Raw genomic sequence first — 55,949 nt, forward strand, 5'->3', positions numbered from 1 at the left:
TGTGCCGGATAGCCAGGGCAGCATGTTTGTATGGGCACCTCTGCCTAAGGGATATCACAACTCCGTAGACTTCTGCTTTGAGCTGCTGGAGCGCTCTGGACTGCTGTGCACCCCTGGCTCGGCCTTTGGCGCGCTGGGAGAGGGCCATGTGCGCTTTGCCCTGGTGCAGCCCGTGCCCGTGATGCAGGAGATCGTGGCAGCTGTGGCCAAGAGTGGGATTATTGACCATGAAGCATAAATACGTTCTTCTGGTTGCTGGTCTGCTGGTGACCCTCCAACTGACAGGTTGTTCTCTGTCATCGGAGATCACGCCAACGCCCACGCAGTCTGTCCCCATCTCCACGCCGACTGTGGAGAGTTATGACTTGGAGTCTATACCGGCTTACACTGATGAGCCCTATGTGGTCTTACAGGAAAACGTCCCTGACTTTGATTCTTCCGACTTCACCACCCAGGCCTTTGAGACCTACGCCCCCTTAGATGATCTGGACCGCTGCGGAGTGGCTTACGCCAACATCTGCACGGAGTTGATGCCCACCGAGGAGCGTGGTTCCATCGGTCAAGTAAAGCCCTCCGGCTGGCACACCGTCACCTATGACAATGTAGACGGGCGGTACCTCTACAACCGCTGCCATCTCATTGGCTTTCAGCTGGCGGGGGAGAACGCCAATGAGCAAAACCTCATCACTGGCACCCGATATATGAATGTGGAGGGCATGCTGCCTTTTGAGAACCAGGTGGCAGACTATGTGGAGGAAACGGAAAACCACGTGCTCTACCGAGTCACTCCCATCTTCCAAGGGGACAACCTGGTGGCCTCCGGGGTACAGATGGAAGCCTGGTCCGTAGAGGACCAGGGAGAGGGCGTATGCTTTAACGTGTATGTCTACAACGTCCAGCCTGGCATTACCATTGACTACGCCACGGGGGAGAGCTGGACCTCAGACGTAACCGCCACCCACTATGTCCTCAATACCAGCTCAAAAAAGTTCCACCTGCCAGAATGCTCTGGGGTGCGGGATATGAATGGCTCCAACCGCCAGGACTATCAGGGCAGCCGAGCGGCACTGGTGGAACAGGGATACTCCCCCTGTGGCCTATGTCACCCATAATCTGATCCACCATGGAGATACATATGACATTGACGCAATTTCTGCATACTTATCGGCTGTCCCTGAATGCACAGCAGCAGCGAGCCGTCCAAACTCTGGATGGCCCGGTGCTGCTGTTGGCCGTTCCAGGCAGCGGTAAGACCACCGTCTTGGTCAGCCGAATTGGATACATGGTTCTGGGGTGTGGCATACCTCCAGAGTCCATCCTCACCATGACGTATACCGTCTCAGCGGCCCGGGATATGCGGCAGCGTTTCGCCTCTATGTTTGGAGCAGAGGTAGCCCAGCGGCTGGAGTTTCGCACCATCAACGGGGTATGCAGCCGTATCATCTCCTGCTATGAGCGCATCACCGGACGGAAAGCTTACACCCTGATGGAACAGACTTCCCAACAGAGTTCCCTCATTGGGACGCTCTATCATCGTCTGACCGGAGAATACGCCACGGAGAGCACCATCAAGGCGGTACAAACCGCCATTACCTATGTAAAAAACCAGATGATCACCTCGGAGCAGGAGCTGGCGCAGGTGGAAGTGGAAGGTGTGACCGACTTTCCCGCCCTGTACCACGCCTATGGTCAAGCGCTGCAACAGCAACAAAAGATGGATTATGACGACCAGCTGGTGTATGCCCGGAAAATTCTGAAGCTCTGTCCGCCAGTCCTCCGCCAGTTCCAGGCACGATACCGATATTTTTGTGTGGATGAGGCCCAGGACACCTCTAAAATCCAACACGCCATCATCTCCCTCCTGGCTCAAACCAGTGGGAATCTGTTCATGGTGGGAGATGAGGACCAGAGCATCTATGGCTTCCGAGCAGCCTATCCCCAGGCCCTGCTCCACTTTCAGGAGCTCTATCCCAAGGCACAGGTGCTGTACATGGAAACCAATTATCGCTCTACCAAAGAGATTGTCAGTGCCGCTCAGACGTTTATTGAGAAGAACAAAAACCGCCACCCCAAAACCATGGTCTCCACGGGGCGCACCGGGCCAAGCATTCGTCAAGTGTTGGTGCAGAACCGAACCAGCCAGTATGCCTATCTGGCCACTGTGGCGAAGAGAGCCACCCGTCCCATCGCCATTCTCTACCGGGACAACGACAGCGCCATCCCCCTCATTGATCTCTTCCAGCGCCAGCAGATTTCCTATCGGTGCCGTCAAGTGGACTGTGGCTTCTTCACCCATCGGGTGGTGCGGGATATCTGTAACATCATTCGCTTTGCCGCCCAGCCATGCAATGGGGAGCTGTTCCTGGACCTATACTACAAGCTTGGGGCCGGAATCACCCGGTTGGCCGCAGTAGAGGCGGTCAATCGATGTGAAGGGGAGGGGGTAACCATCCTGGAGTATCTGTCCAAGTGCACCATGCTCTCCCCATGGTCTAGAAAGCAGTGTGCAGCTCTACAATCCCATGTTTCCTACCTGCTGCAACAACCAGCCCACCGGGCCATTCATCGCATTGTCCACTACATGGGGTACGGGAGGTATGTGGAAGATCGCGGTGGTGATTTGCGCAAAGCAGAAATTCTGGAGGCGTTAGGCTTTCAAGAAGCCACCCCTATGGATTTGCTAGACCGGTTAAACGACCTGTATCAGCTGATGCGGGAGGGTCCCAATATTGAGCAAGAGAGTGTCGTTACCCTGTCCACCATCCACTCCAGTAAGGGCTTGGAGTACCCTCACGTCATCCTTATGGATGTGGTAGACGGGATTCTCCCCAAAGTATTTAATGTCTCCGCAGAGGACCCCGACTTTGATACCTACCAGGAAGAGCGCAGGCTCTTCTATGTGGCTATGACCCGGGCGCAGGACTCTCTATGGGTGCTCTCTTACAAGGCACAGGAGTTGCCCTCTGCATTTGCTCAGGAGCTGTTTCCTCCCATTACGCCAAAGGAGCAAGTGGCTAAAGTCCATGCGGCCATGTTCCATCCGGGCGTAAAGGTTCGGCATAAAAAATACGGGGAAGGGAAGATCATTGACCTATCCCAGGATATTGTGACCATCTCCTTTTCGCAAGCAGGGGAGAAGAAGTTCTCCCTATCCACCACAGTGAAAAATGGCCTATTGACCAAAGTATAAGAGCACAGTTCGAGATGAACTCGAACTGTGCTCTTATAACTTATACGAATAATAGGAACCCCCCGGCATAGCCGGGGGTTCTTCATATGCGGGCAAAGCCCTTTGTTACTAGCCACGCCTCAAGGCGTTGGTACGGTCTGCCACTTGCGAAAGATTAGTGCTTGCTACCCGTAAACGGGTCGATGTATTCCTTGATTGTCATCTGATCCCCAATTTGGTCTTCTTTCAGCTGATTCTGAATATACTCTGCTATCTTTTTCGCATTTTTCCCTGCTGTGTCCACGTAGTACCCTCGGCACCAAAATTGCCGATTTCCATACTTGTATTTCAAATTACTGTGTCGCTCGAAAATGATGAGGCTACTTTTCCCCTTGAGAAACCCTACGAAACTGGACACGCTCATTTTCGGCGGTATCTCTACTAGCATATGTATATGGTCGGGACACACTTCTGCTTCTACAATCTTTACCTGCTTCCAGTTGCACAACTCTCTTAATATTTTTCCTATTTCTACTCTGTTGTCCCTATAAAAGACTTTCCTGCGGTATTTCGGTGCAAACACGATGTGATATTTACAATTCCATGTTGTATGTGCTAAACTGTTCTTGTCATTAGGCTTCATGCCTTTTGTCCTCCTTTTGATACTTTTGTGCAGTTGGAAGACCGCACTCTTATTGTATCAAAAGGAGTTTTTTCTTCATATGGAACGCTAAAGCTTTTTTTGAACTCCCCGGCACAGCCGGGGGTTTTCATTAGACAAAAAAACCTGTCCTACAGTGGGCTGTAGGACAGGGAATCTTTCTATGAGATTTCTCTCATGAAAAGCATTCTTTTTGGGAGTTTTGGTAAAAATTACTTTACCAGCTTCTTGAACTCGTCGGCCACGAACTGGACCTTGGGCCCGATGATGACCTGAACGGAGGTCTTGCTGGGGCGGATCACGCCGGAAGAGACAGCCTTAATGGCCTTCTCGTTGACCAGGCTGGAATCCTTCACCTCCAGACGGAGTCTGGTGATGCAGTTGTCCACGGAGGTCACGTTGGAGACACCGCCCAGACCCTCCAGAACAGCCTTGGCAATGGCAGTGTAGTCATTGTTAGCCAGAGCGCCGTCGGAAACCTCATCGGGATCGTCATCCTCACGGCCGGGAGTCTTCAGGTTGAACTTCACGATAGCGAAGCGGAACACCACGTAGAAGACGATAGCGGCAGCGATGCCCAGAGGAATGATCAGCAGGGTCTTCTGAGCGGCAGGCAGAGAAGCGGAGAAGATCAGGTCGGTCAGACCAGCGGAGAAGGAGAAGCCAGCGCGGAAGCCAACCACGGTGGTCACAGCCACGAAGATGCCGTACAGCAGAGCGTACACAACATACAGGCCGGGAGCCAGGAACATGAAGGCAAACTCGAAGGGCTCAGTCACGCCGCACACGAAGGAGGCGATAGCAGCGGACAGCAGAATGCCCATGGCAACCTTCTTCTTCTCGGGCTTAGCAGTGTGATACATAGCCAGAGCAGCAGCAGGAATACCGAACATCATGCAGGGGAAGAAGCCGGACATGTACATACCCAGGCTCCAGTCCACATCGGCGGAAGTCTTACCAGCCCAGAAGTTGGACAGGTCGCCCAGACCGATGGTGTCGAACCAGAACACGTTGTTCAGAGCGTGATGCAGACCGGTGGGGATCAGCAGACGGTTGAAGAAGGCGTAGAGGCCAGCGCCAACAGCATCCAGGCTGGCAATGCCCTTACCCAGAGCAACCAGAGCACCAAAGATCACGGGCCACACGAACAGCAGGATCACGGACACCACGATGGAGACCAGACCAGTGACGATGGCCACGCTGCGCTTACCGCTGAAGAAGGACAGCCAGTCAGGCAGCTTGGTGTTCTTAAACTTGTTGTAGCACAGACCGGCGATCAGACCAGCCAGAATGCCGATAAAGGGGTTAGCAATCTTAGAGAAAGCGATGTAGTTGGTGCTGGTGGTGGAGATGACACCCTCAGCGTCCAGAGGCAGCATGAAAGGAGCAACTGCGCCAACAGTGGCAGTGCTCAGCAGGTTGGTGATCATCAGCCAGGACACCAGACCAGCCAGGCCAGCGGTGCCTTCCTTGTCATCAGCCATACCAACGGCAACGCCGATGGCGAACAGGATAGCCATGTTGTCGATCAGAGCGCCACCGGCCTTGATCAGGAAGAAACCAGCGGAGTAGGCAGCACCAGAAGTGGCGTAGCCCAGGCCCTCAGCAACAGCGCCGCCCATCATGTAGGCGGGGCAGAGCCAGTAACCGATACCCATCAGAATACCACAGATGGGCAGGACAGCCACGGGCAGCATCAAAGCTTTACCGAGGCGTTGTAAAAATCGCATCATAAAATGATACCCTCCCTCAATAGATGTACGGGTCAGAAAAATCTGACCCTGTTTGGGGGTGGCCGCCGCCCACAGCGGCCACCTATTTTACACCCAAAAAGAATGCAGGAGTATGCGAATTAAGATGCAGGAGAAATCCTCTTACAGGTTCTCCTTCAGGAAGGCCTCCATGCCGGCAGCAGCGGCGGCCTCGTCACCACCCTCGCAGGTGATGGTCAGGGTGTGGCCCTGCTTGGCGCCCAGCTTCATCAGGCCCATGATGCGCTTGGCATCGGCGGTCTGACCATTGGCGGAAACCTTGATGTCACAGTCGGCGAAGGTAGCGGCAGTCTTAGCCAGCTGGCCGGCGGGACGGGCGTGGATGCCCAGGGGATCTTGAATCACATAGGTAAAGGTAGTCATTGGGGTTTTCCCTCACTTTCACAAACTTTCTTTCTCAGTTCCAACACCCGGGTGGGGGAGACAGACAGTTCGTCGTAGCCCATATCCAGGAATGTCTCGGTCAAAGACGGATCGGCACCCAGCTCGCCGCAGATGCCGCACCAGATGCCAGCCTTGTGGGCATTCTCGGCAATCATCCGCAGCAGACGCATGATGGCGGGGTGATGGGTATCGCCAAACTCCTCCAGAGAGGGGTTCTGACGGTCCACAGCCAGGGTGTACTGGGTCAGGTCATTGGTGCCGATGCTGAAGAAGTCAACCACCTTGGCCAGCTCGTCGCTGATGACGGCGGCGGCGGGGGTCTCGATCATAATGCCGTGCTCCACTTCGCCCACAGGAATGCCCTGCTCCTCCAGCTCCTTGCGGAAGGCGTCGCACATCTCACGCACACGCTTGACTTCCCAGACAGAGGCGATCATGGGGAACATGACGCTGACGGGGCCGTGAGCGCTGGCGCGATAAATGGCGCGCATCTGGGTACGGAACACCTCGGGACGGCGGATGCAGATACGGATGCCGCGCAGACCCAGAGCGGGGTTCTCCTCGGCGTCCAGGTTGAAGTAGTCAGCCTGCTTATCCGCACCAATATCCAGAGTACGGATGACGCAGGGACGGCCCTGCAGGCCCTCAACCACCTTGCGGTAGGCCTGGTACAGATCATCCTCAGTGGGATAGTCCTCGCGGCCCAGATAGAGGAACTCACTGCGCAGCAGGCCCACGCCCTCGGCGTCGCCCTTAATGACGTGCTCCACGTCGGAGGGGTTACCGATGTTGGCGTACAGCTTGATCTTCTGACCATTGCGGGTCACGGAGGGCTTGCCACGGTAGGCCTCCAGCTCCTGCTGACGGCGAATCACAGCCTCACGCTTCTCGGTCATGGTCTTGAGCGTCTCATCATCGGGCTGGATGTAATAGTTGCCCTCGATGCAGTCCACCACCATCATCTGACCGCTCAGGGAGTCGTCCATGGCGATGTCGGCCTTCACCAGGGAGGGAATACCCATGATGCGGGCCAAAATGGCGGTGTGGCTGTTGGCGGAACCGTGCTGGGTGACAAAAGCCAGAATCTTGTCCTTGGGCAGCTGAACAGTCTCAGAGGGGGTCAGGTCCTCGGCAATCAGAATGCCGGGCTGATCCATCTCAAAGCCAGAGCTGCCGCCGCACAGGATGTTGACCACACGGGTGGAAACGTCGCGCACGTCCGTAGCACGGGCCTGCATGTAGGAGTCGTCCATGGAAGCAAAGTCCATGGCAAACTCTTCACCAGTCTGCTTGACAGCCTGTGCGGCGCCCAGGCCGTTCTGGATCTTGGCCTGAATGCTCTCCAGATAGTCCAGATCGTCCAGCATCATCATCTGGACATCCAGAATCATGGCCTGCTCCTCGCCCAGCTCCTTGGTGGCCTGATCCACCAGGTGCTGCAGCTGAGAAAGAGCAACCTCCTTGGCTTTGTCAAACTTCTGCTGCTCCACGGCGGGGTCGCCGCAGGAGACGGGCAGGGTGGCCTGCCCCTTGCGATAGAGATAAGCTGGGCCGATGGCCACGCCGGAGCAAACCGGCAATCCCGAACCTCGTATCATAATGTGCCTCCTAAATTTATCTGATTTCTTTTTTTACTTTTTCAGAGTGAGCAGCACATCGCCAGCCTTCACGGGGCCAGTGTGTCCTTCCACAGTGGAAAAGTTATCGGAATTGCAGATCACCATGGGGGTGATGGTGTCGTAACCGTCCGCCTTGATGGCCTCACGGTCAAAGGTGATAAGCAGCTGACCCTTCTTCACCTTGTCGCCGTTGGCGGCGTGAACGGTGTAGTGGGCACCCTTCAGGTTCACGGTGTCCAGTCCCACGTGGATGAGCACCTCAGCACCGTTGTCAGCCTGTAGGCTCACAGCATGGCCGGTGTCAAACATCATCTCCACGGTGGCGTCACAGGGAGCAACCACCTGAGTGCCAGTGGGGCGGATGGCGATGCCCTTGCCCAGGATCTCCTCGCTGAACGTAGGATCGTTGACCTGGCTGACCGGAACGGCCTCTCCGTCCATCGGGGCGTAGATCACCAGATCGTCTGCATGCGAAGACTTGCCCAGCAATTTGTCAAATAGTCCCATGTTCCTTCACTCCTTCTTTTCCTTTATTGATGCGGTGTAAGTGAACAGCCAGATAGGCTTTCTGTTCCTTGGATAATTCTTTTCCGCAGGCTGTTTCCAGCTCCTTGGTGAGGATTTCCGCCAGATGATAGTCCTGCGGGAATGCCTGCATAATCAGGTCAGAGAACTGCTCGTCTGCCGGGAGAGTATCCCGGGGGGAATAGAGGTCCAATGCCAAGAACTTCAGATGAATGACCAACTCATCATAATAGATGGTGGTTCGATCCAAATGGAACTTGTCATTGGACTCCAGCGTATGCAGCATCTGGCCCAGTGCCTGGGTGACCTTTAAGGTAATACCCAGAGACATCTCATGCTCAGCGTTGACCAGGTGTAGGGCAATGGAGGCCGCCTCGTCCTGGGGAAGCGTCACGTTGAAACGACGCTGAATCTCCGTCAAAGCGTGACAGCCGATGTTGTACTCCTGGGGATAAAACAGACGGACTTCCGTATGCAGGGCATTGGTAAACCCCATACCGGATTCCGCCCGGCGGATGGCAAAGCAGATGTGGTCGCACAGCGTCAGATAAATTCCCTCGTTGAGGGGATGATCCAACACTTGGGTGGCATATTGAATCAGCTCTGTACAAAACTCCACCTGAGGCTGGGGACAGCGGGCCAGCAGGTCCTTCAACTGTTCCAGATTTGCGGGATTGGAGATGCTGAACACCTTTTCCACGCGCTCCTGATCAATCACCGCGCCCTGCTTGACACCAAACCCAAGTCCGCGTCCCATGACGATGTGTTCCTGTTTGTTCTCGTCCAAGCAGCTAACAATGTTATTATTGATCGTTTTAAGCACATGGAATACCACCGTAATTCCTCCTCTGAACGGAAATCGAAAGGACGAAAAAAGAGAAAAACCAGGCCTCACCCGTAACAGAGAATTGGGCACCGCCCAGACACATCAGCTCTGTAATTTCGTCAAGGTGAGTCCCGGTTTTGCCCGCCTATGCGGTAACAATCCAAGCTACTGGATAAATATTATAAAATAAGCTTGGATTTGTCAATAGTATTTTAGACAAAAGAGATAAGACCGGACTCATTCACAAAATTTCACTGAAATTTTTGTTGATATTTACCTTTGCATTTTGAGTCATTTTTGGGTTAGTGCTGCATAAGCGCTGCGTACTAAGCCCTCATCTGTGTAAAATCGCTCATATTCACTGGCTAAGGGCAATCCCATAGGAACTCCCTCCCGGCGGAACCGCATACCGCCCTCCACCGTGCGTTTTCCCGACATGTGGAACGCGGAAATTCCTGTGCGCTCCCGGATAACCGGAATGTTCTCCGGGCTCACGCCGCTGCCTGCCAACAGGGTAATCCGCCCGTCCGCCTGCTGTTGCAGCTGGGCCAAAGTCTCCACTCCCTCCAGGGCTGTGGCCGCCTGACCGGAGGTAAGGATGGTGTCAAAGCCCAGGGTGACCGCTGTCTCCAGGCCCTGCTGGGCATCGGCGCACACATCGAACGCCCGGTGCAGCGTTTTCCCCAGAGGTCCGGCAGCCTCAACCAGGGAAGAGAGGAAGGGTACATCCAAGGTCCCATCCGGGCACAGCGCACCAATCACCACGCCGTCTACACCGAGAGAGCGGCACAACTCCACCTCTTTGTACAGGATTTCCTGTTCAGAGGGGGTGTACAGGAAATCGCCGAAGCGAGGGCGCAGCAACACGCGCACCGGCACGTCCAACTTCTGTACCGCCTCAATGAGATAGGGGCTGGGACTGGTCCCGCCAATGATCAAATTGCCGCACAGCTCCAGTCGGGTGGCTCCACCCGCCGCTGCAGCACGGGCCGATTCCACGCTGTCGACACAAATTTCCAAAGTCATCATGACCGCCTCCTGTCATCGGTAGAATGCTTTTATATATCATAAACAAAAATTGCGCGGAGCACAAGTGGTATTCTTTTCAAGTGGGCGCAAAATAGCACCCTCAGCTTTCTGTTGCCGGAAAGCTGAGGGTGCTGGTTCTCATTTCAGGCCGAGGGGAGTAATTGCGCAGTAGTCTTCGATGGTGCCGTGCTTTTTGAAGCACTCCAGGATTTCCTTGCCCACGGGGTGGAGCTCTTCCACGTCAAAGGCCTCCAGCTCTTTGGCGAAGAAGTCGTAGAGAATCTGGGCACCCTTCTGGTAGCCCTCCATTCCCATCTGCTCCTGAGTCTCAGGATGCAGGAAGGTGGTACGGATCTCCTGGCCGTCCACCTTCATCTCCTTCATGCAGTAGCCCAGCAGGGAGCAGGGGGCGGGGGTGAGACGGTCCATTTTCATATTCACGCCGCCGCGGCGGGCCAGATACTCTCTGGCAATCCACTCCGCAGCAAAGCCGATGCGATACACACCGATGTGCTGGTTGGGAATCAGGACATACTTGGTGTTGGGAGAGTTCAGAATCTGCTCCAGCAGCAGGTTGGCCTGCACCACCTTACGGCCAGTAGCAAAAGGCCAATAGGAACCCACGCCTTCACTGGCCAGGGGAGAGTTTCCGCTGATGCTGGGGTTCTTAAAGCCACGGGGGGCCACCAGACGCCACAGCCAAGCCAGAGCGGGGGGGATGATGTGCATCAGACCCATGATACCGTAGTCCGGGTGAGCGGCGCTGGAGGGAGGCATACGCACGCCGAAGCTGCGCACATCCACCTCCACAGGGGACATCTCGATGTTGTCCACCATAGTGCGGGGAATAATCACACGGGGGTTGGGGCAGGGCTTGCCGTTGGAGTCCATGGTGTGGTCCCAAACCAAGCAGGTAGCACCGGGAACACCGTCGATGTTGAAGAACATCAGAGGCTTCTCGCTCTCAATGGTGATGCGCTCGTACATGGGATCGCTGCCATACTCGGTGATGCCGTCCACACGGAGGAACCAGCCGTCCTCACCATCGTACAGAGCCAGCTTGCCGCTCTCCGTCTGGAAAGAGGGGTGGCAGATGGCCATATCATCGGTGACCGGGTGAATGGTACAGGTATCGCTCATGTGCAGGTAATCCCGCTCGCCGTTCTCCAGGTTGGTGCCCAGCAGCACACGGCCATCGGACACACGGTGCACATCCTGAAGCAGCTCGCTCTTGCCGCCGCCAGAAGCGCCCTCGTGCATCATCACCATCTCATTCTCATAGGGAGTGACAATACGGGCAGCGGAGGCATGGGCAGTCACCCAGCCCTCCTGTTCGCCGATATCCAGCAGCACACTGTAAATACCCTTCTTGGCGGAGGGGCCGGGATAGAGGTTATAAGAGAACACCTCATGGCGGTCCTCCAGACGATTGTGCACGCACACCTGTCTGCCGTTGAAGTGGGTGTGGCGGAAGGGGGGAGCGACATAGACAATGGCGCGGGGCTTAAAGTTGTGAATGTCCTTGCCACTGACAAAGGACTGGAGCTGAGACAGAGCAAAGGCAAAGAAGGCCGCATTGCGGGGGCACACCAGCAGAGCCTCATAGCCATACTCCTTGCCGCCCGCCATAAAGGGCACCAGAATCAGCTCCTGACGGGCCAGCCACTGATAGGTCTCGATCTTCAGTTTCTCGAAGTCGTAGCCGTACACATCCTTAAAGCGGGGCTTATCCGTGGGGAGATCATCGCCAATGCGCATACAGTCCGGATCACGACGGCGCATATAGTCCTCGGTGAAGTTGACGGCAGCACCGTTCTTGCAGCGGGAGACCACTGCCTCCTTCACTAGCTCACCATTGACCCGGTAGCAGACATCCACCTGATTGGTATTGGTTCCGTTATTGCCAAAAATCAGGCCGTACAGCATCTCCTCCGTCTTGGGAATGATGATACTAGGGCTGTTGTCCAGTATCTTTTCCAGGTCGGGAGGGAGCACAAACTCTTCCAACAACACGTTCATGTACCGCAACCTCTTTTCCGTGACATAGTTTGAAATTTAACATACTACACGTAGAGTATCAAACTTGACGGCGACTTGTCAACCACTCTTTTCTTGCAAGACCATTTTTCCCGTCTTGCATTTTCCGGTTTTTTCTAATTCGATTTAACCGTTCTGATTTGATTTGTACCACATTTATCTAGAAACTCCTTCCATACCACGACAATTTTTCCTGTTTTCTCGTTTCAGATATCCTTTTTCATAAATGGTCGAATTTTTGTGAGGAAATCAATATTTCATACTTTGTTAACATTTTCCCTTCGCTTCCCAAGACATCTTGCATTTTGCCTTATTTTCCTGTATACTCACAAAAGATACAGCTATTTAGCGAAAAAAAGCAAACGAGTGAGGTACCCCATGAAAATTGCAGAATTGTTTGGCCAAGGCCGCCCTGTATTCTCCTGTGAGATCTTCCCGCCCAAGCGGGATTCCCCCATTGACAGCATCTATCGCACGTTAGATGGATTGAAGGATATTCGCCCTGATTTCATCAGCGTGACCTACGGCGCAGGGGGTGGCGGTAACGTCAACCACTCCACCCAAGAGATCGCCTGCATGATTGAAAATGAGTACCACATTACCGCTATGGCCCATTTGACCTGTGTGGGCTGCACCAAGGAGAGTGCTCTAGAGGTGATGAACACCCTTAAGGCCGGAGGCGTGGAGAACATTCTGGCGCTGCGTGGAGACCACAACCCCAACGCAGTCTCTCACACGGACTTTCTCCACGCCGATGACCTGGTGTCCTGGATTCGGCAGCACGGGGACTTCGGCATTTCCGGGGCCTGTTACCCCGAGGGACACCCGGAGAGCCCCGACGTGGTCTCTGACATCCGTTATCTCAAGCAGAAGGTGGATGCCGGTGTGACTCACCTGGTTAGCCAATTGTTTTTTGACAACGACGATTTTCTCCGTTTCTGGGAGCGGTGCCGTCTGGCTGGGATTGAAGTGCCCATTGAGGCGGGGATCATGCCGGTGCTGAGCAAAGCCTCCATCCAGCGCATGGTGTCCATGTGCGGTGCCTCTCTGCCCCGGAAGCTGACCCGCATTTTGGCCCGCTACGGCGATCACCCCCAGGCCATGCGAGAGGCGGGCATCGCCTATGCCATTGACCAAATCTCCGATCTCATCGCCGCCGGTGTGGACGGAATTCACCTGTACACCATGAACAATCCTCAGGTGGCCCGTCAGATCAGTGACAGCATCACCGCCATCCGCAGCGTATGATGGAAGTACAGCTTTCGTCCCTGGATATCTCCGAGGTGCTGCGGTATATGGGCTGTCCCGCCCACCAGGCGGACCAAGCGCTGGTGGAGACGGTAACGACCTGCGCCCAGGCACTTGTAAAAACGGCTCGTCCCCGGTGGACCTATCGCACCTTCTCCATCTCTCTGGAGGAGGAGGGGGTGCGCCTGTCCACCGGGCTTCTTCTACCTGGGCAGGACCTTCGCACTCACCTCAGCGGCTGCCATCAGGTGGCAGTGTTCTGCGCCACCCTGTCCCCACAGGTGGACAGTCTCATCCGGCAGGCGGAGAGCCGGGACATGCTCCAGGCCCTGGCTTTGGATTGCTGCGCCACTGCTGCGGTGGAACAGGTCTGCGATGAAATCGAGACATTCCTTCACGGAGAGTATCCGGGGTGCTATTTCCCCTTCCGGTATAGCCCCGGGTATGGGGATTTGCCCCTGTCTCTCCAGGGCCCGCTACTGGCCCTGCTGGACGCCCCCCGAAAAATCGGGCTGTGCGCCAGCGCCACCCACATTTTAACCCCCCGAAAATCGGTCACTGCTCTCATCGGTGTGTCTCACACACCTGTGACAGACACCAAGCGAAGCTGTCTGAGCTGTCCTGCCGGGGAGCATTGTCAATATCGAAAGGCAGGCGGTCACTGTGGATCTAAATAAGTTACTCACCTCCGGTCAACCCATCTTGCTGGACGGCGCCATGGGCACCATGCTCCAGGCCAAAGGGCTGCCCACAGGCGCAACCCCTGAGTTGGTTGCCCTGGAACACCCCCAGTGGTTGCTGGACATACACACAGCCTATCTGGACGCAGGCAGTCAGATTGTCTACGCCAACACCTTTGGGGCAAACCGAGAAAAACTGGCCCATTGCGGGGTCACTGTGGAAGAAGTCGTACAAGTTGCCGTCTCTCTGGCCAAGCAAGCCGCCCAGGGCAGGGGACTGGTGGCGTTGGATATCGGACCCATCGGCCAGCTGCTCCAGCCCACTGGCACTCTGGAATTTGAAGAGGCAGTGGATATATTTGCCCAGGTGGTACGGGCCGGTGTGGCCGCTGGGGCTGACCTGGCCGTCATCGAGACCATGACCGACCTACAGGAGGCCCGAGCCGCTCTGCTGGCCGTGAAAGAGAATAGTTCCTTGCCCGTCATGGTGACCATGACCTACGAGGCCACCGGGCGCACCTTCCTGGGTTGCAGCCCCGCCTGCGCCGCTCTGACCCTGGAGGGAATGGGGGCTGATGCCATCGGCATCAACTGTTCCCTGGGTCCCCGGGAGATGCCTCCCCTGGTGGAAGAACTGATTGCTTGGACCAACCTTCCCATCGTGCTCAAGCCCAATGCAGGCCTGCCCCATCCGGATGGCTCTGGTTATGACATCACCCCGGAGGAGTTTGCCCAGAGTCTGGCCTCCCTGGCTCAGATGGGGGTACAGGTATTTGGCGGCTGCTGCGGCACCACACCGGAGTATATCCGGCTGCTGCGGGAGGCGCTTAGCCAAACCCAGGTGCGCCAGGTGCCCCGCCACGTGCCTCCAGCGGTGTGCAGCGCCACCAAAGTGGTGCCCATTGACCGAGTGCGCGTCATCGGTGAGCGCATCAATCCCACGGGCAAAAAGCTGATGAAGGAAGCGCTCCGTAGGGGCGATGTGGACTATATGCTGGGTCAGGCCCTGGCCCAGGTAGACGCAGGAGCGGATATTCTGGATGTCAACGTGGGTTTGCCCGATATTGATGAGGCTGAGATGATGGTGGCAGCAGTAAAGGCCATTCAAGGGGTGACAGATGCCCCCTTGCAGCTGGACTCCACTGACCCCGCCGTGTTGGAACGGGCCCTACGGGTGTACTGCGGTAAGGCCATCGTCAACTCAGTGAACGGGGAAGATGCTACCAGCGACAAAATTCTCCCCTTGGTGAAACAATACGGCGCCGCTGTGGTGGGCCTCACTCTGGATGAAGAGGGCATTCCCCAGACCGCCCAGAAACGGGTGGACATTGCCCGCCACATTCTGGACCGAGCCATGTCCTACGGCATTCCCAAACAGGACGTGTATATTGACTGTCTCACCCTCACGGTGTCTGCCGAGCCCACTGGGGCGGTGCAGACCCTCCAGGCCCTCCGACAGGTGAAGGAGGAGTTGGGCCTGAAAACGGTGCTGGGAGTGTCCAACATCTCTTTCGGCCTCCCCGCCCGGGGACTGGTCAACCAGAATTTCCTGACTATGGCCATGGCGGCGGGGTTGGACCTACCCATTCTCAACCCCAACGTGGATGCCATGATGGCAGCCGTGCGCTGTTACCATCTGCTGACCACGGTGGACGAGAACGCCGCCGACTTCATCGCCGCCTACGGCAACGCCACCGTATCCACCTCCATCACCACCACAGCCGGGACTTCCGCTTCTCCCACCAGTACCTCCGGCACTCGAACGCTGGAAGAGGCCGTGGTGGCTGGGCTAAAAGCAGAAGCCGCCGCTGCCACCCGCAGTCTGTTGGAGCAGCGAGAGCCCATGGACATTGTCAATGAGATGCTCATTCCCGCTCTGGACAAGGTTGGGGCCGACTTCGAGCAAAACCGGGTGTTTCTGCCCCAACTCATCCAGTCTGCCGGAGCCGCTCAAGCCGCTTTTGACGTCATCCGCCAGCACATGGCCACGGGCGACCAGGAACAGGTGGACCGGGGCACCATCGTGATCGCCACGGTGAAGGGGGATATCCACGACATCGGCAAAAACATCGTCAAGGTACTGCTGGAGAACTACGGTTACACCGTGGTGGACCTGGGCCGGGATGTAGACCCCCAGAAGGTAGTGGAGGCCGCCCAGCGCCACCAAGCCCCGCTGGTGGGACTGTCCGCCCTAATGACCACCACAGTCAAGAACATGGAAGAGACCATCGCCCAACTCCGTCAGGCCGGATTGACCTGCAAGGTGATGGTGGGTGGAGCCGTGCTTACCCCGGAATATGCCGCTCAAATCGGCGCTGATTTCTATGCCAAAGACGCCAAAGACTCCGTAGACATTGCAAAGCGTGTCTTTTCTACCGCTATGTGATCTGGTCACAGAATGAAAACTCCCGGCATAGTATGATACACGTATCAAATCGTGGGAGGAAGACAGATGCGTGTTGTGAAACGAAACGCCGTGGTGGACCAAGCCCTGTGTGTGGCCTGCGGCTGTTGTGTCAAGTTTTGTCCCTTGTCAGCTGTTGAGGTATTTCATGGATTGTATGCCAAGGTAGACCCGGCCCGCTGCGTGGGGTGCGGGAAGTGCGCCAAAGAGTGCCCGGCCTCTATCATCCGTATTCAGGAGGTGGGAGCATGAAGGGAAAGCGTTGGTACGACTATCTGTGGATTGCCACAGCCCTCTACCTAGTCCTAGGCTTTTTTAACATTCTCTTTGCCTGGCTGGGCCTTCTGTGCTTTTTCATCCCTCTGATTTTGGCCGTTGCCACCGGGCAGAAGAGCTACTGCAACCGTTACTGTGGCCGGGGTCAGCTTCTGGGTCTGCTGGGAGGCCGGTTTGGACTATCCCGGCGGAGAGATATGCCCCAGTGGATGAAGAGCCGGGGATTCCGCTACGGCTTTCTGGTGTTCTTCTTTGCCATGTTCTTTCTCATGCTGTGGAATACTTATCTGGTGTTTGCAGGTGCCCAGAATCTCTCTCAGGTGGTAACCCTGCTGTGGACCTTCCGGTTGCCCTGGCACTGGGCCTACCACGGCACGTTGTTCTCTCCCGGTGTGGCTCAGTTTGCCTTTGGCTTCTATAGCGTCATGCTCACATCCACGCTGCTGGGTCTTGTGACTATGGTGCTCTTCAAGCCCCGCTCCTGGTGTGTCTACTGCCCCATGGGCACCATGACCCAGCTGATCTGCCAGGCAAAATACAAAGAAAAATAAGTAGAGGAAAGCTGCTGCGAGGAAATCGCAGCAGCTTTTTTATCGCTCACTTAATTGTCGCAAGGCTGCTTCATTCTCGATCTTCACCACGCCCCGGGAGAGGGAAACCAGACCTTCGGATTGGAAGTATCGAAGCATTCGGGTGACTACCTCCCGGGCTGTCCCCATGTGGTTTGCAATTTTCTCGTGGGTGAGAACCAGCTGGTCCGTGCCGTCCAACACGCTCTCCTGGAGGAGAAAGTCCGCCAGACGCTTGTCAAAGCTCTTCCACATCACCTGTTCCATCAGCCACATGACCTCAGAGAACCGAGCACTCATCACCTCATTGGTGTAGTTGGCCACGGCAGAGGACTGCTCCATGAGGGATTTGTACACGTCCGGTGGGATAATCCAGAACTCTGCGTCCTTCTCCACCTCAATCTGAATGTCAAACTGGATGCTTTGCAGCATACACGAGGCAGAAAACAGGCACATATCCCGCTCAAAGAGGCGGTACAAGGTAATCTCCCGCCCCTCGTCCGAGAGAATGTACGCCCGCAGCTGTCCGCTGCACACCAACAGCAACCCCAGGCAGTCCGCCGAACCGTTGTGGAGCACGGTCCCCTTGGTAGCCTGGGCTTTGGAGGCAGAGGCAGTAAGCAGGTCCTGCTGGGCTTGGGTCAGTTGGTCCCAAATGGGGAAATATTGAGAAATACTCATGGTTTCACCTGATTATTTTCTTCCGGTCCGCTTTTTGCGGGAATTGCTGGGCTTGGCCACTGCCCACCCAGCCTTTTTCTTCTTGTGCTCTTTCAGCGCAGTGGTGCGGGAAGTGTCCCCCTTGGCCTTGGGCTTTCCGCCCTTGGATGTGTTGGGACGCTGACTGGAGGCTCCAGGTTTCTTCCCGGACCACTGACCACCCTTGGGACGGATGAGGCAGTGCTTGTCGTAACCGATCAGATCTTCCCGTCCTGCCTTCACCAGGGCCTCGTGGACCAGCATATAGTTTTTGGGGTTGCGGTACTGGATGAGCGCCCGCTGCATGGCCTTTTCGTGGGGGTTGGTGGGCACATACACTGGCTTCATGGTGCGGGGGTCCAGTCCCGTGTAGTACATAGCGGTGGACAGGGTAGAGGGGGTGGGGTAGAAGTCCTGAACCTGCTCGGGCATATAGCCCAAGTCCCGCAGATACTCCGCCAGAGCCACTGCCTCTTTCAGCGTAGAGCCGGGGTGGGAGGACATGAGATAGGGCACCACATACTGTTTCAAACCACACTGCTCGTTGAGCCGCCTGTACTTGACCAGGAACTTGTCGTAGACTGCCCGGGGCGGCTTACCCATCTTCTCCAGCACCGGGTCGGCGATGTGCTCGGGAGCCACCTTCAGCTGGCCGGACACATGATACTTCACCAGTTCCTTGAAGAAGGTGTCATTCTGATCGGCCAACAGGTAGTCAAAGCGAATACCGGAACGGATGAACACCTTTTTCACCCCTGGAATTGCCCGGAGTTTGCGCAGCAGGGCCAGATAATCGCTGTGGTCCGCAATCAGGTTCTTACAGGGTTTGGGGAAAAGGCACTGCTGAGTGGGACACACGCCCTTGGTCAGCTGCTTTTTACACGCGGGCTGACGGAAGTTGGCGGTGGGGCCGCCCACGTCGTGGATGTATCCCTTGAAATCCGGCTCCCACACCATCTGCTGGGCCTCTGCCAGGATGGACTCGTGGCTCCGGGTCTGGATGATACGCCCCTGGTGGAAGGTGAGGGCACAGAAGCTACACCCACCAAAGCAGCCACGGCAGGATACCAGGCTGAACCGCACCTCCTCAATGGCGGGCACGCCGCCAGCGGCCTCATAAGAGGGGTGATACGTACGCATATAGGGCAGACCGTACACCCGGTCCATCTCCGCCTGACTCAGCGGCTTCTGGGCTGGGTTCTGGATGACGTATTCCCGGGGGCCATAGGGCTCCACCAGCGTTTTTCCAGAGAAGGGGTCCGTATTGCAATACTGAGTGTAGAAACTCTGAGCATACTTACGCTTATCCTCACACAGCTCTTGATAGGAGGGGAGGGTCACATAGGGCACCATCAGGTCCACCTGGGTGGCACGGTATACGGTACCATTGACAAAAGTGATGTCCTGGGGTTTCAGGCCGCTGTCCAGAGCGTCCGCCACCTCCACCACAGACCGCTCGCCCATGCCGTACATGAGCATGTCCGCCTGACTGTCCAGCAAAATGGAGCGTTTAAGCTTGTCCGACCAGTAGTCGTAGTGGGCCATGCGGCGCAAGCTGGCCTCAATGCCGCCGATGAGAATTGGGATATCCTTGTACACCCGGCGGATGAGGTTGCAGTACACCACCGTGGCATAGTCTGGCCGCTTCCCAATCACTCCACCGGGTGTAAAGGCATCCATCTTGCGGTGCTTTTTGGACACGCTGTAGTGGTTGACCATGGAGTCCATATTGCCGCCAGTGACCAGAAAGCCCAGACGGGGCCGACCCAGGACGGTGATGGACTGGGGGTTCTTCCAATCAGGCTGGGAGATGAATCCCACTTTATATCCTGCCGCTTCCAGCACACGGCTGATGATGGCATGGCCAAAGGAGGGATGGTCCACATAGGCATCCCCAATGACGTAGACAAAGTCACACTGTTCCCAGCCTCGCCGCTCCATATCCGCTTTGGAAATTGGCAAAAAGTCACGCATGGTGCGTCCTCCTTCATTTGTGCATCAATTGACAGCCCTCTATTGTATACGAAAAGATTCCACCTGGCAATGGGTTTTTCATTTCCAGTCTTATAGGAGGTTTTCCTCCTGTACCTTCAGCACAAACTGTCTGCCCTCCACGGTCAACAGGCCATCCCGCTGCATTTTGCTCAGCTCGTTGGACAGGGCACTGCGCTCCACATTGAGATAGTCTGCCAGCTGCTGACGATTAAAGGAAATTGTGAAAGAAGGGCTCTTGTGCTCTGCTGCCTGGGCAGAGAGATAGGTCAGAAGTCGACCCCGAATGGTCTTGGCGGTAGTAAAGGCAATTTTCCGGGAGAGCGCCAAATTCTTCTGGGCCGAGATGGAGAGTAGGTTCTGCACCAGTCTCTGGTGGAATCCGCACCCATTGCTGCACACCTGGAGCATGTGGGGCGTCTCCAAAAAGAGGACGGTACACGGCTTTTCCGCCACCACACTGACCATCAGCGGCTCGTGCGGGATGCAGGTGTAGGTCTCCGCAAACATCTGCCCCGGCTGCACCGAGTCTAACACACTGGTATTGCCCCAGAAGTCGTCCCGCTGAATGCAGACGCTGCCCTCTAACACCATCCCCATGGCGGTGACACATTCTCCAGCTCCATAGATCAGCTGCCCCTTGGAAAAGGACTGCTCCCTGCCGTGGAGACACCCCAGCATGGCAGTGATATCCTGAGGGGCTATCCCACGAAAGAGGGGAGTCTGGGCCAAAAACGTCAAATTCATTGCAATTCCTCCCGGAGCTTCGGATCATCCATTTCATTGTAAGGGGTATCACCTCTCCCGTCAACCATATTGCAAGGCGACACAGGAGACGGTATAATATGGCTTGTCTATTTTACCTGGAGGAGTGACCCCTTATGATTCATTTTCAGCATTTTAACTTTAACGTTTTGGACCTGGACAAGAGCCTGACCTTCTACAAAAATGCCCTGGACCTGGAGGTCGTGCGGGAATACGTCCCGGAGGACGATTCTTTTAAACTGGTATATCTGGGTGACGGCAAGACCCCGTTCCAGCTGGAGCTGACTTGGCTGCGAGACCGCACCGATCCCTACAACCTGGGCGAGTGCGAGTTTCACCTGGCCTTTGTCACCGACGACTACGAGGGCCTCCACGCCCGGCACCAGGAGATCGGATGCATCTGCTACGAAAACCCCGACATGGGCATCTACTTTATCACCGACCCCGACGGGTACTGGATTGAGATCGTCCCCGAAAAGTAAACCGGAAAACATCCTTGGGCCCGTTGCCGCATCTGGCAACGGGCCCAAGTTTCGCTTCTACGATCTCTTTTGATCGAAGGCGGGGTTGGTGAGATAGACATTTTTCTGGTCCATCCGCTCCTTGGCCCGGTAAATGGCCTCGCCAAAGCGCTGGAAGTGGACGATTTCCCGCTCCCGCAGAAAACGGATGACATCGTTGACGTCGGGGTCATCCGACATACGCAGGATGTTGTCATAGGTCACACGGGCCTTCTGCTCCGCGGCCAGGTCCTCGGTGAGGTCTGCGATGATATCGCCCTTCACCCCAATCCCAGCAGCATTCCAGGGGGAACCGGAGGCGGCCGTAGGATAGACGCTGGCAGTGTGGTCGATGAAGTAGGGGGCAAAGCCGCCTTCCCGCAGCTGCTCCTGGGTGAGGTTTCGGGTGAGCTGATGGACAATGGTGCCGATCATCTCCAGGTGTCCCAGTTCCTCTGTCCCTACAGAAGGGTCAAAATGATGCCTATCTTTTCACGTTGGAACAGAACACATAACTGTCACCCCTGGACTCCATGGTAACCTCCCACGCCGTACCGTCATCCTTGGTGTATTGCAACTGCACCTGCTGGTCCGAGATATGGGTGCCGGAGGTAATGGTACACCATTGGAAGTTGGTATCTCCGTGCACCAAATAATAGGCGTTCGATTGCTCCAGATAGTGGAACTGTTCCAGTCCCTGCTGTTGGGTGTCCGTCAGGCCCATGCCCAAACCTCCCTCCAGCACCTGGTCCATCTCCTGCCTGGTCACCTTGATAACACCGCTGTACTCTGTCATGGGTTCCAGCTCACTCAGTTGCTCCCGCTCCGTCTGAGAGAGCTGGGCAGCCGTTCCGTCTATCCCGTTGTAAAACAGCTCAAATAGATTGATTTCACCGGGGGAGGTATACTCACTGGTTAGAAATTGATTGTGCATATTCCCGGTGCTTCCGTTGAAGAACTCCTGATTGAAATAGTCCAGTTCCTCCTGGGTCAGAGAATGCGTAGCCTCTTTCGGTCGGCAGGACACCAGAGACCCGCACAGCAACACAGCTCCACATATCAGCAACAGAAGGAACGTGGGCGGACGTCTCCGCTTCCACTCAAACAGGTTGAGAATGCGAATTCCCGTCTCACGAGCCGTCCGGGAAAACGCCGTGGTAAAAGGCGAACGAGGCGGAGTCGGTCGAACCGATTTCATAGCAATTCTCCTTTCCCATCAAACTTTCAAATGAATGCTTCCCTTGGTATTACTCCCGGTGATGGTGACTTGATAGGAATCAGTTTGAGAAATCTCCAGATGGAATTGGGAGGTGTCTAGATTGTCATTCTGGTAGAGCGGGGTGCCGTCGCCCCCTTCAATGGCGATGCCCAAGGTCCCTTCATCCACCTGCAGCGCCACATCCAACACATCGCCAGACTGCAAACGCATGGTGTGAGTAAAGCTTCCGTTGAGGATGGAATAGTCCAGAGCGATCTCATCGGGATTCAATAGACTGCTTCCATTAAACCGCGCCCCACTGTTCAACAGCTCCTCCCAGGAAAGACCACCCCAGCCGCCGCCAAAGAAGAAATTGAGGTCGGGAACCTCCGAAGTCTGTGGCGTTTCTGTCTCCTCTGGCATCCCCGTAGTTTGTGGCTTCTCGGTCCCCTCTGGCACAGAGTCCGTGGTCAGAGGAGGTGGGTCATCCACTACAGCAGTGTGGCAGGAGACCAGAGAGCCGCTGAGTACCACTCCAGCACACACCAGGCCCAGCACCGCCAGGGGAGGCCGTTTCTTCTTCCACTGGAACAGACTACGCAGACGCAATCCCATCTCCTGTGCCGTTGGAGAAAAGGGCGTGGTAAAGGGAGAATGAGGTGGAACCGGATGCTTGTTTCTCTTCATAGCTTCAAACTCCTTTCACACACCGCCCCAGGCCACCCGAACCTCTTGGGGCACACGGGAGGCATCAAAGCGGAAGTGGGCCTCCACCGGAGACCGCCCCAGATAATCCTCTTCCCGGCGAAATTGACCTGCATTGTGCAGAATATAGGGTTGGCCGCTGCGGTTGCGAAGGTCGGATACCACTCCGATGTGTTTGCCCTCGTTGAAGATCACAATGTCACCGGGCTGCCACTGGTCAATATCCGTAATATCACAGGTCAACTCCAGAGCGTAGGCCTGGAAGAAGGCCCATAGATTTTTCACCCTGCGAAAATCAATGTTGGCATCCCGGTATTGAATGTCTGGATAGCGGTCCGGGTATTGGCGCACGTCCTGGTCCACCATATCCCGCAGAGAATAGCCCGCCTGCCGGAATGCCCGCCAAACCATATCGGTACACACCCCTATGTCCTCCGGTGGATACCCTCCGGCGTAATATCTGCCGTCATAGGTGGGGTGGTTCTCTGCGTCTTGCTTGGCTCCCAGCAGAAAATCCGTGTAGTCATCCACGCCGTTGTGGTTATAGTCCTGAGAGCTGTACACCACGTCAATGCCGAAGTGCTGGGAGGAGTAGGTCCGCTTGGGCAAGATGCCGTAATATTGCAGAACTACGACCAGGGCCAACACCAAAACTCCTACACTTGCCAGGATCATCACCCAGGTTTTTCTCTTGTGCATCTCCCATCCCTCCCATCATGTTTGCCGATGGACTCTGGCTGCCGCCTGGAGGATGGTCTCCCCATAAGCCAGACGCTCCTCTTCCGGTAACACGGTCAGTGCCATCTCGTCACAGGCCAGTTCAATGTCTCGGTCCACCTGACGCACCATCAGCCACATCACCGGATTGAACCAGTGCACCGAAACTGTCAGCATCACCAACGCTTTCAGCCAGATATCTCTGCGGCGGTAGTGAATCAGCTCATGGAGCAAAGCATAGTCCAATCCATCCTCTGGCGATGCGTTCTGAGGTAACATCAGGGCAGGGGCCACCAGTCCCGTCAACATGGGCACCTCCAGCCCGGGGCACGCCAATAACTTAGGTACACGCTTAAGATTCAACCGCTGGGCCTGTGCCGCATATCGGCAGCACACCTCTTCCCGGGTCTCCACCGATGCCCAGCGTCTTAGATAGCGGCGCAGCCTCATATGGGACACCCCGCTCCACACCAGAACCCCGCACATCCCCAACAGCCACACCCCACTTACGATGTGAGACATGGTAAGCGCTGGCGCTTTCTCCTCCTCATCGGGATGAATCTGGGGAGCAGTTCCCGTATTCGGGGCAACCGTGGGCGCAGCGGATACCGCCACCGGGCGGTCCATCTGGGGCACGGTCATCTGAACCGGGGCTTGGACCTGGGGTACTAGGGGCAACAAAATGATCAGACGTAGACACAGCAGCGCCCAAATCACACACCGCCACTTGGCCGCATATCTGGCCCGGGTAACTCGTGCCACTCCCATGAGAACCAGCGCCACCACGCCGCCCCCCAGGGACAGGGCAAACAGATCCATCAAACACTCATCCATGGTCCCCTCCACCCAATTGGTCCAGGAGAGACCGGAGGTCCTCCACCTCCTGTTTCGTCATACCCCCCTTGGCCAGTGCGGCCACAAATTTGCGGGGAGAGCCGTCATACAGTTTGGAGAGAATGGAATGGCTGTCAAAGGTGAGGTATTCCTCCCGACTCACCAGAGGCGTGTAGCGGTTGAGCTTTCCGTCCCGTCTGGCGCTGACAAACCCCTTCTCCGTCAAACGAGTCAGGTACGTGTTCACCGTGTTGGAAGCCAGCCCCAGGGGCGCCAAGGTCTCCTCCAGCTGTGCCCGAGAGGTATCCGCTCCGCAGGCCCACAGGGCCTTCATCACTTCCAGCTCACTGTCTGGCAAATGCTTCATGGTATCACCAACTTCATATGTAGTAGTTAATTATATACTACACTTGAAGTAGATGGTTGTCAAGGGATTTTTGCCTATCTCTCTCCGTATACATGAAGCCAAGAAGGAGGAGGGGAGACACATGAAGCCCAGATTTGCAACCCTGTACGAAATCCAAGATGCCCGCCCTGTCTCACCGGAGACAGACCCGGAATTTTTTCAGCTACTCCGTACCAGTCTACTTCTGGCCCTAGGCGAACAAGGGATATTGGAGCGGGAGCAGATAGACCTGGCCTTAGAGCAGCTAGAGAAGGGCAAACGGCTATGATTTCCGTGGCCAGCTATTGCCGAGTCTCCACCGATAAGGAGGACCAGGCAAACTCCTTTGCCGCTCAGCAGCGCTACTTCTCCCAGTACATCCGCCAGCACCCCCAGTGGGAGCTGTATCGCATCTATGCCGACGAGGGTATCACAGGCACCAGCACCAAACGGCGGGTAGCCTTTCAGCGGATGATTCAGGACGCCCAGGCCGGGAAATTCCGTATCATCCTCACCAAGGAAGTCAGCCGTTTTTCCCGAAATCTGTTGGACACCATCGCCTATACCAGGAAACTCAAGGCCCTGGGTGTCTCCGTCATTTTTCTTACCGACGGCATCAACACCATGGACCCGGACGCAGAGCTACGGCTGTCCATTATGGCCTCCATTGCCCAGGAGGAGAGCCGAAGGACCTCGGCCCGGGTGAAATGGGGACAGACCCGGCAGATGGAGCGGGGGGTGGTATTCGGGCGGTCCATGCTGGGATATGACGTGAAAGATGGCGTACTCTCCATCAACCCAGAGGGAGCCCGTCTGGTGCAGCGTATTTTCCACCTGTATGGGGCGGAAAAATTGGGCACCACACAAATTGCCCGGTTGCTGGAGCGGGAGGGAGTGCGCACCTTTTCCGGGAACCCCCATTGGAGCAGCAGCCACTTGGTGAAGCTCTTAAAAAATGAAAAGTATGTGGGGGACCTGGTGCAGAAAAAGACCTACACTCCCGATTATCTCAGCCATGCCAAACGGCAAAACCACGGAGAAGAGCCGATGATCACCCTGATAGACCATCACGTTCCCATCATCTCCCGGGAGCTGTGGAATACCGTACAGCAGGAGTTAGCACAGCGCAGCAAGCACACCTCACAAAGCCGTTCCGTGCACTATGCTCTGTCTGGTAAGATCAAATGCGGGGTATGTGGCGCCACCTTCGTAGCTCGGCGGCGCAAGCGCCCGGACGGAAGGGTCAGCCTCCGGTGGAGCTGCGCCTCATCCGTCCGTGGAGGGTGTAAGATTGCCCGCATGCTCCGGGACGATGATGCCAGGCAGATGTTCCGTCAAGCCCTGTTTGCTCTGGAGTTGAGTCCTTCCAGCCTACTTACCTCCATGACCCATCTGCTTCATGGAGAGAACCCCAACAGAGAACAGATGGAGCGAGAACAAGTGCACATCTTAGACCGAAAAACCGTCCTTCTGGACGCCTACGCCTCTGGGCATATCACCAAGGAGGAACTGGCCCTTATGAAAGAGACGTACGACCGAAAACTCACCAATCTGGAACAGCAGTTGCAAGCCCCTTCGCCAGATATCATCCCAGAGGAAGCAGTGGAGCACATTCTCCAACACCCAGAGGCCAGCGATGCCCTATGCAAGCTGCTAGTGGAGAGCATCACGGTCTGCCCCCAGCGAATGGTAGAGCTAAAGCTATATCATCTCCCCATGAAGTTCCGATTTCGAGATGGAACTCCGCTTGCCAGCGGGTAGGAAAAAGACTATACTAATGGTATCCTCAGAAAAGGAGGGGGTACCGTGGACACTCCCATTGTGCAGCGCCTGTTCGCCCTGCAAGATTTGACCTATCAGAAGTTTCAGTGTAAACTCATGCCCACCGTCAGCCCAGACGTGGTCATCGGCGTACGCATGCCCGATCTCCGCCGACTGGCAAAGCAATTGCGGGGCACTCCTGAGGCGGAACACTTTCTCAACCAGCTCCCCCACACCTACTACGAGGAAAACAACCTCCACGGCCTGTTGCTGTGTGAGCACAGGGGATATGAGGAGACCGTAGAGGCCCTGAACCGTTTTCTACCCTATGTAGACAACTGGGCCACCTGTGATTTGCTCAGCCCCAAGGCCTTTGGAAAACACCCGGAGGCCTTGCCTCGCCAGGCGTGGACCTGGATGCAATCCCACCACACCTATACCGTGCGCTTTGGCCTGGGCGTTCTGTTGCGTTTCTACCTGGACAGATATTTTTCGCCAGAGTACCTGGATTGGGCCGCAGAGGTGAGAGCAGAGGACTACTATGTCCAAATGACGGTGGCGTGGTACTTTGCAGAGGCCCTGGTAAAGCAGCCGGACGCCGCCTTACCATATCTCATCCAACACCGACTCTCCCCCTGGATTCACAACAAGACCATCCAAAAGGCCACGGAGAGTTTTCGCATTGACCCGGAACAGAAGGCATTTTTGCGCTCTCTACGGGTTAAATAAATCTATATACCAAACACTGAGAGGAGTTTTTATCATGAGAATTGCAGTTACCTATGAGAACGGACAGATTTATCAGCATTTCGGACACACCAAGCAATTTAAAGTATACGACATCGTAGATGGAGCCGTGGCGAGCACCCAGATCGTGGACACCAACGGCAGCGGGCATGGAGCCCTGGCTGGATTCCTCGGCGACCTGCATGTGGATGCCGTCATCTGCGGCGGCATTGGCGGAGGCGCTCAAAATGCCTTGGCCAACGCCAACATTCAGCTCTACGGCGGTGTCTCCGGCGAGGCCGATGAGGCAGTAGAGGCACTGTTGGCCCAGACCTTGAACTACAACCCCGATGTCAAGTGCAGCCACCACGGGGAGCACCATCACCATGACCACACCTGTGGCGACCATGGCTGTGGTGGTCATGACCATGGAAGCCACTGCTCCCATGAATAATCGGAATGCAGCGGAGATTTTCGCTGTATACACCTTCCCTTGTGGTTCTTTTCGCATCGAGCAGGCGGGGGACTGTATCGTCTCTATCTCCGCTGTGCAAGGTCCGGTTCTGGACTATGGGACCCCCACACCGCTGACCCAGCAGCTGGCCAGCCAGATGGAGGAATACTTTCAGGGCAAACGTAAGGACTTTGATATCCCATATTCCCTTCATGGCACTCCGTTTCAGGAGCGGGTCTGGAAGGCTCTATGCCGCATTCCATATGGCCATACACGCAGTTACCGGGATATCGCCGCAGAAATTGGACAGCCCAAAGCCTGCCGGGCTGTGGGCATGGCCAACCACCGAAATCCCATGATGCTGGTGGTGCCTTGCCACCGGGTCATTGGGGCAGACGGCTCCTTGGGTGGCTACGCCGGAGGGCTGGAACTAAAGCGATTTCTTCTATCTCTGGAACAAAACCATACCTCATGATCAAAAAGCAGCGGTAAGTCTTGGCTTATCGCTGCTTTTATTCACAATTTGTTTCTGGACAACGGTAGCCAAATAAGATACACTGTGGCTACCTATACAGAAAGGGGGAAGATTCCCCAATGAAACTCTTGCTGCGTATCACCAAGATTTTTACCTGCATTGTGCTGGCGTGCACGGTGCTGGGCATTGTGTCCGTATTTGCCATTAACGCACGGGTCACCCATGTGGGAGGGGAGCGAATCCTCACCGCAGAGCAGGCCGCAGACCTGACCAACGTGGACTGCATTCTGGTGCTGGGCTGCGGCGTCAAGGCCGATGGCACCCCCAGTCTCATGCTGGCGGATCGTCTGGAGCGGAGCGTGGAGCTCTATGAGCTGAATGTGGCACCGAAACTGCTGATGAGCGGCGATCACGGACGGGAAGGCTATGACGAAGTGAACGCCATGAAGCAGTATGCCATGGCCGCCGGTGTTCCGTCCTCCGACGTCTTTATGGACCACGCCGGATTTTCCACCTATGAGAGCATGTACCGGGCAAAGGAGATTTTCCAAGCCCAGAAGGTGGTCATTGTCTCCCAGGAATACCACCTGTATCGGGCCATCTACATTGCCCAGGCTCTAGGGCTGGATGCCTATGGAGTCGCCGCTGACGGGGAGAACTATGCAGGGCAGTGGCAGAGAGATGCCCGGGAAGTCCTGGCTCGGGTCAAAGATTTCTTCACCTCCATCTGGAAGCCTGAGCCTACTTATCTAGGCGAAGCCATCCCCGTCAGTGGAGACGGAGATGTGACCAACGACGGTTAACCTCTGGGGCGGCGGGGCAGTTTTGAGCCCCGCCGCCTGGGCGAAAAAATTTTTCAAGAAAACGCAAATTCCCTCTTGCATTTTTCTTTCTCGTATGCTAGTATATCTAAGGTCAATCGACCGAGCAAAATTGAACATCCGGGTGTGGCGAAGTTTGGTATCGCGCTTGACTGGGGGTCAAGAGGCCGCAGGTTCAAGTCCTGTCACTCGGACCAAAAACACTGCTGATAAAATGTCAGCAGTGTTTTATTTTTTGCTTTGACGGCGGCTTTTTTCATAGAACTTTTCCACCCTATGGTGCACAGAGCGTAAGCTCTAGGGGCCATAGGTATCATTTTGACCCTTCTGTACCGATATCGGTGAGTAGCCCTTTCAGCTCTGGCCATGGCATGGAATACCGCTGGCTGAGATAGCGCAGGGAAGCACCCAGTTCGCCGTCTGGGCCACCGTATTGACTGATAATCAGGGCAGCCAGCTTGGGATTAGTGTTCTTGATGCGCACGGGGTACTGTAGCTTTTTCTCATAGACAAACATCAGCGCATTCCTCCTTCCTGACGATACTCCCAGGGCCAGGGATCATTGAGCCAGGTGTACTGGTCCTGATTGGCCGCCGCCTGCTGGGTGAGTGGCCCATACATGGCCTCGTAACGGCGTCGGCCCTCCTTGGCCAGCTTGGCATACTCCCGGAAGAGGTCGAACGCCTCTTTGTCCTGGGGATGGGTGTCCAGATACAGGCCCAGCTCGGTGAGGACAAAACTCAAGGCCTGGAGCTCCAAGGCCCCAGTCTGGGCCGGAGTGGCCGCCACTGCGTTGATCTGGAAGGGCAGATTCAGGCCGGGAAACAGGGTGCCGTTGGCCAGAGCGTCCTGCTGGGAATAGGTCTGGCTCCCGTTCTGCTGAAACGGAACATAGGGGACCGCCAAGGGCGCGCAGGATGGGAGTGTCCCCATCCCGTCACCACAGGGGCGGTTGGTGGGTTCGTTCATATTCAAAAGAATAGCCTCCTCAAACATTTTAGCATCACATGCCACACCATCCTATGCCATCCTCACCCAGGTTGACAGCCACCCGCAAAAACTGCATATTGAAATGCTGTGAAAACTGTGGTACAATGCCATTAAATAAGCTGAATGGAGGGATATCCATGACTCACGTCAAGACTCTCAACGGTGCTACTCTGAAGCAGAGCGCTGCTCACGGTGGCTGCGGCGAGTGCCAGACCTCTTGCCAGTCCGCTTGCAAGACTTCCTGCACTGTCGCCAATCAGAAGTGTGAGAACAATCACTAATCATTGATTAGACACCGGAAAGGGTGGGCCTTGTCCCACCCTTTTTCTGTGTGTTTGAAGGAGAACTAGTTATTATGGTACATACTTTTCACTGTTTGGACGCGAATATCGCGGTGGATGTGAACAGCGGTGCTGTGCATGTGCTGGACCAGACCGCTTACGACCTGCTGTCCCTGCTGGACGGCCCCATGGCAGAGCACTGCCCCGACGAGGTGGCCGCCAAGTTGCCCCAGTACGACCGCGAGTCTCTCAACTGCGCCTGGGAGGATCTCTACCAGCTGCAGCAGCAGGGGCTTCTCTTCACGGACGATACCTACATCGACCCTGAGGCCGCTGTGCTCATGCAGAAGGACGCCCCCGTCAAGGCCCTGTGCCTCCACGTGTCTCACGACTGCAACCTGCGCTGCAAGTACTGCTTTGCCTCCACCGGCGACTTCGGTACCGGCCACCGCATGACCATGAATGTGGAAACTGCCAAGAAGGCCATCGATTTCGTCATCGCCCGCTCCGGCAAGCGCCACAACATCGAAGTGGACTTCTTCGGCGGCGAGCCCCTCATGGCCATGGACACCGTCAAGGCCACCGTGGACTACGCCCGCTCTCTGGAGAAGGAGCACAACAAGAACTTCCGGTTCACCATCACCACCAACGGCATCCTGCTGGATGATGAAACCATCGACTACATCAACGAGAACATGTCCAACGCCGTGCTCTCTCTGGATGGCCGTCCCGAGGTCAACGACAATATGCGCCCCACCGTCAACGGTAAGGGCAGCTACGATGTGATTCTCCCCAAGTTCCAGAATCTGGTGGCTGGGCGCGGTGACAAGGACTACTACTTGCGTGGTACCTTCACCCGTCACAACCGGGACTTCGCCCAGGACGTCATCCACATCGCTGACCAGGGCTTCCGCAACGTATCTGTGGAGCCTGTGGTGGGAGATGCCAAGTATGACTACACCTTCAAGGAAGAGGACCTGCCTGGCATCCTGGAGGAGTACGAGAACCTGGCCCGGGAGCTGCTGGACCGGGACGACATCAACTTCTTCCACTTCAACGTGGACCTCACCCAAGGTCCCTGTGTCATCAAGCGCATGCGTGGCTGTGGCGCTGGCTGCGAGTATGTGGCCATCACTCCCGATGGCGACATCTATCCCTGCCACCAGTTTGTGGGCAAGGAAGAGTACAAGCTGGGCAACGTGTATGACAACACCTTTGACATGGACATCTCCCGGAAGTTTGCCGGGCTGAACATCTACACCCGCCCCGACTGTAAGGACTGCTGGGCCCGCTTCTATTGCAGCGGCGGCTGCTCCGCCTCCAATCTGGAGGTCAACGGGGACATGATGATTCCCAATCGGTTTGGCTGCGACATGCAGCGCAAGCGTCTGGAGTGCGCCATCGCCATGAAGGCCCACCGCGCCGGTATGGTCTAATTTCTTTTCTGGCTATTTAATCGCCGCCCCTTTCACAGTGGGCGGCGATTCTCTTTTGCATAGTTTCCCCTGGGATGCATAGGTTAGCAAGAGGTGATGAAACGATGACGCATCCCAAGCGGCTATATTCGCCACGAACATCCCGGGGGCAGGGGAAACGGCGGGAGAGAGGCCCGCTCTTCTTTCTATGCATATTCTGCCTGGTAGGCGTACTGCTGGGCAGCATTTTTGCTGCGCTTGGGGGGCGTCATCCCCAGTTTTCAGACCAATTGGCCAGCTATTTTCAGTCGGTGGCCCAGGGGTCGGTTCCTTCCGTCTCTTTCTGGTCCACCGTTTGGGACATTCTCTGCTGGCCCTTGCTGTTGGTGCTGCTGAGTTTTGGGCCTCCCGGCGTAGTGGGGGTACCATGCTTGCTCCTCATCCGTTGCTTTCTCCTCAGCTATGCCTGCTCCAGCTTTGTCGCCATGTTCGGCCTCTCTGGTCTGGGATGGGGCGCTCTATTCTTCGGGGTCTCCGCCATCCTAGTGCTACCTCTCACCCTGTATGTGGCAAAGTGGTCGTTTACAAATGCGCTGCGCAAATGTATCCCCCAGGAGTCCTCGGCCAAACTCCTGCCTCCATGGTCTGCGCTGGTCTGCTGTGGGGCTCTGTTTGGTCTCTCCTACTTTCTTCAAGGTCATTTGCTTCCATACCTTCTCCCGGGGTTGTGCCAAAAGCTGCTCTCTCTGCTCCCCTTGGGCTGAAAAGTCCAGGGTACCCAGTATGCCCTTTCCCTTGCGGCTGGTGGCAAATTATGATACAATAGTTCGAGTAATTTTCCAGGACAGGGGAGGGAGAACCGAGTGCGGATATTGGGGATTGACCCAGGCTATGCCATTGTGGGATTCGGTCTCATCGACTCCCAGCCTGGTAGGCAACAACTGGTGGCTTGTGGGGCCATCAACACCCCGGCAAGGGTGCGTTTGCCCGCCAGACTGTGGCAAATCGCCACAGACCTGGAAGAACTGATTGGGCAGTTTCACCCCGAGGTTCTGGCCATTGAGGAGCTGTTCTTCAACCAAAACGTCACCACTGGCATCGGCGTGGCCCAAGCCAGAGGGGTGATTTTAATGACCGCAGAGAAATGCGGTCTGCCTGTGGTGGAGTACAATCCCTCCCAAGTCAAGCAGGCCGTGGTGGGATACGGCAAGGCGGAAAAACGGCAGGTGATGGAGATGACCCGAAAGTTACTCCACCTGGCCAGTGTGCCCAAGCCGGATGACGCCGCCGATGCAGTGGCCATCGCCCTGTGCCACGCCCGCAGCTGCACCTCGCTGCTGTCCCGATCTATGAACCATACCTGAAGGAGCAAGCTATGTTTTACTATCTCAACGGAACGGTGGCCCATATTGGCCCCTATCTGGCCGTCATTGACTGCGGCGGCGTGGGCTATGCCTGCCGCACCACCAACCATACTCTGACTGGTCTGACCCGCGGGGCACAGGCCAAGCTCTACACCTACCTCCACGTCCGGGAGGATATTTTTGAACTCTACGGATTTTCCACGGAGAGCGAATTATCCAGCTTCCAGATGCTCATTGGAGTGTCCGGTGTAGGCCCCAAGGCTGCCCTGGCCATTCTCTCCTCCAATACGCCGGAAGGACTGGCTCTGGCCATCGTCTCGGAAAACGAAAAGGCCCTGACCTGCGCCCCTGGCATCGGAAAAAAGATCGCCCAGCGCATCATCCTGGAGCTCAAGGACAAGCTGTCCAAAGGACAGCTCACCACCAGCAGCGGGGAAGCCTTTGCCGGCGGCGTGACCATCATTCCCGAAAACAAAACCGGCGAGGCCTCGGCGGCTCTGGCCGTCCTGGGGTACAGCCAACCGGAGATTGCCGCTGCGTTGAAGGGCCTGGATGTGGACCAGCTGACCTTGGAAGAGATCATCAAGCAGGCACTCAAGCGCATGGTCCGCTAAATGAGGTGTGACAGATATGAGCATTGATTTTTCCAACCACGAATATGAAGGGTCGGACTTCGAGCCCCTGGTCAGCACCTCTCTGACCCCAGCGGACGACGGGGAGGCCTCTCTGCGGCCTCAGACCCTGGATCAGTACATCGGCCAATCCAAGGCCAAGGCCAACCTGGAGGTGTTTATCCAGGCGGCCAAAATGCGGGGAGAACCCCTGGACCACGTGCTGCTCCATGGCCCCCCGGGCCTGGGCAAAACCACCCTCAGCGGCATCATCGCCAACGAGATGGGGGTACAGATCCGTATCACCTCCGGCCCCGCCATTGAAAAGCCGGGGGATTTGGCGGCTCTGCTCACCAACCTCCAGGAAAATGACATTCTGTTTGTGGACGAAATCCATCGGCTAAACCGCTCGGTGGAGGAGATTCTCTACCCGGCCATGGAAGACTACGCCATTGACATTATGATTGGCAAAGGCCCTTCCGCCAACTCCATCCGCCTGGACCTGCCCAAGTTCACTCTTATCGGCGCCACCACCCGGGCAGGGCAGTTGTCCGCCCCTCTGCGGGACCGCTTTGGCGTCACCCTCCGGCTGGAACTGTACACCCCCGAAGAGCTCAGCGAGATCGTCACCCGTTCGGCCGGCATTCTCAACGTACCCATCGAGCCAGACGGAGCCATGGAGATTGCCCGACGCAGCAGGGGCACGCCCCGTATTGCCAACAGGATGCTGCGGCGGGTGCGAGACTTCGCCCAGGTCACTGCTGGGGGCGTCATTACCCAGGGGGTGGCTGATCGGGCCCTGCAAGCGCTGGAGATCGACGCCCTGGGCCTGGACCAGATCGACCGCCGCATGCTGTTGAGCATCATCGAGAATTACAACGGCGGGCCTGTAGGCCTGGACACCTTGGCCGCCACCATCAACGAGGAGTCCGTCACCCTGGAGGATGTGTACGAGCCCTATCTGATGCAGCTGGGCTTTCTCACCCGCACGCCCCGGGGCCGCTGCGTCACCTACAAGGCCTTTGAACACCTGGGACTGACACCACCCAACCGAGGAGAAATGGAACAACTTTCCTTTTGATTGCCAGGTTTTCCAGAACCTTTCCAGATGCTTTTTAGATTTTGCATAAAAATCATTGACAATTGCGCCAGTTTGTGATAAAAATAAACAAGGTTACAGTATGAAGGACATTGAGGAGTTGACAACAGAATATTCTGATGAGGCACTTTGTGCAAAGGCCAGAGAGGGCGATTTGACGGCTGAGGAAGTGTTGGTTCTGCGCTATCAGCGGCAGGTCCGCATCTGCGCCCGCCCCTTCTTTTTGGCTGGCGGCGACAGCGAGGATTTGATTCAGGAGGCCATGTTCGGACTGATCAAAGCCATCCGTGAATTTGACCCCAGCCGCGACGCTACCTTTCGCACCTTTGCCGACGTCTGCATTCGCAATCGCATTCGTTCCGCCGTTACCTCTGCATCCCGGGGGAAACACACACCTTTGAACGACAGCGTCCCCTTTGACTCCATTGAGGCAGAGAGCGGTTCCAGTCCGGAAGAGCTCTATATCTCCAGAGAGGAAGAGACGGAGCGGATGGAACAGCTCACCAAGTGTTTGTCTTGTCTTGAACGGCAGGTTTTGACCCTGTTCCTGCAAGGACTCTCTTATCAGGAAATCAGTTGCCACGTCGGACGCTCTGTGAAGTCTGTAGACAACGCAGTACAACGGATTCGACGAAAGGTTGCCCCATATTATGGCGATTTCAGCGAGAGCTGACGCAAATATTACAGTCCCAGCAGAGGCATTTCCCGGTTCTGGGCATCAAAAGAGAGGGTATTTCCATGTACGAAGACAAGACTTTAGTATGCAAAGAGTGTGGCCAGGAGTTCGTGTTCACCGCCGGTGAGCAGGAGTTCTACGCTGAGCGCGGCTTCCAGAATGAGCCCCAGCGCTGCAAGGCCTGCCGCGACGCTCGCAAGGCTGCCGCCCGTGGTCCCCGTGAGTACTTCACCGCCACCTGCGCCGCTTGTGGCCGTGAGGCGAAGGTTCCCTTTGAGCCCAAGTCCGACCGCCCTGTTTACTGCAGCGAGTGCTTTGCCAAGATGCGTGAAGAGGGCTAAGCCTCTATCTTTGTTGCATCCAAACGGAGTTGCCTTCTCGGCAACTCCGTTTTTATTTGTCCAGTTCATGGTAACGTTTTTCTAAGGACGTCTTGTTCCGGTTGTCGAACTGTGATATAATGCTATCATTACGGGACATTGAAATGATAGCCGTTTTTTGTTCCTGAACGAAGTGGGGAATCCAAGGTTTTTCCCTGCTCATATCCAATAAGGGGGTTCTTTTCACCGTGAACAAATCTATTTACGAAAGTCCTCTCTCGTCTCGCTATGCCAGTGATGAGATGCAGTACATCTTCTCTCCGGACAAGAAGTTCTCCACATGGCGCAAGCTGTGGGTGGCGCTGGCTCGGGCCGAGATGGAGCTGGGCCTGCCCGTGACTCAGGAGCAAATTCAGGAGATGGAGGCCCACCTGACCGACATCGACTATGACCTGGCCGCTCAGAAGGAGAAGGAGCTGCGCCACGACGTCATGGCTCACATTCATACCTTCGGCACCCTGTGCCCCAAGGCCATGCCCATCATCCACTTGGGCGCCACCAGCTGCTATGTGGGCGACAACACCGATGTGATCATCATGCGGGAAGGCCTGGAGCTGGTTCGCGACAAGCTGGTGCGGGTGCTGTCCAACCTGTCCCAGTTCGCTTTGAAATACAAGGCTCTGCCCACCCTGGGCTTTACCCACTTCCAGGCCGCTCAGCTGGTCACGGTGGGCAAGCGCGCCACTCTGTGGATGAACGAGCTGCTCATGGACCTGGAGGAGATCGAGTACCGCATCGCCAACCTGAAGCTGCTGGGCTGCAAGGGCACCACCGGAACTCAGGCCTCCTTCCTGGAGCTGTTTGAAGGGGACCACGAGAAGTGCAAGGAGCTGGATCGCCGCATCGCCAAGGAGATGGGCTTCGAGGCCTCCGTCCCCGTATCCGGCCAGACCTACTCCCGGAAGGTGGATTCCGCCATCGTCTCCACCCTCTCCGGCATCGCCCAGTCCGCCAGCAAGTTTGCCACCGACGTGCGCCTCCTGTGCCACCTCAAAGAGGTGGAGGAGCCCTTCGAGAGCAAGCAGATCGGCTCTTCTGCAATGCCCTATAAGCGCAATCCCATGCGCTGCGAGCGCATCTGCGCTCTGGCCCGCTATGTAATGGCCGACGTAATGAACCCCACCTTCACCGCTGCCACCCAGTGGTTTGAGCGCACTCTGGACGACTCCGCCAACAAGCGCATCTCCGTGCCCGAGGCCTTCCTGGCTGTGGACGCCATTCTCAACATCTACGAGAACGTGTCCGCCGGCCTGGTGGTCCACGAGAAGGTAATTGAGAAGCACATCCTGGAGGAGCTGCCCTTTATGGCCAGCGAGAACATCATGATGGACGCCGTGAAGAAGGGCGGCGACCGTCAGGAGCTCCACGAGCGCATCCGCGTCCACGCCCTGGAAGCTGGCCGCAATGTGAAGGACCTGGGCCTGAACAACAACCTCATCGACCTCATTGCAGAAGATCCCCTCTTCGGCATGAGCCGGGAGGAGCTGGTGGCCCACATGGAGCCTTCCCGCTACATTGGCCGCTGCCCCCAGCAGGTGGAGGACTTCATTGCTGAGTGCATCACCCCCGTACTGGAGGCCCATTCTCAGGCTCTGACTGGAGTTCACACCGAACTCAAGGTTTAATTTCACGCATCAATTTTATATTTTGGGAGGAATGAACATGGATACAGCAGTGCATCGTATCGGCGTATTTACCAGCGGCGGAGACGCTCCCGGCATGAATGCCGCCATCCGCGCCGTTGTCAGAACGTCCCTGCACATGGGAATTGAGTGTATCGGCATTCGTCGTGGCTATCACGGCCTTATCAACGGCGATTTTGCCCGTCTGGATTTTGAAAGCGTCAGCGATATCTCCCGTCGGGGTGGTACCATTCTGTACTCCGCCCGCAGCCTGGAGTTCAAGGAGTCTGCCGGCCGTGAGAAGGCCCTGGCCACCTGTAAGCTTCTGGGCCTGGATGCCCTGGTGGGTATCGGCGGCGACGGTACCTTCCGTGGTCTGCTGACCCTGGCTGAGAGCGGCATCTCTGTCATCGGTATCCCCGGTACCATCGACAATGATATCGCCTGTTCCTCCTACACCATCGGCTACGACACCGCCTGCAACACCGCTCTGGAGAGCATCGACCGTCTCCGTGACACCATGAAGTCTCACGAGCGCTGCTCTGTGGTGGAGGTCATGGGCCACCGGGCCGGACACCTGGCCGTGGCCGTCGGCATTTCCTGCGGTGCCACCGTGGTGCTGGTCCCTGAGCAGCCCGTGGACTTCCAGCGGGACGTCATCACCCCCATCCGTCAGGCCCGTCTGGGTGGCCGCACCCACTTCATGGTCATCGTGGCCGAGGGCGTGCCCGGCGGCGGCTACGGCGTGGCCCAGCAGATCAAGGAGTACACCGCTTTGGACACCCGTGTCACCGTGTTGGGTCACGTCCAGCGCGGCGGCTCTCCCACCGCCCGTGACCGTATGGTAGCCACCAACATGGGTTATCATGCTGTCCGCCTCCTAGCTGAGGGCAAGACCTGCCGTGTGGTGGCCATGAACGGAGATGACATTGTGGACTACGACATCAACGAAGCCCTGGGCATGAAGAAGGAAATTGACGAGGGCAGCCTGTGCATGCTCCGTGACCTCACCGGCGTCCACGGCTAATTCATTCAACGATTGATAAAATAGCCTCAAGCCACAGGTTTGGCTTGAGGCTATTTTTTCGCTACGGTGCAAAACAAGGAAAAAGCAAGATTTCCAACTGGCCATTCTATGGTATGATAGACTAGACCACATGGAGGTGAGGCAAGTGAAAGGGGATCGAACCATTCACCCACGTGTACTGGATTATGCATATACCGGGACCGATGTACTGTACAAAGAGTTTCACATTTCCCAACAGGGGTACAGCGACGAGCAGGTAGAGGCCAGTCGCGGACAATATGGTAAAAACATTTTGTCCGGCCGGGCATCGGACACGGTGCTCTATCGTTTGCGCCGTGCCTTTATCAACCCGTTTTCCATCATTCTGTTTGTCTTGGCGGCCATCTCCCTGGTGACCGATGTGTTTCTGGCCTCCAACTTCAGCCGAAATTTTACTACTGTGACCCTCATTGTGAGTATGCTGCTCATCAGCGGGGTGGTACGGTTTACTCAGGAACTGCGGGCAAAACGTGTGGCAGATCACCTCACCAAGATGATCGCCTCAAACGTCTTAGTGCTTCGGAATGGGCAGTGGGTCAGGTTGCCATCCACACAATTGGTAGTGGGGGATACCGTTCGCCTGGTTGCAGGAGATCGTGTCCCGGCAGACCTTCGTCTCACAGATGCAAAGGACCTCTTTGTCTCCCAATCCGTCCTGACTGGCGAGAGCACTATTCTGGAGAAACACGCAAAAACACTCTCCCAGGGAACAGCCCGCTCCTATGCGGAGTACAGCAATCTGGCCTTTATGGGTTCCTCCGTCATCGGAGGAACCGGGGAGGGCGTGGTCCTAGCCGTGGGTCCGGATACTGTCTACGGCGGTTTCTCCAGCTCAGGGGCAAGCCGCAACAACCGATTTGACCGGGGGGCCAATTCCATCGCGCGGGTCCTGATTCATTTCATGGTCGCTCTGGTCCCCGTGGTTTTTATCGCCTGTGGCGCCACCAAAGGCAACTGGCTCTCTGCGTTCCTGTTTGCCCTATCTGTGGCCGTGGGTCTGACTCCGGAACTGCTCCCCATGGTCATCAACGCCTGTCTGGCCAAAGGCAGCTCCGCCATGGGGAAAAAGCAGACAGTGGTGAAAAACATCAATGCCATGCAGGGCTTTGGCAGCATGGATGTACTCTGTGTAGATAAAACCGGAACCCTGACCGGAGACCGCATTGCCCTGGAGTATTATATGGACGTGCTGGGCAACGAAAGCCAGCAGGTGCTGGACTTTGCCTATTTGAACAGCCTGTACCATACCGGGGTGCGAAATCATCTGGATGATGCCATTCTCACATGCCAGAACATGCCGGGCCATGGTGACCATTTTCAAGCATTGGAAGCGGAGTACATAAAGCTGGACGAGTTTCCTTTTGACTATGACCGGAAGCTGGCCAGCATTCTGGTGAAACAGGGAGAGGAAAAGCTGCTCTTGGTCAAAGGCAGCATTGACGCCGTGTGTTCTCGGTGTAGCCACGTGGAGTATCGAGGTCAGCGCAGCGTCATGGCTACCGATGGCCTTGCCAGCGTCCATGCCATTGTGGACGAAATGCTGGAGGACGGCATGAAAGTCCTGGCCATTGCCTATAAGCCCTTGGGCCATGAGAGCCTGGAAACGGTAGATGAGCAAGGCCTCATTCTCCTGGGCTATCTGGCCTTTTTCGACGCCCCCAAACATACCGCTGCCGCCGCCATCCAAGCATTACAGGACCACCACGTGGGTATTCGTGTGCTGACGGGCGATCAAAAAAGTGTGGCGGTCTCCATCTGCCGCAGGCTTGGCATTGACGCCACCGAGACCTTGACGGGAGCAGAGCTGGAGGAATTGGGTGACAACGAGCTCCCCATCAAAATTGAACGCACCACCGTCTTTGCAGAGCTATCACCCAAACAGAAAGTACAGATTGTACAGACCCTACAGGCCAATGGGCATACCGTGGGATTCCTGGGGGACGGCATGAACGACTTGCCCGCCATTGTGGAATCGGATGTAGGTATTTCGGTGGATACAGCTGCTGACGCGGTCAAGGAAGGCGCCGATGTCATCCTTCTAAAAAAAGACCTCAACGTGCTGGAGGCAGGCATTCAGGAGGGGCGGAAAGCCTTTTCCAACGTATCCAAATACATCAAGATTACGGCTTCCTCCAATTTTGGAAACATCTTTTCCATCGTGATCGCCAGCGTATTCCTGCCCTTTTTCCCCATGACCTCGGTGCAGCTGTTGCTGCTAAACCTGCTCTATGATATGTTGTGTCTGGTCCTCCCGTGGGACAACGTAGATGAGGAAGCCTGTGCCCAGCCGCTGGAATGGTCTGGGCGCACACTGGGCCGTTTCATGCGTTTTTTTGGCCCTATCAGTTCTATTTTCGATCTTGTGACCTTTGCCTTCCTGCTCTTTGTACTCTGTCCCACCGTCTGCCATGGAAGTTATGTTTCTCTGGCAGGGAGCGAGAAGCAGCTTCGATTTATCGCCCTATTTCAAACGGGATGGTTTTTGGAGTCCATGTGGACACAGGTCTTGATTTTGCACCTACTCCGTACCAAAAAAGTGCCGCTGCTCCAGAGCAGGCCTTCCCGGCCCGTGATGTTAGTCACAACTCTGGGCATTCTGTTTTTCACCATTTTGACCTTCACCCCCATGGGGCACCTCATCGGATTGACTGCGCTGCCCATCCCTTATTTCATCTTCCTGGTGGTGGTGGTCCTGCTGTACCTGTTGCTGGTCACATGGGCAAAAAGCTTCTATATCAAGAAATACCGTGAACTACTTTGAGAGAGGAGGAGTCTGGAATGAAAAAGAACATCGGTTTTATCGCTCTGGATTTCTCCCTCACCAAGTGGCTGACGGAAAAGCTCCGCACTTCTGCACCAGATACTCCCGCCGCCAAGGAACTGCTGGAAGGTCTGACCGATCTGATGGATGGCCGGACAAGCTCTCTGATGGTGGAGATGGGAGAGTCCGACTCTGTTATTCCTTCCATCGAAACCATCCAATGCGGTGCGCTCTCCATCGACCTGAGACTGCGGCGGGTGAGACGGGACGACACCGAGATCTCCCTGACCCCCAAGGAGTTTGACATTCTCTATTTCCTGGCCCGCAACCGGGGCGAGGTGTTCACCAAGGAACAGATCTATCAGGCCGTATGGGAACATGATTATCTGATGGATGACAGCAACATCATGGCATTTATCCGAAAACTCAGGAAGAAAATTGAGCCTAACCCGGATGCACCGGAATATATCCTGACCATTTGGGGCATTGGGTATAAGTTTAACGACAAACTCTAACCGCCTATTCTGACCAAATCGCAAGGAAATCGCAAGGTTTTGACCATGGGATTCTCCTTGCGATTTTTTTATACTTACGGAGAAAGAGAGGTGAACGACATGGACTCTGACGATCATACGCGAAGGCTTGGCACGGCATGTGGGACCCGGAGTCCCATGTCTACACATGTCTGTCTTTGCCTTGATTCTATGCAAGGAGGTAAGACCAATGCACCTGAAAGAAAAATCCATGGCGCTCCGTCCCACCGCCGAGAGAGACAACGCCCGTAAACAGCAAAATCGCCGCATCCAAGATGCGGCAACCACTTCCAACAAACATGTCCTGATGAACCTACAAGCCGCCCTGTGCGGACTGGACGAGGAGACGGTACTTCACCACCGCAGCCAATACGGCAGCAACAAAGTGACCCATGAAAAGAAGAAATCCCTGGCCAAACGGCTGGCTGGCGCTTTCATCAATCCCTTCACCGCCATTTTGTTCTGCTTGGCCCTGGTATCCACCCTGACCGATATGATCTTCCCCTATTTCTCCCTGTTGGGCAGCACACCGGAGGATTTCGACTGTCTGACCGTGGTGATGATTCTCACCATGGTGCTGATTTCCGGTACCCTTCGGTTTGTACAGGAATCCAGGAGCGGCAACGCAGCAGAGAAGCTTCTGGCCATGATCACCACCACCTGCACCGTCACCCGCAGGGGACAGGAAAAGGTGGAGATTCCCATGGATGATCTTGTGGTGGGGGACATCGTGCATCTGTCCGCCGGAGATATGATTCCCGCAGATGTGCGTATTCTGGAGGCCAAAGACCTGTTTGTCAGTCAGGCCAGTCTCACCGGTGAAAGCGAGCCGGTGGAAAAGACCCCTCATGTATGTGACGCCGCAGAGAGCATCACGGATTATACCAACATCGCTTTCATGGGCAGCAATGTGGTCTCCGGCAGCGCCACCGCTGTGGCCGTCTGCGTAGGTGACCACACCCTGTTTGGCTCCATGGCCTCCGCCGTGGCAGGCGAGGCGGTAGAGACCAGCTTCACTAAGGGAGTAAACGCCGTCTCCTGGGTGCTCATCCGCTTTATGCTCATTATGGTCCCCCTGGTATTCTTCATCAACGGCATCACCAAAGGGGACTGGCTGGATGCCTTTTTGTTCGGCATCTCCATCGCCGTGGGTCTGACCCCAGAGATGCTGCCCATGATCGTCACCACCTGCCTGGCCAAGGGGGCGGTGTCCATGAGCAAGAAGCAGACCATTGTGAAAAATCTCAACTCCATTCAAAACTTTGGGGCCATGGATATTCTGTGCACCGATAAGACCGGGACTTTGACCCAAGATCAAGTGGTGCTGGAATATCACCTGAACATCAACGGCGAGGATGACACCCGGGTCTTGCGCCACGCCTATCTCAACAGCTATTTCCAGACCGGCTATAAGAACTTGATGGACCTGGCCATCATCCACAAGACCGAGGAAGCCGAGGCAGAGGACCCCCGGCTGGTGGACTTGTCGGAACACTATGTGAAGGTGGATGAAATTCCCTTTGACTTCACGCGCCGTCGGTTGACCACCGTGGTGCAGGACCAGACAGGGAAGACCCAGATGGTGACGAAGGGTGCTGTGGAAGAAATGCTCTCCATCTGCACCTTTGCAGAGTGTGACGGCGGCGTGCAGCCGCTGACCGATGAGGTCCGCCGCCACATTCTCCAGACCGTAGACAGCCTCAACGACAAGGGCTTCCGTGTGCTGGCCATTGCTCAAAAGAGCAATCCTTCTCCTGTGGGTGCGTTCGGCGTCAAAGACGAGTGCGACATGGTTCTGATGGGATATCTGGCCTTTTTGGACCCACCCAAGGAGTCCACAGCAGACGCCATCCAAGCACTAAAGGACCATGGAGTGACCACCAAGATTCTCACCGGGGACAACGACAAAGTGACCCGAACCATCTGCAAACAGGTGGGCATCAAAGTGCGCAATATGCTCCTGGGTTCTGATTTGGAGAAGATGAGCGATGCCGAACTGGCCAGAGCAGCCGAATCCACCGACGTGTTCACCAAGCTGACCCCTGAGCAAAAGGCCCGTGTAGTCTCCATCCTCCGGGAAAATGGACACACCGTGGGCTTTATGGGGGACGGTGTCAACGATGCTGCGGCCATGAAGTCTGCCGACATCGGAATCTCCGTGGATACCGCCGTGGATGTGGCAAAGGAATCTGCTGACATCATTCTGCTGGAAAAAGACCTGATGGTCTTGGAGCAGGGCATCATCGAGGGGCGCAAAACCTACGCCAACATGATCAAGTACATCAAAATGACCGCCTCTTCCAACTTCGGCAACATGTTCTCGGTGCTGGCAGCTTCTGCGCTGCTGCCATTCCTGCCCATGATGAGCGTGCACCTGATCTTTTTGAATCTGATCTATGACCTGTCCTGCACCGCCATTCCCTGGGACAATGTGGACGAGGAGTTTATCGCCAAGCCCCGGAAATGGGACGCCTCCAGCGTGGGCAACTTCATGCTCTGGATTGGGCCCACCAGTTCCATTTTCGACTTTACCACTTATCTGTTTATGTACTTTGTCTTTTGTCCCATGTTTATTTCCGGTGGTGTGCTGTTCAGCGATCTGCCTGCCCATTTCAGCGGAGCAGAGCTGGCCTTGATGCAGGCCAAGTATATCGGACTGTTCCAGGCTGGTTGGTTTGTGGAATCCATGTGGAGCCAGACCTTGGTCATTCACATGATTCGCACCCCCAAGCTGCCCTTTCTTCAGAGCCGTGCTTCCGCTCCCTTGACGTTGCTGACCCTGACGGGTATCACCGTGCTCACCGTCATCCCCTTTACCCCGCTGGGAGCCGCTCTGGGGTTCGTGGCGCTGCCTGCCGCCTACTTCGCCTATCTGATTCCGTGCATTCTCCTCTACATGATTTTGGCCACCAGTCTCAAAAAGGCCTATGTGCGGCACTACGGTGAATTGTTATAAGAACGGAGGAATATCATGATGAACTGGGCAAACCTGTGGATGGACGTATTTGGAACCACTTCTCTTTGGGGCATTGACATGGGATTTTGGGTCGCCATTGGCGTGGTGTTTCTCATTGTCATCTTGATGAATGTGGTGTTCTGGTCCATGAAGCCTCAAAAATAAACGAATCTATGAAAATCCCTCCGATGTAGTACTAACTACACCGGAGGGGCTTTCTGTCTTATTCAAAGGGGTAGTGCACACCCATCTGATGGCGAATCTCGTCCATCAGCTCCATCATATGCACGGTATCCTGATGAGGCATGGAGGGGCACTCCAGCGCTCCCGCCTCAATACAGCGGGCTGCCTCTGTCACCTCATACTCGTAGCCTGTGAGCTGAGCAGGGCAGGGGTGATGCTCTACTTGCCGATACTGGGCGTCATAGACGGTGATGGACTGGGGATTGTTGATATTCTCCACCACAGAAAAACCCCGGGCACCATAGATGATTCCCATCCGGTCAGAGACACAGTTGGCCCCGGCGTTCAACACTGCCATCTTTCCGTCCTTCCACGTCAGGGTCATGCTGTCCTGGAGGTCCACTCCCTTGTCCGAGAGGACGCCCACAGCATGGACCTGGTCCGGGGCACCAAACACCATCTCGGCAAAGTTCAAGGGATAAATCCCCACATCCAGCAGGGCACCTCCGGCCAAGGCAGGCTCCACAATGCGCTCTTTTCCCATGATCTCATAGCCCAGGTTGGCGGTGAGCATTCGGGGCTCTCCAATGATGCCAGAGTTCACCACCTGAGAGATGATCTCCCGCATAGGCTGGTATCTGGTCCAGATGGCCTCGGTGAGCAGCAGGCCCTTGTCTTTGGCCCGCTGGAGCATCTCTCGCGTCTGCTGGACATTGGCGGCAAAGGCCTTCTCGCACAGAACATGCTTTCCGTGCTCCAGGCACATCATGACATGCTGATAGTGGTGAGAGTGAGGAGTGGCCACATACACCAGCTGGACTTGCTGGTCCTGGAGCATCTCCTCATAGCTGCCGTAGGCTCGCTCTACGCCGTGGGTATCGGCAAACTGCTGGGCCCGTTCCAAATCCCGGGCTGCCACAGCATACAGGGAGACGGCATGATTTCCCACTTGGTTCATGCAGTTGATGGTTTCCGCCATGGTTGCGGCAATACGTCCAGCTCCCAAAATTGCCATATGAAGCATCTTTTTCATCTCCTTCGGAACATAAAAAATGATGAGGAATTACATCACTGTAATTCCTCATCATCATAGCACAAAGCAGGGAAGAGGTCTACTCTTCTTACTTGCTGGCCAGAACCTTCTTCAGACGGGCGAAGCGGGGCAGACCGTGCTCGGTGGCGCGGGTGTTCTCACCCTGGATCAGGGGCAGGGCGTAGTCGATGAAGCCCTGGTTGATGCCGTTGCCAGCCTCGTTGATCCACTCCAGGGGCACCTTCTTCTCGAAGTTGGCCACCTCAGAGAGGTTGAACAGCTTGGTCTTGCACTCATAGCCGTTCTCACGGGAGCACTCGAAGCCCACCATCTTGTCGGTCTCGCCGGCCACAGCAGCCTCCACGGCGGTCTTACCAGCCAGGAAGGACTCCTGAATGTCGGTCTGAGAAGCCAGGTGAGCGCCGCAGCGCTGCAGCAGGGACAGCTCGATGCCACGGACCTTGGCACCGGTGCGCTCCTTGACGATGTTGGCCAGCATAGCAGCCAGACCGCCCAGCTGAGCGTGACCGAAACCGTCGGTGGCAGAGGTCTTAGCCTCGGAGACGAAGGAGCCGTCAGCATAGTGGATGCCCTCGGAGACAGCCACGATGCAGTTGCCGTTCTTCTCGTAGATGGAGGTGACGTCGGCCAGGAACTTGTCCATGTCGAAGTCCACCTCGGGAACGTAGATCAGGTCGGGAGCGCAGCCCACGACGCCAGCCAGAGCGGCAGCGGCAGTCAGCCAGCCAGCGTGACGGCCCATGATCTCGATGATGGTGACCATGCCGGTGTCGTACACACGAGCATCCTTGTACACCTCAGCGCAGGAAGTAGCGATGTACTTGGCAGCAGAGGCGAAGCCGGGGCAGTGGTCGGTGCCGAACAGGTCGTTGTCGATGGTCTTGGGCACGCCCATGACGCGGCACTCATAGCCGGACTTGGCCATGAAGCGGCTGACCTTGGAGCAGGTGTCCATGGAGTCGTTACCGCCGTTGTAGAAGAAGTAACGCACGTCGTACTTCTTGAAGATCTCCAGAATCCGCTTGTAGTCGGTGTCGTCCACATCGGGATCGGCGATCTTGTAGCGGCAGGAACCCAGCTCGGAAGAGGGAGTGTTCAGCAGCAGCTCCAGCTCGTGAGCGTCCTCCTGGCTCATGTCATACAGACGATCGTTGAGAACGCCCTTGATGCCGTGAGCAGCGCCGTACACGGCGGTGATGTTGGGGTTATCCAGAGCGGTGCGAATGACACCGTATGCGCTGGCATTGATCACGGAGGTAGGACCGCCGGACTGACCAATGATACATGCGCCTTTCAGTTGAGACATGTTTGAATCCTCCTAATGTTGTGATGCGTTTGAAACGCGCTGATTAGGCCTTGCCGTCGCAGCCCAGGACGTTGATCAGCTTGTGCTTGACCAGCTCCTTGATGTTGGCGCGGGCGGGCTTCAGGTACTCGCGGGGGTCAAACTTGTCGGGGTGCTCAGCGAAGAACTTACGGATGGTGCCGGTCATGGCCAGACGCAGGTCAGAGTCAATGTTGATCTTACACACAGCGCCGCGGGCGGCCTGACGCAGCTGCTCCTCGGGGATACCAACGGCATCGGGCATCTTGCCGCCGTTCTCGTTGATCATCTTCACATACTCCTGGGGCACGGAAGAAGAGCCGTGGAGAACGATGGGGAAGCCGGGCAGACGACGGACGACCTCGTCCAGGATGTCGAAGCGCAGGGGAGGGGGAACCAGCTCGCCCTTCTCGTTGCGGGTGCACTGAGCAGCGGTGAACTTGTAAGCGCCGTGGCTGGTGCCGATGGCGATGGCCAGAGAGTCGCAGCCGGTCTTGGAGACGAACTCCTCAACTTCCTCGGGACGGGTGTAGTGAGAGTCCTCGGCGGAAACCTGGACCTCGTCCTCCACGCCGGCCAGAGCGCCCAGCTCGGCCTCGACCACAACACCGTGATCATGAGCATATTCCACAACACGCTTGGTCAGCTCAATGTTCTCAGCGAAGGGCTTGGAAGAGGCGTCGATCATGACGGAGGTGAAGCCGCCGTCGATGCAGCTCTTGCAGATCTCGAAGCTGTCGCCGTGATCCAGGTGCAGAGCGATGGGCAGGCCAGTCTCAATGATGGCAGCCTCAACCAGCTTCACCAGGTAGGTGTGGTTGGCGTAAGCACGAGCGCCCTTGGAAACCTGAAGAATCAGGGGAGCGTTAACCTCCTTGGCGGCCTCGGTGATGCCCTGAACGATCTCCATGTTGTTGACGTTGAAAGCACCAATTGCATACCCACCATCGTATGCCTTTTTGAACATCTCGGTAGTAGTGACCAGTGGCATTTGAATCAACTCCTTAGTAGAATTAATTGGTCTTGCACTTCATCATTTTAACAGCGTTCGCCCCAAATTGCAAGGTATCAAGCCATCTTTTTTAAGACAAATTATATACACCGCCCCAATACCCTTTGTGCGAAGTGCCAAAGCAGCAGGAGAGAGGCTCACTTTTTCTTGCACCGATCTCCCAAAGGGTTGAGTTGGGCGGCCTGACGCATGGCCTCGCTGTCCACGTGAGTGTAGATCTGGGTGGTGTTCAAATGCTCATGGCCGAGGATTTCCTGCAATGTACGCACGTCAACACCGTTTTTCAGCATCAGGGTAGCGGCTGTGTGGCGCAGCTTGTGGGCGGAGTACTTGTCCCGGTCCAATCCAGCCTCTGCCAGCCGCTTTTTAATCATATAGTGCACGCCATCCTTGGTCACACGGGTGCGCCGCCGACTGATAAACAGCGCATAGGGGTCCACAGCCGCCGACTGGGTTCGAACCGCCAGCCAGTCATCCAGCGCGCTGCGGCAGGCGGTATTGAGGAAGACAAAACGCTCTTTGTTACCTTTGCCTAACACTCGCATACGGTCGTCCCGCACATCGCTGAGGTTCAAGCCCACCAACTCAGAAATTCGCAGTCCACAGTTTAAAAATAAGGTAATAATACAAAAGTCTCGCTCAGAATTGGCCCCGTCGATGCTGTCCAGCAGTTGAATGCACTCATCCAGGGTTAAAAATCGCGGCAGTGTCTGGCGCTGTCTGGGCGCATCCAGCTCCTGAATGGGATTTTCCGTGAGAACTTTGGCTTTGTTCACCAGATATTTATAAAAGGAACGGATTGATGCAACTTTCCGAGCTCTGGTAGACGCCTCAAGGCCGCATCCAGCCTGGGGCGAATTGTGATTCTTGGCACGGCTACGGCTGAGAAAGCTGAGATATGCGTACACATCGGCCAGCGTCACAGAGCGCACCAGCGAGACATCCACGTCGTCAATGGAGATTTCGTCCAGCGGCGTGGATCTAGGCACCAAGCCTTTTTCAAGTTTCATGTATCTGAGAAAGTTGCGCAGATCGAGAAAATATTCATCAACCGTTTTGGACGAATGTCCCTGAATGGTCTCGTGATACGCGAGAAAATCCCGCAGCACCGGCGGCGCTTGGGTTTGATAGTCAATTTTCATGTAAAATCACCATATTTGCATACATAAATCCAGGCTGGCCGGATCATACTATGGGTATCAAATTTCCGGGAGCCCCCTACCCTCAACTCAACAAAATTTTAATTTTGTTGAGTTGCTAATGTGTTCAAACAGGAGTTCCCGGCACATCAGAATGGAGGTCAAGTTATGAGTCTCATTCCGTGTACCCTCTCCTGTCGGCATCAGACCGATGGCCGGTGCACCCTGTACACAACAGGTGCACAACCCATGCGCAACGCCGCCCAGGACGGCACCGACCACCCCTGTCTGAATTATGAGCCCAAAGACTCACACAAGCACCGCAATCGCTTGCCGGATGTTGTGCACCTCAATGAGCTGTAAGCCATCCGGCACCACCAGCTTTCCGCTGTGCCGGGCTGGAATCAGGCATTTGGTAAAGCCCAGCCGCTGCACCTCACTGAGCCGCTGATTCAAGGCGTGCACCGCCCGCAGCTCGCCCGTCAGGCCCACTTCGCCGATGGCCGCCAAATCATATGGCACCGGCTTGTCCCGGAAGCTGGACGCCAAAGCTACGATGAGCGCCAGGTCCGCCGCCGGCTCTGTGATACTCAGGCCGCCAATGACGTTGACGTACACGTCACAGTTGGACACCATAAGCCCTCCACGTTTTTCCAGCACCGCCGAGAGCATCATGGCCCGGTTGTAGTCAAAGCCATTGCAGGAACGCCGGGACGTACCGTAGGCCGACGGGGTAAGCAGCGCCTGAACCTCTGCCAATACCGGGCGTACGCCCTCCATGACACAGGTGACGCAGGAGCCCGGGGTGTTCTGAGGCCGCCCGGACAGCAGCGCCTCCGAGGGGTTTGGCACCTGGGACAGGCCTTGGTCCCCCATTTCAAACACACCGATTTCATTGGTGGCGCCAAAGCGATTTTTAGCCGCCCGGAGAATGCGGTAAGAGTTGTGCTCCTCCCCTTCAAAATGCAGCACACAGTCCACCATGTGCTCCAACACCTTGGGGCCTGCCAGGGAGCCTTCTTTGTTGATGTGGCCCACCACAAAAACGGTGATGCCCAAGCCCTTGGCCAGGTGCATCAGGGTCATGGTGCACTCCTTGACCTGGGCCACACTGCCTGGAGAGGAGTTGGACTCCCCGTTGTACACCGTCTGAATGGAGTCCACGATCAAAATATCCGGTTTTTGCTCCTCCACCGCCGCCACCACATCGTCCAGGTTGGTCTCTGAGTAGAGATACAGCCCCTGCCCGGAGATACCCAGCCGCTGGGCCCGCAGCTTGATCTGCCGCTCCGACTCCTCGCCGGACACATAGAGCACTGAGGCAAACTGGCACAGGCTGTTGCAGATCTGCAGCATCAAAGTGGACTTGCCGATGCCCGGGGCGCCGCCCACCAGCACCAGAGAGCCCTTCACGGCTCCCCCGCCCAGCACTCGGTCCAGTTCGCTCATTCCCGTGGGGAAGCGCAGTTCGTCGGTGGCCTCCACGTCATCCATGGGCCGGGGCTTTCGCAGGGGCGAGGTGGACAGGCTCCCCCCTGCTTTTTTCTTGCTCTCCGCCGCTGCGGCGGGCTGCTCCACAATGGTGTTCCAGGCCCCGCAGGCCAGACATCTGCCCTGCCATTTGGGAGTCTCGTTGCCGCACTGGGTGCAGTAGTACACAGTTTTATTTTTTGCCATTCAGATTCCTCCTGAGGCTCGGTTTATCATTTGCAACTGATGGAGGTAGGCTCCGGTGATGGCCATGGACAGACGGGTCTGATACCCGTCTGTGAGAAGCAGCGAGGCCTCCAGCCCATTGCTGAGAAAGCCACACTCCACCAACAGGCCAGGACAGGAAATATGGGAAAAGAGATACACGTCCTCGGACACCTGCTTGGCCTTTTTTGTGTTGGAGCTGTCCACCGTCTCCTGGAGCATCTGCTGGGTATATTCTCCCCACTGCCGCCCCACATCGCCCAGGGTGTAAAACACCTGTGCCCCTCGTACCGAGGGGTCGGAATATTGGTTTTGATGGATGCTGATGAGCATGGCCCCTGGGGTGTCGTTGACCAACTGGACCCGATAGTCCAAATCGGAGCGTTTCCGCTCTCCCCTCTCCTCTGCCCCCGGCGTGTGGAGTGAGACATCTTCCGTCCGGGTGAGCACCGGCTCCACTCCGCACAGCGCCATGAAATATTCCAGCTTCTTCACGATCTGGAGATTGATCTCACTTTCCCGGTGGCCCGAAGCGGTGACGGCTCCCCCGTCCTCTCCACCGTGTCCTGCGTCCAGCACCACGACAGGATGTCCGGTATCCACTTGAACCACTGTGGGCACCGCCAGCTTGCCCCATCGGGCGAAAAAACAAAGGATACATGCCGCAATGAGCAGAATCACCATCCATGGCTTCATAGCCATCCCCCCTTCCCTCCATCCATATGAAGCAGGGGGACAACTCATACCAGCCTAGGTTAAACGCAGTGATAGACCTCTCGGTGGCGCTGGGAAATTTCCACCCGCAGGTCGGGGAACGCCTCCTTCAGCCACCCCTCCAACACGGGGCACACCATGTTCTCTGTGGGGTAGTGTCCGGCGTCCAACAGGTTCAGGCCCTGGGCCTTGGCCGCCAAAAACACATCGTACTTCACGTCAGCGGTGACAAAGGTGTCACATCCGGCGGCCAGCACATCCCCCAGCATACTGCCACAGGAGCCGCCACCAACAGCCACCCGGTGCACCGGCTTGCCGCTGTCCACCACCCGCACGCAGGCGGCACCTAGCTGCTCCTTCACCAGGGCAGCAAAGCTCTCCACGCTCTGGGCTTCCACCTGGCCAATCCGTCCAATGCCATAGGGGTTTCCCTGCTCGTCCACCCCATCCTGGCTCAGCTGCTCCACCTGGGTCAACCCCAGCTTGCAGGCTAGGGCGTCGTTGACACCCTCCGCCACGGCGTCCAGGTTGGTGTGGGCGCAAATAGCGGCAATGCCGTGCTCTGCCATGGTCAGCAGCAGGTCTCCGCCGGGGGTGACGTCGGCGAGCTGTTTGACCCCTTCCCAGATCACCGGATGGTGGGACACAATGAGCTGTGCCCCCAGCTCCACGGCCTCGTCCACTACGTCTCTGGTGATGTCCAGAGCGATGAGAACCCGATCCACCGGGGCGTTGCGCCGCCCTACCAGGAAACCGGCGTTGTCAAACCCCAGCTGATATTGAAAGGGGGCCTTCTTCTGGATGGCCTCATAGATTTGCTGTACGGTGTTCATGCTTCCAGCTCCTTTTTCATATCATCCATGCCTGCCAGTACCTGTTCCAGCTGCTCCACCACAGCCTGGTCCGGGTTGGCAGAGGCCTTCTGTCCCTCCAGAGCCCGGCGCACCTTGCCCTCCATCATAGACAGGTATGCCCCTCTCAGAGGCTGTGGGGTGTTGCGCCCCACCCAGAGCTCTGCCGGGGTCATGGGGACATCCTGACCGCCCCGCACGGTGAGCACGGTATACATGCGGCTACCCTCTTGGCACAGAGTCTCGTGCTCCACCCGGTAGCCGTTTTCCACCAGCCACTGGCGGAGGTCCGGGAAGGAGGTCATGGGCTGGAGGAGCAGCAAGGTGTTCTCACGGGTCCAGGGAGCCTGCTCCAAAATGGCGGCAATGGTCTCCCCGCCCATTCCAGCGATGGCCACCACGTCCGCCTCCCCTGCCTGAATACCGGACAGCCCGTCACACAGGCGCAGAGAGACCCGGTCCGCCACTCCGTGCTGCTCCACCGTCTCCTTGGCCCGGGACAAGGGGCCCTCCCGCAAATCCGAGGCGATGGCGGAGGGAATGCGCCCCTCTAACAGCAGCCATGCCGGCAGCAGTGCATGGTCCGTGCCCACATCTGCCAGCACCGAGCCCTGGGGGACCTGCTGGGCAATGGCACGCAATCTCGGCGTCAATTCCATAAAAATCCCTCATTTTCATCAGATACAAGAAAAGAGCGGTTACCCGCTCTTTTCCCGCAATGGTTTTTATTCGCCGATGTTGGCGTTGAGCTTCTCCAGCAGAGCGTTCACGTCCACGCCGTGAACCATGCAGGCCTGCTCCACAGTCTCACCCCGGGAAGAGGGGCAGCCCAGGCAGTGCATGCCGATGGACAGGAAGATGGGGGCAGTCTGAGGAGCGATGTCCAGAATATCGCCGATGATAGTATCCTTCGTAATCTTAGCCATGTGATATGACCTCCTGATCTAGTTTGTCGAACAGTGATAGTATATCCAACCCTGCACGGTTTTGCAAGGGTCAGTTGGGAAACTCACTGGAATTCCTTCAAGAACGCCTCCAGGCGGTCCATACCCTTCTTGATGTTCTCCATGGAAGTGGCATAAGACCAGCGCACAAAGTTGGGTGCACCAAAAGCAGTACCGGGCACGGTGGCCACCAGGCCATACTTCAAGAAGGCCTGGGAGAAGTCGTCACAGGTGTTGATCACCTGGCCGTGGACGGTGCGGCCCACCAGCTTCTCCATGTTCATCATCACGTAAAAAGCGCCCTCGGGCTTGATACAGCTGACGCCCTCCACCTGGTTCATACGCTCCACCAGGTAGTTGCGCCGCTCCTCAAAGGCCTGCCGCATGGTCTCAATCTTCTCCTGGGAGCCGCTGAGGGCCGCCTCTGCCGCCTTTTGGGAAATGGTGCAGCAGGAGCCCGCACAGTGGCTGAGGTAGTTGCTCATGACTTTGATGATCTCGGGCTCAGCCAGAGCGTAGCCAATGCGCCAGCCCGTCATGGCATAGGCCTTGGAGACGCCGTTGATGAGGATGGTGCGCTTCTTTACCTCTTCGCCCAGGCTGGCCACAGAGGTAAATTTCAGCCCATCATAGAGCAGGCAGGAGTAGATCTCATCGGCGATGATGTACAGGTCATTCTCCACGCACACATCCACCAGAGCCTTCAGCTCCTCCCCGTTGTACACCATGCCGGTGGGGTTGGAGGGATTGTTGAGAATCATAGCCTTGGTCTTGGGGGTAATGGCATCCCGTAGCTGCTGAGCGGTAATTTTAAACCCGGCAGATTCCTCCGCAGTCACCACCACAGGCACGCCACCCATCATGCGGACCAGCTCAATGTAGCTGACCCAGTAGGGGGCTGGGACAATCACCTCGTCCCCGGGATTGACCAGAGCCCGGAGGGCCACATACACACAGTGCTTGGCACCAGCGGCCACCATCACCTGGGACGGCTCATACTCCACGTGGAAGTCCGCCTTCACACGCTCGCACACCGCCTTCTTAATGCCGGGCAAACCGGAAGCGGGGGTGTAGCGGGTGTTGTTCTCCTCAATGGCCCGGATACCAGCGGCCTTGATCTCGTCCGGGGTGTTAAAATCCGGCTCACCAGCGCCAAATCCCACCACGTCTATGCCGTCGGCCTTCATCTGCTTGGCCAGAGAGTCAATGGCCATGGTGCTGGATGCCTGCACCTGAGAGGCAATCTTGGACAGTTCTTTCAAGTCAATCCCTCCGTACACTTCATTTGTGACATATTATATCGTCTTTCTTGCACATATGCAAGAGTCAATCCCATGGATACGGGTTATTTTGCATGTTATAACGTCTTGTGCTGCAAAATTCACCGGGTGCGCTTGGTGGTGTTCTTGCGGTAGAGAAAATACAGCCCCTTGACCATCAGGTCCCGGTCGTACTGAATCTCATGGCGGCAGTGGCGGAAGATCTCCGGGGCGTACTCTCCCGTAGCCACCACAGAGGCGGCCTTCTCCCCGGCAGACTCCTCCATCTCGTCAATGAGGCGATCAATGGACCCGGCATACCCGTACACCACACCCGCTCGCATGGAGTCCACCGTGTTGCGGCCTAGGGGAGAATCCACCTTCCCCATGGCAATGTGGGGTAGCTGGGCCCCGTTGTCGGACAGGGCCTCCAGAGCAATGGCCATACCCGGCATAATGGAACATCCCTCATAAGAGGCCTGACGCATGTAGGAGAAGGACAGGGCGGTGCCCGAGTTGATGACAATGGACGGGGACGGATACAGGGCCACCGCTGCCATCGCCGAGGCCACAATGTTGCTGCCCAGCTGGTTGTGCACGTCCGCCCGGATGTTCAGCCCAGTTTTCACTCCCGGGCCCACCACCATGGGGCGCTTCCCCGTCAGACGCTGAATGGCCCGGACAAAAATATCCGTCACCTGGGGTACAACGCTGGACACAATGGCCCCCTGTACTTCCTGGATCTTCCCGCCGTACAGCTGGAACACCCCCATGAGGTCCAGGGCGCAT

57 protein-coding genes, 1 tRNA gene and 3 pseudogenes (2 of these 61 only partly in view) are annotated in these 55,949 nt (G+C 56.3%); 30 read left to right on the top strand and 31 right to left on the bottom strand.

Features of this window, described 5'->3' with window-relative positions:
• The 3 genes in view from B5F22_RS00550 to B5F22_RS00560 are tightly spaced (at most 23 nt apart) and all read left to right on the top strand, a layout consistent with a single transcriptional unit that may run on beyond the window.
• Window positions 1-238 carry the 3' end of an aminotransferase class I/II-fold pyridoxal phosphate-dependent enzyme gene (locus tag B5F22_RS00550; protein WP_087389681.1) on the top strand. 941 nt of this gene lie to the left of the window's left edge, so the window shows 238 of its 1,179 coding nt (coding positions 942-1,179); its start codon lies beyond the left edge, outside the window; the stop codon is at window positions 236-238.
• Window positions 228-1,112, top strand: a complete 885-nt coding sequence (locus B5F22_RS00555) for a DNA/RNA non-specific endonuclease (protein ID WP_087390069.1) — start codon at window positions 228-230, stop codon at window positions 1,110-1,112. Before B5F22_RS00550 ends, B5F22_RS00555 begins: the two co-directional genes overlap by 11 nt.
• Before the next feature lie 23 nt (window positions 1,113-1,135).
• On the top strand, window positions 1,136-3,190 hold the full coding sequence (locus B5F22_RS00560; protein ID WP_087389683.1) for an ATP-dependent helicase: 2,055 nt from the start codon (window positions 1,136-1,138) through the stop codon (window positions 3,188-3,190).
• Between the two features lie 154 nt (window positions 3,191-3,344).
• Here B5F22_RS00560 and tnpA read toward each other — a convergent pair whose 3' ends face one another.
• From tnpA to B5F22_RS00600, 8 genes are all read right to left on the bottom strand, one after another.
• Window positions 3,345-3,812, bottom strand: coding sequence for an IS200/IS605 family transposase (gene tnpA, locus B5F22_RS00565; protein ID WP_087389686.1), 468 nt, complete (start codon window positions 3,810-3,812; stop codon window positions 3,345-3,347).
• 230 nt (window positions 3,813-4,042) lie between these two features.
• Window positions 4,043-5,563, bottom strand: a complete 1,521-nt coding sequence (nagE, locus tag B5F22_RS00570) for an N-acetylglucosamine-specific PTS transporter subunit IIBC (protein WP_087389689.1) — start codon at window positions 5,561-5,563, stop codon at window positions 4,043-4,045.
• Between the two features lie 141 nt (window positions 5,564-5,704).
• Window positions 5,705-5,965, bottom strand: coding sequence for an HPr family phosphocarrier protein (locus B5F22_RS00575; RefSeq protein ID WP_087230097.1), 261 nt, complete (start codon window positions 5,963-5,965; stop codon window positions 5,705-5,707).
• Window positions 5,962-7,584 carry a phosphoenolpyruvate--protein phosphotransferase gene (gene ptsP, locus B5F22_RS00580; protein ID WP_087389692.1) on the bottom strand — a complete coding sequence of 541 codons (1,623 nt, stop codon included), beginning with the start codon at window positions 7,582-7,584 and terminating at the stop codon, window positions 5,962-5,964. The genes B5F22_RS00575 and ptsP overlap by 4 nt, the downstream gene beginning before the upstream one ends.
• A gap of 33 nt (window positions 7,585-7,617) precedes the next feature.
• Entirely contained in the window at window positions 7,618-8,112 is a 495-nt protein-coding gene (locus B5F22_RS00585; RefSeq protein ID WP_087230092.1) for a PTS glucose transporter subunit IIA, read from the bottom strand.
• On the bottom strand, window positions 8,099-9,046 hold the full coding sequence (locus B5F22_RS00590; RefSeq protein ID WP_087230089.1) for a PRD domain-containing protein: 948 nt from the start codon (window positions 9,044-9,046) through the stop codon (window positions 8,099-8,101). The genes B5F22_RS00585 and B5F22_RS00590 overlap by 14 nt, the downstream gene beginning before the upstream one ends.
• A gap of 201 nt (window positions 9,047-9,247) precedes the next feature.
• The gene (locus tag B5F22_RS00595; RefSeq protein WP_242955021.1) at window positions 9,248-9,982 is read right to left on the bottom strand and encodes a copper homeostasis protein CutC; all 735 of its coding nucleotides are present in this window, start codon (window positions 9,980-9,982) and stop codon (window positions 9,248-9,250) included.
• Between the two features lie 141 nt (window positions 9,983-10,123).
• Complete coding sequence (locus B5F22_RS00600) at window positions 10,124-12,004, bottom strand: DUF4914 family protein (RefSeq protein ID WP_087389697.1); 1,881 nt, start codon at window positions 12,002-12,004, stop codon at window positions 10,124-10,126.
• Between the two features lie 396 nt (window positions 12,005-12,400).
• Here B5F22_RS00600 and metF point away from each other — a divergent pair, with 396 nt between their 5' ends.
• The 5 genes from metF to B5F22_RS00625 all read left to right on the top strand — a co-directional run bounded on the left by metF (window position 12,401) and on the right by B5F22_RS00625 (window position 17,181).
• Complete coding sequence (gene metF, locus B5F22_RS00605; RefSeq protein WP_087230080.1) at window positions 12,401-13,270, top strand: methylenetetrahydrofolate reductase [NAD(P)H]; 870 nt, start codon at window positions 12,401-12,403, stop codon at window positions 13,268-13,270.
• On the top strand, window positions 13,267-13,947 hold the full coding sequence (locus tag B5F22_RS00610; RefSeq protein ID WP_143482139.1) for a methionine synthase: 681 nt from the start codon (window positions 13,267-13,269) through the stop codon (window positions 13,945-13,947). The genes metF and B5F22_RS00610 overlap by 4 nt, the downstream gene beginning before the upstream one ends.
• Window positions 13,934-16,336: a homocysteine S-methyltransferase family protein gene (locus B5F22_RS00615; RefSeq protein ID WP_275532463.1), complete on the top strand. Its 2,403-nt coding sequence runs from the start codon at window positions 13,934-13,936 to the stop codon at window positions 16,334-16,336. The genes B5F22_RS00610 and B5F22_RS00615 overlap by 14 nt, the downstream gene beginning before the upstream one ends.
• A gap of 66 nt (window positions 16,337-16,402) precedes the next feature.
• Window positions 16,403-16,606 carry a 4Fe-4S binding protein gene (locus B5F22_RS00620; RefSeq protein WP_087389702.1) on the top strand — a complete coding sequence of 68 codons (204 nt, stop codon included), beginning with the start codon at window positions 16,403-16,405 and terminating at the stop codon, window positions 16,604-16,606.
• Window positions 16,603-17,181, top strand: coding sequence for a hypothetical protein (locus B5F22_RS00625; RefSeq protein WP_087389704.1), 579 nt, complete (start codon window positions 16,603-16,605; stop codon window positions 17,179-17,181). The genes B5F22_RS00620 and B5F22_RS00625 overlap by 4 nt, the downstream gene beginning before the upstream one ends.
• A 39-nt stretch (window positions 17,182-17,220) precedes the next feature.
• Here B5F22_RS00625 and B5F22_RS00630 read toward each other — a convergent pair whose 3' ends face one another.
• From B5F22_RS00630 to B5F22_RS00640, 3 genes are all read right to left on the bottom strand, one after another.
• Window positions 17,221-17,880: a Crp/Fnr family transcriptional regulator gene (locus B5F22_RS00630; RefSeq protein ID WP_087389706.1), complete on the bottom strand. Its 660-nt coding sequence runs from the start codon at window positions 17,878-17,880 to the stop codon at window positions 17,221-17,223.
• A gap of 12 nt (window positions 17,881-17,892) precedes the next feature.
• Window positions 17,893-19,872 (bottom strand): YgiQ family radical SAM protein, encoded by a 1,980-nt coding sequence (locus B5F22_RS00635; RefSeq protein ID WP_087389708.1) that lies wholly within the window; start codon window positions 19,870-19,872, stop codon window positions 17,893-17,895.
• Window positions 19,873-19,962: 90 nt separating this feature from the next.
• Window positions 19,963-20,637 (bottom strand): Crp/Fnr family transcriptional regulator, encoded by a 675-nt coding sequence (locus B5F22_RS00640; protein ID WP_087389711.1) that lies wholly within the window; start codon window positions 20,635-20,637, stop codon window positions 19,963-19,965.
• 134 nt (window positions 20,638-20,771) lie between these two features.
• On the opposite strand from B5F22_RS00640, the gene B5F22_RS00645 reads away from it, so the two are divergent.
• A complete protein-coding gene (locus B5F22_RS00645; protein ID WP_087389715.1) occupies window positions 20,772-21,137 on the top strand; it encodes a VOC family protein in 366 nt (121 codons plus the stop codon).
• Window positions 21,138-21,194: 57 nt separating this feature from the next.
• Here the strand turns inward: B5F22_RS00645 and B5F22_RS00650 are convergent.
• The 6 genes and pseudogenes from B5F22_RS00650 to B5F22_RS00675 form a co-directional block, all read right to left on the bottom strand.
• Window positions 21,195-21,620: pseudogene (locus B5F22_RS00650) on the bottom strand (manganese catalase family protein); the annotation flags it as partial.
• Window positions 21,621-21,639: 19 nt separating this feature from the next.
• On the bottom strand, window positions 21,640-22,353 hold the full coding sequence (locus B5F22_RS00655) for a hypothetical protein (RefSeq protein WP_143482140.1): 714 nt from the start codon (window positions 22,351-22,353) through the stop codon (window positions 21,640-21,642).
• An 18-nt stretch (window positions 22,354-22,371) separates the two neighbouring features.
• The gene (locus tag B5F22_RS00660; protein ID WP_087389721.1) at window positions 22,372-23,040 is read right to left on the bottom strand and encodes a hypothetical protein; all 669 of its coding nucleotides are present in this window, start codon (window positions 23,038-23,040) and stop codon (window positions 22,372-22,374) included.
• A 15-nt stretch (window positions 23,041-23,055) separates the two neighbouring features.
• Window positions 23,056-23,757 (bottom strand): DUF1287 domain-containing protein, encoded by a 702-nt coding sequence (locus tag B5F22_RS00665; RefSeq protein ID WP_242955022.1) that lies wholly within the window; start codon window positions 23,755-23,757, stop codon window positions 23,056-23,058.
• A 15-nt stretch (window positions 23,758-23,772) separates the two neighbouring features.
• Entirely contained in the window at window positions 23,773-24,609 is an 837-nt protein-coding gene (locus tag B5F22_RS00670; protein ID WP_087389723.1) for a M56 family metallopeptidase, read from the bottom strand.
• Complete coding sequence (locus B5F22_RS00675) at window positions 24,602-24,976, bottom strand: BlaI/MecI/CopY family transcriptional regulator (RefSeq protein ID WP_087389726.1); 375 nt, start codon at window positions 24,974-24,976, stop codon at window positions 24,602-24,604. Before B5F22_RS00675 ends, B5F22_RS00670 begins: the two co-directional genes overlap by 8 nt.
• Window positions 24,977-25,097: 121 nt before the next feature.
• Between B5F22_RS00675 and B5F22_RS00680 the strand changes: the two genes are divergently transcribed.
• The 7 genes and pseudogenes from B5F22_RS00680 (at window position 25,098) to B5F22_RS00710 (ending at window position 29,428) form a co-directional block, all read left to right on the top strand.
• A complete protein-coding gene (locus B5F22_RS00680) occupies window positions 25,098-25,283 on the top strand; it encodes a hypothetical protein (protein WP_087229902.1) in 186 nt (61 codons plus the stop codon).
• Window positions 25,280-26,755 (top strand): recombinase family protein, encoded by a 1,476-nt coding sequence (locus B5F22_RS12180; protein WP_158096561.1) that lies wholly within the window; start codon window positions 25,280-25,282, stop codon window positions 26,753-26,755. Before B5F22_RS00680 ends, B5F22_RS12180 begins: the two co-directional genes overlap by 4 nt.
• A 45-nt stretch (window positions 26,756-26,800) precedes the next feature.
• Complete coding sequence (locus B5F22_RS00690; RefSeq protein WP_087389729.1) at window positions 26,801-27,484, top strand: DNA alkylation repair protein; 684 nt, start codon at window positions 26,801-26,803, stop codon at window positions 27,482-27,484.
• 31 nt (window positions 27,485-27,515) lie between these two features.
• A pseudogene (locus B5F22_RS00695) lies at window positions 27,516-27,935 on the top strand (NifB/NifX family molybdenum-iron cluster-binding protein); the annotation flags it as partial.
• Window positions 27,868-28,410 carry a methylated-DNA--[protein]-cysteine S-methyltransferase gene (locus B5F22_RS12710; protein ID WP_275532464.1) on the top strand — a complete coding sequence of 181 codons (543 nt, stop codon included), beginning with the start codon at window positions 27,868-27,870 and terminating at the stop codon, window positions 28,408-28,410. The pseudogene B5F22_RS00695 and the gene B5F22_RS12710, both read left to right, overlap by 68 nt.
• 119 nt (window positions 28,411-28,529) lie before the next feature.
• Window positions 28,530-29,213 carry an ElyC/SanA/YdcF family protein gene (locus B5F22_RS00705; protein ID WP_087389737.1) on the top strand — a complete coding sequence of 228 codons (684 nt, stop codon included), beginning with the start codon at window positions 28,530-28,532 and terminating at the stop codon, window positions 29,211-29,213.
• 138 nt (window positions 29,214-29,351) lie between these two features.
• A tRNA-Pro gene (locus tag B5F22_RS00710) sits at window positions 29,352-29,428 on the top strand.
• Window positions 29,429-29,556: 128 nt separating this feature from the next.
• On the opposite strand, the pseudogene B5F22_RS00715 reads toward B5F22_RS00710, so the two are convergent.
• Window positions 29,557-29,748, bottom strand: a pseudogene (locus B5F22_RS00715) (manganese catalase family protein); the annotation flags it as partial.
• Complete coding sequence (locus B5F22_RS00720) at window positions 29,748-30,200, bottom strand: spore coat protein CotJB (protein WP_087390076.1); 453 nt, start codon at window positions 30,198-30,200, stop codon at window positions 29,748-29,750. The pseudogene B5F22_RS00715 and the gene B5F22_RS00720, both read right to left, overlap by 1 nt.
• A 158-nt stretch (window positions 30,201-30,358) precedes the next feature.
• Here B5F22_RS00720 and scfA point away from each other — a divergent pair, with 158 nt between their 5' ends.
• Together scfA and scfB are read left to right on the top strand one after the other, a co-directional pair.
• Window positions 30,359-30,502: a six-cysteine ranthipeptide SCIFF gene (scfA, locus tag B5F22_RS00725; protein ID WP_087229878.1), complete on the top strand. Its 144-nt coding sequence runs from the start codon at window positions 30,359-30,361 to the stop codon at window positions 30,500-30,502.
• A gap of 74 nt (window positions 30,503-30,576) precedes the next feature.
• On the top strand, window positions 30,577-31,938 hold the full coding sequence (gene scfB / locus B5F22_RS00730; RefSeq protein WP_087389740.1) for a thioether cross-link-forming SCIFF peptide maturase: 1,362 nt from the start codon (window positions 30,577-30,579) through the stop codon (window positions 31,936-31,938).
• Between the two features lie 283 nt (window positions 31,939-32,221).
• Here scfB and B5F22_RS12185 read toward each other — a convergent pair whose 3' ends face one another.
• Window positions 32,222-32,359 carry a hypothetical protein gene (locus B5F22_RS12185; RefSeq protein WP_158096562.1) on the bottom strand — a complete coding sequence of 46 codons (138 nt, stop codon included), beginning with the start codon at window positions 32,357-32,359 and terminating at the stop codon, window positions 32,222-32,224.
• Between the two features lie 421 nt (window positions 32,360-32,780).
• Here B5F22_RS12185 and ruvC point away from each other — a divergent pair, with 421 nt between their 5' ends.
• The 11 genes from ruvC (at window position 32,781) to B5F22_RS12395 (ending at window position 45,150) form a co-directional block, all read left to right on the top strand.
• Window positions 32,781-33,281 (top strand): crossover junction endodeoxyribonuclease RuvC, encoded by a 501-nt coding sequence (gene ruvC, locus B5F22_RS00740; RefSeq protein WP_087389747.1) that lies wholly within the window; start codon window positions 32,781-32,783, stop codon window positions 33,279-33,281.
• A gap of 11 nt (window positions 33,282-33,292) precedes the next feature.
• Window positions 33,293-33,895 (top strand): Holliday junction branch migration protein RuvA, encoded by a 603-nt coding sequence (ruvA, locus tag B5F22_RS00745; RefSeq protein WP_087389750.1) that lies wholly within the window; start codon window positions 33,293-33,295, stop codon window positions 33,893-33,895.
• 16 nt (window positions 33,896-33,911) lie between these two features.
• Window positions 33,912-34,973, top strand: coding sequence for a Holliday junction branch migration DNA helicase RuvB (ruvB, locus tag B5F22_RS00750; RefSeq protein ID WP_087369301.1), 1,062 nt, complete (start codon window positions 33,912-33,914; stop codon window positions 34,971-34,973).
• A gap of 100 nt (window positions 34,974-35,073) precedes the next feature.
• On the top strand, window positions 35,074-35,664 hold the full coding sequence (locus B5F22_RS00755; protein ID WP_087389752.1) for a sigma-70 family RNA polymerase sigma factor: 591 nt from the start codon (window positions 35,074-35,076) through the stop codon (window positions 35,662-35,664).
• 65 nt (window positions 35,665-35,729) lie between these two features.
• Window positions 35,730-36,008: a zinc-ribbon domain containing protein gene (locus B5F22_RS00760; protein WP_087229856.1), complete on the top strand. Its 279-nt coding sequence runs from the start codon at window positions 35,730-35,732 to the stop codon at window positions 36,006-36,008.
• A 227-nt stretch (window positions 36,009-36,235) separates the two neighbouring features.
• Window positions 36,236-37,672 (top strand): adenylosuccinate lyase, encoded by a 1,437-nt coding sequence (gene purB / locus B5F22_RS00765; protein WP_087389756.1) that lies wholly within the window; start codon window positions 36,236-36,238, stop codon window positions 37,670-37,672.
• 37 nt (window positions 37,673-37,709) lie between these two features.
• On the top strand, window positions 37,710-38,696 hold the full coding sequence (locus B5F22_RS00770; RefSeq protein WP_087389759.1) for an ATP-dependent 6-phosphofructokinase: 987 nt from the start codon (window positions 37,710-37,712) through the stop codon (window positions 38,694-38,696).
• 145 nt (window positions 38,697-38,841) lie between these two features.
• Entirely contained in the window at window positions 38,842-41,496 is a 2,655-nt protein-coding gene (gene mgtA, locus B5F22_RS00775) for a magnesium-translocating P-type ATPase (RefSeq protein WP_343223905.1), read from the top strand.
• Between the two features lie 17 nt (window positions 41,497-41,513).
• Window positions 41,514-42,011 carry a helix-turn-helix domain-containing protein gene (locus tag B5F22_RS00780; protein ID WP_087389765.1) on the top strand — a complete coding sequence of 166 codons (498 nt, stop codon included), beginning with the start codon at window positions 41,514-41,516 and terminating at the stop codon, window positions 42,009-42,011.
• A 208-nt stretch (window positions 42,012-42,219) separates the two neighbouring features.
• A complete protein-coding gene (gene mgtA / locus B5F22_RS00785; protein ID WP_087389768.1) occupies window positions 42,220-44,985 on the top strand; it encodes a magnesium-translocating P-type ATPase in 2,766 nt (921 codons plus the stop codon).
• A gap of 15 nt (window positions 44,986-45,000) precedes the next feature.
• Window positions 45,001-45,150, top strand: coding sequence for a hypothetical protein (locus B5F22_RS12395; protein WP_087229838.1), 150 nt, complete (start codon window positions 45,001-45,003; stop codon window positions 45,148-45,150).
• Between the two features lie 58 nt (window positions 45,151-45,208).
• On the opposite strand, the gene B5F22_RS00795 is transcribed toward B5F22_RS12395, so the two are convergent.
• The 4 genes from B5F22_RS00795 to B5F22_RS00810 all read right to left on the bottom strand — a co-directional run bounded on the left by B5F22_RS00795 (window position 45,209) and on the right by B5F22_RS00810 (window position 49,700).
• The gene (locus B5F22_RS00795) at window positions 45,209-46,183 is read right to left on the bottom strand and encodes a Gfo/Idh/MocA family oxidoreductase (RefSeq protein WP_343223906.1); all 975 of its coding nucleotides are present in this window, start codon (window positions 46,181-46,183) and stop codon (window positions 45,209-45,211) included.
• Between the two features lie 106 nt (window positions 46,184-46,289).
• Entirely contained in the window at window positions 46,290-47,528 is a 1,239-nt protein-coding gene (locus B5F22_RS00800; RefSeq protein WP_087229832.1) for a 6-phosphofructokinase, read from the bottom strand.
• 43 nt (window positions 47,529-47,571) lie between these two features.
• A complete protein-coding gene (gene fba, locus B5F22_RS00805) occupies window positions 47,572-48,537 on the bottom strand; it encodes a class II fructose-1,6-bisphosphate aldolase (protein ID WP_087369295.1) in 966 nt (321 codons plus the stop codon).
• Window positions 48,538-48,695: 158 nt separating this feature from the next.
• Window positions 48,696-49,700, bottom strand: a complete 1,005-nt coding sequence (locus tag B5F22_RS00810) for a tyrosine recombinase XerC (protein WP_087389774.1) — start codon at window positions 49,698-49,700, stop codon at window positions 48,696-48,698.
• 165 nt (window positions 49,701-49,865) lie between these two features.
• On the opposite strand from B5F22_RS00810, the gene B5F22_RS11905 reads away from it, so the two are divergent.
• The gene (locus tag B5F22_RS11905; RefSeq protein ID WP_143482141.1) at window positions 49,866-50,060 is read left to right on the top strand and encodes a hypothetical protein; all 195 of its coding nucleotides are present in this window, start codon (window positions 49,866-49,868) and stop codon (window positions 50,058-50,060) included.
• Here B5F22_RS11905 and radA read toward each other — a convergent pair.
• From radA to B5F22_RS00845, 7 genes are all read right to left on the bottom strand, one after another.
• Window positions 50,007-51,374 (bottom strand): DNA repair protein RadA, encoded by a 1,368-nt coding sequence (gene radA, locus B5F22_RS00815; RefSeq protein WP_087389777.1) that lies wholly within the window; start codon window positions 51,372-51,374, stop codon window positions 50,007-50,009. The genes B5F22_RS11905 and radA overlap by 54 nt on opposite strands.
• Window positions 51,375-52,088, bottom strand: coding sequence for an N-acetylmuramoyl-L-alanine amidase (locus tag B5F22_RS00820; protein ID WP_158096563.1), 714 nt, complete (start codon window positions 52,086-52,088; stop codon window positions 51,375-51,377).
• A 59-nt stretch (window positions 52,089-52,147) separates the two neighbouring features.
• Window positions 52,148-52,939, bottom strand: a complete 792-nt coding sequence (locus B5F22_RS00825; RefSeq protein ID WP_087389785.1) for a Nif3-like dinuclear metal center hexameric protein — start codon at window positions 52,937-52,939, stop codon at window positions 52,148-52,150.
• Window positions 52,936-53,616 carry a class I SAM-dependent methyltransferase gene (locus B5F22_RS00830; protein WP_087389787.1) on the bottom strand — a complete coding sequence of 227 codons (681 nt, stop codon included), beginning with the start codon at window positions 53,614-53,616 and terminating at the stop codon, window positions 52,936-52,938. Before B5F22_RS00830 ends, B5F22_RS00825 begins: the two co-directional genes overlap by 4 nt.
• Before the next feature lie 66 nt (window positions 53,617-53,682).
• Complete coding sequence (locus B5F22_RS00835) at window positions 53,683-53,883, bottom strand: DUF1858 domain-containing protein (protein WP_087389790.1); 201 nt, start codon at window positions 53,881-53,883, stop codon at window positions 53,683-53,685.
• Window positions 53,884-53,966: 83 nt separating this feature from the next.
• Window positions 53,967-55,115: a pyridoxal phosphate-dependent aminotransferase gene (locus tag B5F22_RS00840; RefSeq protein WP_168124184.1), complete on the bottom strand. Its 1,149-nt coding sequence runs from the start codon at window positions 55,113-55,115 to the stop codon at window positions 53,967-53,969.
• 167 nt (window positions 55,116-55,282) lie between these two features.
• Window positions 55,283-55,949: the 3' portion of a type III pantothenate kinase gene (locus B5F22_RS00845; RefSeq protein ID WP_242955024.1), read on the bottom strand. Its footprint extends 146 nt past the window's final position; 667 of the gene's 813 nt are visible here — the last part of the coding sequence; its start codon lies off the right edge, out of view; the stop codon is at window positions 55,283-55,285.

The sequence above is a fragment of the Pseudoflavonifractor sp. An187 genome (assembly GCF_002160275.1).
Taxonomy (GTDB): Bacteria; Bacillota; Clostridia; order Oscillospirales; family Oscillospiraceae; genus Enterenecus; species Enterenecus faecium.

Bases quoted from the DNA above. Each gene is read 5' to 3' on its own strand.
- B5F22_RS00810 (WP_087389774.1), bottom strand. From the start codon at position 49,700: ATGAAAATTGACTATCAAACCCAAGCGCCGCCGGTGCTGCGGGATTTT.
- scfA (WP_087229878.1), top strand. From the start codon at position 30,359: ATGACTCACGTCAAGACTCTCAACGGTGCTACTCTGAAGCAGAGCGCT.
- B5F22_RS00680 (WP_087229902.1), top strand. From the start codon at position 25,098: ATGAAGCCCAGATTTGCAACCCTGTACGAAATCCAAGATGCCCGCCCT.
- B5F22_RS00630 (WP_087389706.1), bottom strand. From the start codon at position 17,880: ATGAGTATTTCTCAATATTTCCCCATTTGGGACCAACTGACCCAAGCC.
- B5F22_RS00575 (WP_087230097.1), bottom strand. From the start codon at position 5,965: ATGACTACCTTTACCTATGTGATTCAAGATCCCCTGGGCATCCACGCC.
- B5F22_RS00560 (WP_087389683.1), top strand. From the start codon at position 1,136: ATGACATTGACGCAATTTCTGCATACTTATCGGCTGTCCCTGAATGCA.
- B5F22_RS00670 (WP_087389723.1), bottom strand. From the start codon at position 24,609: ATGGATGAGTGTTTGATGGATCTGTTTGCCCTGTCCCTGGGGGGCGGC.
- B5F22_RS12395 (WP_087229838.1), top strand. From the start codon at position 45,001: ATGATGAACTGGGCAAACCTGTGGATGGACGTATTTGGAACCACTTCT.
- B5F22_RS11905 (WP_143482141.1), top strand. From the start codon at position 49,866: ATGAGTCTCATTCCGTGTACCCTCTCCTGTCGGCATCAGACCGATGGC.
- B5F22_RS00600 (WP_087389697.1), bottom strand. From the start codon at position 12,004: ATGAACGTGTTGTTGGAAGAGTTTGTGCTCCCTCCCGACCTGGAAAAG.
- B5F22_RS00675 (WP_087389726.1), bottom strand. From the start codon at position 24,976: ATGAAGCATTTGCCAGACAGTGAGCTGGAAGTGATGAAGGCCCTGTGG.
- B5F22_RS00610 (WP_143482139.1), top strand. From the start codon at position 13,267: ATGATGGAAGTACAGCTTTCGTCCCTGGATATCTCCGAGGTGCTGCGG.
- ruvA (WP_087389750.1), top strand. From the start codon at position 33,293: ATGTTTTACTATCTCAACGGAACGGTGGCCCATATTGGCCCCTATCTG.
- B5F22_RS00755 (WP_087389752.1), top strand. From the start codon at position 35,074: ATGAAGGACATTGAGGAGTTGACAACAGAATATTCTGATGAGGCACTT.
- B5F22_RS00795 (WP_343223906.1), bottom strand. From the start codon at position 46,183: ATGGCAATTTTGGGAGCTGGACGTATTGCCGCAACCATGGCGGAAACC.
- B5F22_RS00620 (WP_087389702.1), top strand. From the start codon at position 16,403: ATGCGTGTTGTGAAACGAAACGCCGTGGTGGACCAAGCCCTGTGTGTG.
- B5F22_RS00830 (WP_087389787.1), bottom strand. From the start codon at position 53,616: ATGGAATTGACGCCGAGATTGCGTGCCATTGCCCAGCAGGTCCCCCAG.
- B5F22_RS00720 (WP_087390076.1), bottom strand. From the start codon at position 30,200: ATGAACGAACCCACCAACCGCCCCTGTGGTGACGGGATGGGGACACTC.
- B5F22_RS00585 (WP_087230092.1), bottom strand. From the start codon at position 8,112: ATGGGACTATTTGACAAATTGCTGGGCAAGTCTTCGCATGCAGACGAT.
- B5F22_RS00625 (WP_087389704.1), top strand. From the start codon at position 16,603: ATGAAGGGAAAGCGTTGGTACGACTATCTGTGGATTGCCACAGCCCTC.
- B5F22_RS00770 (WP_087389759.1), top strand. From the start codon at position 37,710: ATGGATACAGCAGTGCATCGTATCGGCGTATTTACCAGCGGCGGAGAC.
- metF (WP_087230080.1), top strand. From the start codon at position 12,401: ATGAAAATTGCAGAATTGTTTGGCCAAGGCCGCCCTGTATTCTCCTGT.
- ruvB (WP_087369301.1), top strand. From the start codon at position 33,912: ATGAGCATTGATTTTTCCAACCACGAATATGAAGGGTCGGACTTCGAG.
- B5F22_RS12180 (WP_158096561.1), top strand. From the start codon at position 25,280: ATGATTTCCGTGGCCAGCTATTGCCGAGTCTCCACCGATAAGGAGGAC.
- B5F22_RS00705 (WP_087389737.1), top strand. From the start codon at position 28,530: ATGAAACTCTTGCTGCGTATCACCAAGATTTTTACCTGCATTGTGCTG.
- B5F22_RS00800 (WP_087229832.1), bottom strand. From the start codon at position 47,528: ATGTCTCAACTGAAAGGCGCATGTATCATTGGTCAGTCCGGCGGTCCT.
- B5F22_RS00760 (WP_087229856.1), top strand. From the start codon at position 35,730: ATGTACGAAGACAAGACTTTAGTATGCAAAGAGTGTGGCCAGGAGTTC.
- B5F22_RS00665 (WP_242955022.1), bottom strand. From the start codon at position 23,757: ATGCACAAGAGAAAAACCTGGGTGATGATCCTGGCAAGTGTAGGAGTT.
- B5F22_RS00555 (WP_087390069.1), top strand. From the start codon at position 228: ATGAAGCATAAATACGTTCTTCTGGTTGCTGGTCTGCTGGTGACCCTC.
- B5F22_RS00835 (WP_087389790.1), bottom strand. From the start codon at position 53,883: ATGGCTAAGATTACGAAGGATACTATCATCGGCGATATTCTGGACATC.
- mgtA (WP_087389768.1), top strand. From the start codon at position 42,220: ATGCACCTGAAAGAAAAATCCATGGCGCTCCGTCCCACCGCCGAGAGA.
- B5F22_RS00825 (WP_087389785.1), bottom strand. From the start codon at position 52,939: ATGAACACCGTACAGCAAATCTATGAGGCCATCCAGAAGAAGGCCCCC.
- nagE (WP_087389689.1), bottom strand. From the start codon at position 5,563: ATGATGCGATTTTTACAACGCCTCGGTAAAGCTTTGATGCTGCCCGTG.
- B5F22_RS00595 (WP_242955021.1), bottom strand. From the start codon at position 9,982: ATGACTTTGGAAATTTGTGTCGACAGCGTGGAATCGGCCCGTGCTGCA.
- fba (WP_087369295.1), bottom strand. From the start codon at position 48,537: ATGCCACTGGTCACTACTACCGAGATGTTCAAAAAGGCATACGATGGT.
- tnpA (WP_087389686.1), bottom strand. From the start codon at position 3,812: ATGAAGCCTAATGACAAGAACAGTTTAGCACATACAACATGGAATTGT.
- B5F22_RS00655 (WP_143482140.1), bottom strand. From the start codon at position 22,353: ATGAAATCGGTTCGACCGACTCCGCCTCGTTCGCCTTTTACCACGGCG.
- B5F22_RS00645 (WP_087389715.1), top strand. From the start codon at position 20,772: ATGATTCATTTTCAGCATTTTAACTTTAACGTTTTGGACCTGGACAAG.
- B5F22_RS00660 (WP_087389721.1), bottom strand. From the start codon at position 23,040: ATGAAGAGAAACAAGCATCCGGTTCCACCTCATTCTCCCTTTACCACG.
- B5F22_RS00780 (WP_087389765.1), top strand. From the start codon at position 41,514: ATGAAAAAGAACATCGGTTTTATCGCTCTGGATTTCTCCCTCACCAAG.
- B5F22_RS00840 (WP_168124184.1), bottom strand. From the start codon at position 55,115: ATGGCCATTGACTCTCTGGCCAAGCAGATGAAGGCCGACGGCATAGAC.
- scfB (WP_087389740.1), top strand. From the start codon at position 30,577: ATGGTACATACTTTTCACTGTTTGGACGCGAATATCGCGGTGGATGTG.
- B5F22_RS12710 (WP_275532464.1), top strand. From the start codon at position 27,868: ATGACCACACCTGTGGCGACCATGGCTGTGGTGGTCATGACCATGGAA.
- B5F22_RS00635 (WP_087389708.1), bottom strand. From the start codon at position 19,872: ATGCGTGACTTTTTGCCAATTTCCAAAGCGGATATGGAGCGGCGAGGC.
- B5F22_RS00640 (WP_087389711.1), bottom strand. From the start codon at position 20,637: ATGAATTTGACGTTTTTGGCCCAGACTCCCCTCTTTCGTGGGATAGCC.
- radA (WP_087389777.1), bottom strand. From the start codon at position 51,374: ATGGCAAAAAATAAAACTGTGTACTACTGCACCCAGTGCGGCAACGAG.
- B5F22_RS12185 (WP_158096562.1), bottom strand. From the start codon at position 32,359: ATGAGGAGCAAGCATGGTACCCCCACTACGCCGGGAGGCCCAAAACTC.
- ptsP (WP_087389692.1), bottom strand. From the start codon at position 7,584: ATGATACGAGGTTCGGGATTGCCGGTTTGCTCCGGCGTGGCCATCGGC.
- B5F22_RS00820 (WP_158096563.1), bottom strand. From the start codon at position 52,088: ATGAAGCCATGGATGGTGATTCTGCTCATTGCGGCATGTATCCTTTGT.